Annotated in this window: 41 protein-coding genes (1 of these 41 cut by a window edge); 13 read left to right on the forward strand and 28 right to left on the reverse strand. The window is 31.7% G+C overall.

Annotated features, from left to right (window positions below):
• Together ACJDT4_RS20240 and ACJDT4_RS20245 are read left to right on the forward strand one after the other, a co-directional pair.
• A protein-coding gene (locus ACJDT4_RS20240; RefSeq protein ID WP_406789410.1) for a YhgE/Pip family protein crosses the window boundary here: on the forward strand, nucleotides 1-1,254 show its 3' portion. 990 nt of this gene lie to the left of the window's left edge; 1,254 of the gene's 2,244 nt are visible here — the last part of the coding sequence; its start codon lies beyond the left edge, outside the window; it ends in the stop codon at nucleotides 1,252-1,254.
• A 184-nt stretch (nucleotides 1,255-1,438) separates the two neighbouring features.
• Nucleotides 1,439-2,656, forward strand: coding sequence for a BaiN/RdsA family NAD(P)/FAD-dependent oxidoreductase (locus ACJDT4_RS20245; protein ID WP_406789411.1), 1,218 nt, complete (start codon nucleotides 1,439-1,441; stop codon nucleotides 2,654-2,656).
• A gap of 316 nt (nucleotides 2,657-2,972) precedes the next feature.
• On the opposite strand, the gene ACJDT4_RS20250 is transcribed toward ACJDT4_RS20245, so the two are convergent.
• From ACJDT4_RS20250 to ACJDT4_RS20275, 6 genes are all read right to left on the reverse strand, one after another.
• Nucleotides 2,973-3,761 carry a DUF4241 domain-containing protein gene (locus ACJDT4_RS20250; RefSeq protein ID WP_406789412.1) on the reverse strand — a complete coding sequence of 263 codons (789 nt, stop codon included), beginning with the start codon at nucleotides 3,759-3,761 and terminating at the stop codon, nucleotides 2,973-2,975.
• 151 nt (nucleotides 3,762-3,912) lie between these two features.
• Nucleotides 3,913-4,656 (reverse strand): acyl-[acyl-carrier-protein] thioesterase, encoded by a 744-nt coding sequence (locus tag ACJDT4_RS20255; RefSeq protein ID WP_406789413.1) that lies wholly within the window; start codon nucleotides 4,654-4,656, stop codon nucleotides 3,913-3,915.
• 161 nt (nucleotides 4,657-4,817) lie between these two features.
• Nucleotides 4,818-5,012 (reverse strand): DUF1858 domain-containing protein, encoded by a 195-nt coding sequence (locus ACJDT4_RS20260; protein ID WP_406789414.1) that lies wholly within the window; start codon nucleotides 5,010-5,012, stop codon nucleotides 4,818-4,820.
• Nucleotides 5,013-5,160: 148 nt separating this feature from the next.
• Nucleotides 5,161-6,447 carry an adenylosuccinate synthase gene (locus tag ACJDT4_RS20265; RefSeq protein ID WP_406789415.1) on the reverse strand — a complete coding sequence of 429 codons (1,287 nt, stop codon included), beginning with the start codon at nucleotides 6,445-6,447 and terminating at the stop codon, nucleotides 5,161-5,163.
• A 119-nt stretch (nucleotides 6,448-6,566) separates the two neighbouring features.
• Entirely contained in the window at nucleotides 6,567-7,763 is a 1,197-nt protein-coding gene (locus tag ACJDT4_RS20270) for a glycosyltransferase family 4 protein (protein WP_406789416.1), read from the reverse strand.
• Nucleotides 7,764-8,002: 239 nt separating this feature from the next.
• Nucleotides 8,003-9,376 (reverse strand): NAD(P)/FAD-dependent oxidoreductase, encoded by a 1,374-nt coding sequence (locus tag ACJDT4_RS20275; RefSeq protein ID WP_406789417.1) that lies wholly within the window; start codon nucleotides 9,374-9,376, stop codon nucleotides 8,003-8,005.
• Between the two features lie 416 nt (nucleotides 9,377-9,792).
• Between ACJDT4_RS20275 and ACJDT4_RS20280 the strand changes: the two genes are divergently transcribed.
• A complete protein-coding gene (locus ACJDT4_RS20280) occupies nucleotides 9,793-10,305 on the forward strand; it encodes a CDP-alcohol phosphatidyltransferase family protein (RefSeq protein WP_406789418.1) in 513 nt (170 codons plus the stop codon).
• A 346-nt stretch (nucleotides 10,306-10,651) separates the two neighbouring features.
• Here the strand turns inward: ACJDT4_RS20280 and ACJDT4_RS20285 are convergent, their stop codons facing one another.
• Nucleotides 10,652-12,604 carry an N-acetylmuramoyl-L-alanine amidase gene (locus ACJDT4_RS20285; RefSeq protein WP_406789419.1) on the reverse strand — a complete coding sequence of 651 codons (1,953 nt, stop codon included), beginning with the start codon at nucleotides 12,602-12,604 and terminating at the stop codon, nucleotides 10,652-10,654.
• A 263-nt stretch (nucleotides 12,605-12,867) separates the two neighbouring features.
• Nucleotides 12,868-13,419: a ferritin family protein gene (locus ACJDT4_RS20290; protein WP_406789420.1), complete on the reverse strand. Its 552-nt coding sequence runs from the start codon at nucleotides 13,417-13,419 to the stop codon at nucleotides 12,868-12,870.
• A gap of 346 nt (nucleotides 13,420-13,765) precedes the next feature.
• Between ACJDT4_RS20290 and ACJDT4_RS20295 the strand changes: the two genes are divergently transcribed.
• Nucleotides 13,766-14,011, forward strand: a complete 246-nt coding sequence (locus ACJDT4_RS20295; RefSeq protein WP_406789421.1) for an AbrB/MazE/SpoVT family DNA-binding domain-containing protein — start codon at nucleotides 13,766-13,768, stop codon at nucleotides 14,009-14,011.
• 52 nt (nucleotides 14,012-14,063) lie between these two features.
• Here the strand turns inward: ACJDT4_RS20295 and ACJDT4_RS20300 are convergent, their stop codons facing one another.
• Complete coding sequence (locus ACJDT4_RS20300; protein ID WP_406789422.1) at nucleotides 14,064-14,987, reverse strand: ribonuclease Z; 924 nt, start codon at nucleotides 14,985-14,987, stop codon at nucleotides 14,064-14,066.
• 67 nt (nucleotides 14,988-15,054) lie between these two features.
• On the reverse strand, nucleotides 15,055-16,005 hold the full coding sequence (locus ACJDT4_RS20305) for an MraY family glycosyltransferase (protein ID WP_406789423.1): 951 nt from the start codon (nucleotides 16,003-16,005) through the stop codon (nucleotides 15,055-15,057).
• A 597-nt stretch (nucleotides 16,006-16,602) separates the two neighbouring features.
• Between ACJDT4_RS20305 and queD the strand changes: the two genes are divergently transcribed.
• Genes queD through queC form a run of 4 tightly spaced genes read left to right on the forward strand, consistent with a single transcriptional unit; the run spans nucleotide 16,603 to nucleotide 18,997 of the window.
• Nucleotides 16,603-17,025, forward strand: coding sequence for a 6-carboxytetrahydropterin synthase QueD (gene queD / locus ACJDT4_RS20310; protein ID WP_406789424.1), 423 nt, complete (start codon nucleotides 16,603-16,605; stop codon nucleotides 17,023-17,025).
• Nucleotides 17,026-17,028: 3 nt separating this feature from the next.
• Complete coding sequence (queE, locus tag ACJDT4_RS20315) at nucleotides 17,029-17,694, forward strand: putative 7-carboxy-7-deazaguanine synthase QueE (protein WP_406789425.1); 666 nt, start codon at nucleotides 17,029-17,031, stop codon at nucleotides 17,692-17,694.
• A 3-nt stretch (nucleotides 17,695-17,697) separates the two neighbouring features.
• Nucleotides 17,698-18,285, forward strand: a complete 588-nt coding sequence (folE, locus tag ACJDT4_RS20320; protein ID WP_406789426.1) for a GTP cyclohydrolase I FolE — start codon at nucleotides 17,698-17,700, stop codon at nucleotides 18,283-18,285.
• A 22-nt stretch (nucleotides 18,286-18,307) separates the two neighbouring features.
• Nucleotides 18,308-18,997 carry a 7-cyano-7-deazaguanine synthase QueC gene (gene queC, locus ACJDT4_RS20325; RefSeq protein ID WP_406789427.1) on the forward strand — a complete coding sequence of 230 codons (690 nt, stop codon included), beginning with the start codon at nucleotides 18,308-18,310 and terminating at the stop codon, nucleotides 18,995-18,997.
• A 105-nt stretch (nucleotides 18,998-19,102) separates the two neighbouring features.
• Here the strand turns inward: queC and ACJDT4_RS20330 are convergent, their stop codons facing one another.
• The 6 genes from ACJDT4_RS20330 to ACJDT4_RS20355 all read right to left on the reverse strand — a co-directional run bounded on the left by ACJDT4_RS20330 (nucleotide 19,103) and on the right by ACJDT4_RS20355 (nucleotide 24,649).
• A complete protein-coding gene (locus ACJDT4_RS20330) occupies nucleotides 19,103-19,765 on the reverse strand; it encodes an RDD family protein (protein WP_406789428.1) in 663 nt (220 codons plus the stop codon).
• A gap of 92 nt (nucleotides 19,766-19,857) precedes the next feature.
• On the reverse strand, nucleotides 19,858-20,637 hold the full coding sequence (locus tag ACJDT4_RS20335; protein WP_406789429.1) for a carboxymuconolactone decarboxylase family protein: 780 nt from the start codon (nucleotides 20,635-20,637) through the stop codon (nucleotides 19,858-19,860).
• Nucleotides 20,621-21,001, reverse strand: a complete 381-nt coding sequence (locus ACJDT4_RS20340) for a MerR family transcriptional regulator (protein ID WP_406789430.1) — start codon at nucleotides 20,999-21,001, stop codon at nucleotides 20,621-20,623. The genes ACJDT4_RS20335 and ACJDT4_RS20340 overlap by 17 nt, the downstream gene beginning before the upstream one ends.
• Before the next feature lie 360 nt (nucleotides 21,002-21,361).
• The gene (locus ACJDT4_RS20345; protein WP_406789452.1) at nucleotides 21,362-22,252 is read right to left on the reverse strand and encodes an SPL family radical SAM protein; all 891 of its coding nucleotides are present in this window, start codon (nucleotides 22,250-22,252) and stop codon (nucleotides 21,362-21,364) included.
• Nucleotides 22,249-23,520, reverse strand: a complete 1,272-nt coding sequence (locus tag ACJDT4_RS20350; RefSeq protein WP_406789431.1) for a hypothetical protein — start codon at nucleotides 23,518-23,520, stop codon at nucleotides 22,249-22,251. Before ACJDT4_RS20350 ends, ACJDT4_RS20345 begins: the two co-directional genes overlap by 4 nt.
• A 103-nt stretch (nucleotides 23,521-23,623) precedes the next feature.
• Nucleotides 23,624-24,649 carry a LacI family DNA-binding transcriptional regulator gene (locus tag ACJDT4_RS20355; RefSeq protein ID WP_406789432.1) on the reverse strand — a complete coding sequence of 342 codons (1,026 nt, stop codon included), beginning with the start codon at nucleotides 24,647-24,649 and terminating at the stop codon, nucleotides 23,624-23,626.
• 311 nt (nucleotides 24,650-24,960) lie between these two features.
• On the opposite strand from ACJDT4_RS20355, the gene ACJDT4_RS20360 reads away from it, so the two are divergent.
• Nucleotides 24,961-27,348 (forward strand): glycoside hydrolase family 31 protein, encoded by a 2,388-nt coding sequence (locus tag ACJDT4_RS20360; protein WP_406789433.1) that lies wholly within the window; start codon nucleotides 24,961-24,963, stop codon nucleotides 27,346-27,348.
• An 81-nt stretch (nucleotides 27,349-27,429) separates the two neighbouring features.
• On the opposite strand, the gene ACJDT4_RS20365 is transcribed toward ACJDT4_RS20360, so the two are convergent.
• The 4 genes from ACJDT4_RS20365 to ACJDT4_RS20380 all read right to left on the reverse strand — a co-directional run bounded on the left by ACJDT4_RS20365 (nucleotide 27,430) and on the right by ACJDT4_RS20380 (nucleotide 33,512).
• A complete protein-coding gene (locus ACJDT4_RS20365) occupies nucleotides 27,430-29,142 on the reverse strand; it encodes a methyl-accepting chemotaxis protein (RefSeq protein ID WP_406789434.1) in 1,713 nt (570 codons plus the stop codon).
• Between the two features lie 186 nt (nucleotides 29,143-29,328).
• The gene (locus ACJDT4_RS20370; protein ID WP_406789435.1) at nucleotides 29,329-31,635 is read right to left on the reverse strand and encodes a glycoside hydrolase family 65 protein; all 2,307 of its coding nucleotides are present in this window, start codon (nucleotides 31,633-31,635) and stop codon (nucleotides 29,329-29,331) included.
• A gap of 57 nt (nucleotides 31,636-31,692) precedes the next feature.
• Nucleotides 31,693-32,343, reverse strand: coding sequence for a beta-phosphoglucomutase (gene pgmB / locus ACJDT4_RS20375; protein WP_406789436.1), 651 nt, complete (start codon nucleotides 32,341-32,343; stop codon nucleotides 31,693-31,695).
• A gap of 137 nt (nucleotides 32,344-32,480) precedes the next feature.
• Nucleotides 32,481-33,512 (reverse strand): LacI family DNA-binding transcriptional regulator, encoded by a 1,032-nt coding sequence (locus ACJDT4_RS20380; RefSeq protein WP_406789437.1) that lies wholly within the window; start codon nucleotides 33,510-33,512, stop codon nucleotides 32,481-32,483.
• A 262-nt stretch (nucleotides 33,513-33,774) separates the two neighbouring features.
• Here ACJDT4_RS20380 and ACJDT4_RS20385 point away from each other — a divergent pair, with 262 nt between their 5' ends.
• The 3 genes from ACJDT4_RS20385 (at nucleotide 33,775) to ACJDT4_RS20395 (ending at nucleotide 37,008) form a co-directional block, all read left to right on the forward strand.
• Nucleotides 33,775-35,085: an ABC transporter substrate-binding protein gene (locus ACJDT4_RS20385; protein ID WP_406789438.1), complete on the forward strand. Its 1,311-nt coding sequence runs from the start codon at nucleotides 33,775-33,777 to the stop codon at nucleotides 35,083-35,085.
• Between the two features lie 187 nt (nucleotides 35,086-35,272).
• A complete protein-coding gene (locus ACJDT4_RS20390; RefSeq protein WP_406789439.1) occupies nucleotides 35,273-36,139 on the forward strand; it encodes a carbohydrate ABC transporter permease in 867 nt (288 codons plus the stop codon).
• 98 nt (nucleotides 36,140-36,237) lie between these two features.
• Nucleotides 36,238-37,008, forward strand: coding sequence for a carbohydrate ABC transporter permease (locus ACJDT4_RS20395; RefSeq protein ID WP_406789453.1), 771 nt, complete (start codon nucleotides 36,238-36,240; stop codon nucleotides 37,006-37,008).
• Between the two features lie 589 nt (nucleotides 37,009-37,597).
• Here ACJDT4_RS20395 and kamE read toward each other — a convergent pair.
• The 8 genes from kamE to kal all read right to left on the reverse strand — a co-directional run bounded on the left by kamE (nucleotide 37,598) and on the right by kal (nucleotide 46,539).
• Nucleotides 37,598-38,389 carry a lysine 5,6-aminomutase subunit beta gene (gene kamE / locus ACJDT4_RS20400; protein WP_406789440.1) on the reverse strand — a complete coding sequence of 264 codons (792 nt, stop codon included), beginning with the start codon at nucleotides 38,387-38,389 and terminating at the stop codon, nucleotides 37,598-37,600.
• Between the two features lie 18 nt (nucleotides 38,390-38,407).
• Nucleotides 38,408-39,958 carry a lysine 5,6-aminomutase subunit alpha gene (gene kamD / locus ACJDT4_RS20405; RefSeq protein ID WP_406789441.1) on the reverse strand — a complete coding sequence of 517 codons (1,551 nt, stop codon included), beginning with the start codon at nucleotides 39,956-39,958 and terminating at the stop codon, nucleotides 38,408-38,410.
• 1 nt (nucleotide 39,959) lies between these two features.
• Nucleotides 39,960-41,393, reverse strand: coding sequence for a lysine 5,6-aminomutase reactivase ATPase KamC (gene kamC / locus ACJDT4_RS20410; protein WP_406789442.1), 1,434 nt, complete (start codon nucleotides 41,391-41,393; stop codon nucleotides 39,960-39,962).
• Complete coding sequence (gene kamB, locus ACJDT4_RS20415; RefSeq protein WP_406789443.1) at nucleotides 41,390-42,439, reverse strand: lysine 5,6-aminomutase reactivase subunit KamB; 1,050 nt, start codon at nucleotides 42,437-42,439, stop codon at nucleotides 41,390-41,392. Before kamB ends, kamC begins: the two co-directional genes overlap by 4 nt.
• Nucleotides 42,426-43,706 (reverse strand): lysine 2,3-aminomutase, encoded by a 1,281-nt coding sequence (gene kamA / locus ACJDT4_RS20420; RefSeq protein WP_406789444.1) that lies wholly within the window; start codon nucleotides 43,704-43,706, stop codon nucleotides 42,426-42,428. The genes kamB and kamA overlap by 14 nt, the downstream gene beginning before the upstream one ends.
• A gap of 243 nt (nucleotides 43,707-43,949) precedes the next feature.
• A complete protein-coding gene (kdd, locus tag ACJDT4_RS20425; protein ID WP_406789445.1) occupies nucleotides 43,950-44,984 on the reverse strand; it encodes an L-erythro-3,5-diaminohexanoate dehydrogenase in 1,035 nt (344 codons plus the stop codon).
• Between the two features lie 340 nt (nucleotides 44,985-45,324).
• Nucleotides 45,325-46,143, reverse strand: coding sequence for a 3-keto-5-aminohexanoate cleavage enzyme (gene kce / locus ACJDT4_RS20430; RefSeq protein ID WP_406789447.1), 819 nt, complete (start codon nucleotides 46,141-46,143; stop codon nucleotides 45,325-45,327).
• Nucleotides 46,144-46,155: 12 nt separating this feature from the next.
• Complete coding sequence (kal, locus tag ACJDT4_RS20435) at nucleotides 46,156-46,539, reverse strand: 3-aminobutyryl-CoA ammonia lyase (protein WP_406789448.1); 384 nt, start codon at nucleotides 46,537-46,539, stop codon at nucleotides 46,156-46,158.
• 254 nt (nucleotides 46,540-46,793) lie between these two features.
• Between kal and ACJDT4_RS20440 the strand changes: the two genes are divergently transcribed.
• Entirely contained in the window at nucleotides 46,794-47,993 is a 1,200-nt protein-coding gene (locus tag ACJDT4_RS20440) for a PucR family transcriptional regulator (protein WP_406789449.1), read from the forward strand.
• Nucleotides 47,994-48,117: the final 124 nt, after the last annotated feature.

Below are 48,117 nucleotides of genomic sequence, written 5' to 3' on the forward strand. Positions count from 1 at the left end.
GATACAGCTGAAAAACTTTTAGATAAAGCAACAGCTGAAATTTCAATAGATCCTGAACAAGCTAAAAAAGATATAGCAGCTGCAAAGCAAATTACAGATATAATTAAGCAAGGTAATACTAGTATATCCAGCAAATTGAAGGCTAGTAAAAATGTAGTTAGCGATAATCTTTCAAAACCAGTATCCACTTTAGGAGTTTATACATCACAAATAGCTGACGGTGTAAAACAAGCTAGATCATCAACTTCAGATACCATAGATAAATTATTAAATGGAACAAGAGCTCTTGAAGCTGGAAGTGGTCAAGTTAATGATGGATTAACCACAGTTGCTTCAAAAACAAATGATCTTACAAATGGTCTTGGGAAATTAAGTAATGGTTCAAGCACACTTATGACTGGTTTAAACACAGCAGCTTCAAGCACTGGAACTTTAGCAAGTGGTTTAGGACAATTAAGCGATGGAGCAAAAACTCTAAATAGCAATTTAGGAACTTTAAATGATGGAACTAAGAAATTAAAAGATGGCTTAAATGATGGATATGACAAAATAAATAATAACTTAAAGTTCACTTCTAATGCTATGTCAAAGTTTGTTTCTAACCCAGTTAACTTAAGTGATCAATCTATAAATGATGTAAAGAAATACGGCGAAGGGCTTGCACCATACTTCATTTCGCTTTCATTATGGCTTGGTGCTATGTTTATAAACCTTGTATTAACTTTGATAGATAAGCTTAAATTAGCTGACAATAAATTTTACAATAATTTCTTAGGTAAATATGCAGTTGGTGTTGTCTTAGTAACAATACAAGCTATAGTACTGGCAATATCGCTAAATGCTGGTTTAGGCTTAGATGCTATAAAAACACCTTATTTATACTTAAATAACATATTTACTTCGATAGTTTTCTTTAGTGTAATGTACGGTTTATCGGCAGCCTTTGGAATTATGTCAACACCAATATCCTTTGTACTGCTTATATTACAGTTATCTTCCTGTGCAGGTACATTCCCTATAGAAACATCTCCGGTGTTCTACAGAGTAGTTAATACCTTTATACCTATGACTTATACTGTTAATGTAGTGAGGATGATACTTAGTGGAATAAACCACTCTGGATTGATGCAAAACATCTCAATACTTTTAACATTTATGTTTACATTCCTCATAGGAGGTTTCTTAATAAAAACTCTTAGGGAGAAGATTTCTAAACAATTGATTTCTAAGCAGTCTGCAGAAACTGCAGCATAATTTACAAATCCCATACTGATAAATAAAAAAGCTTCTACGCAATTAGTTGTGTAGAAGCTTTTTATTATTGTTTCAATTTTATATATAGGCTAATTCATAAATAATATAGCTTTAATATAAATTTTGATGTAAAATATATTGAAGTTTTATTGTTTTTTAAATTTATCTTGAGGAGAGATTTTAAATGAAGGTAATTGTAATTGGCGGCGGTGCATCAGGAATAACTGCAGCAATTTCTGCTAAAGATTGCGGCTGCGACGTTTCAATAATAGAGAGAAATGATAGAATAGGCAAAAAAATATTAATTACAGGCAACGGAAGATGCAATATAACAAATGAAAATATAAACGAAACCAGATATCACAGTCAAAATAATGGTTTCTTCAAATACGCTTTAGATAAATTAGACAAACAAGCCACCATAGATTTTTTTAATATGCTTGGTCTTCCTCTTACAACCCTAGAAAGTGGCAAAATGTACCCAATGTCACTTCAAGCCTCATCTGTGCTTGACATATTAAGGCTTGCCCTTGAAGATAGAAATATACCAATATACACAAATTCAAAGATAGTTAAAATAGAAAAAATAAATAAAATCTTTAAGATATATAATTCAAATGATGAAATTTATGAGTGTGATAAAGTAATACTCGCATGTGGAGGTAAATCTGCGCCTAAAACCGGTTCTGACGGTCTTGGATTTAAATTAGGTACAAATATTGGTCACAGTATAATAAAGCCCCTTCCTGCTATAGTACAGCTAAAATTAGCACATAATAGCCTTAAAGCTCTATCAGGAATACGATTTGATGCTAATGCCAAAATTTTTATCAATAATAGTTTAGAAAGATCAGAGTTTGGTGAAATTCTGTTTACTGACTATGGAATATCTGGTCCAGCTATACTTCAACTTAGTAGAATAGCATCCATCGGGATTGAAGAAAATAAAAATGTGGCTTTGGAAATAGATATCTTACCCAACATAGAAGAAAATAAAATCCAAGAATTTTTTGAAAATCATTTTGGAATGTTTTACTACAGAAGTGTGCATGACTCTCTTATAGGAATTATACATAAGAAGCTTATACCCATAATACTTAAAGAAGCTAATGTATCAAATATCCATAAGCAATGCTGTGATTTAACCTGGGAGGAAAAATCAAATATATTAAGGCTTCTTAAAAAATGGGTTTTTGTTGTCAGTGGAACAAATTCATTTGAAAATTCTCAAGTAACTACAGGTGGAATAAACACAAAAGAAGTTGACCATAAAACACTTCAATCAAAAATTGTCCCAGGTTTATACTTCTGCGGCGAAATACTAGATGTTGATGGAGACTGCGGTGGTTTCAATCTTCAATGGGCATGGAGTTCTGGATTTTTAGCAGGACAAGTGAAGTAATAATACTTCGTCGCATTAAAAAAATCCTATAAATCTAAGGTAAAAAGATCATAAAATCCTAAGATATTTCAATAACTCGCGGGAAAAATGCTCAAACAGATTGAAATATCTAAGTATTTTATGATTTTTTTACCAAGATTTATTAGAATTTTTTTAAACTGTTTCTTCAGCATTATTACTTCACTCTCACGGTAGTGCAAGGAAAAAATCCCTCCGTACCTACGTGATTTTAGCTTTAAACTTGCACAGTCCATTATATATAAATTCTTATATCAAAATAATGTCATTTGTAAGTTTTAAATTTATGGATTATCTTTTATTGAAAAATATCAGGATTAACCATGGGAACAATCAGTTCGCAAACTTCTTCATTATTATCGTAGCCCCAATAGCATTGATAAAAACCATCTCCAAATCCAGATGCTATCATGACCATTCTATTATTGCTTTTAGGATTTTTCCATTCAATGAAGTCTCCGCCCTCGCGTTGATATGCAGGCAAAGATTTTTCACTTTCTGCAAAATAATAGGAAAAATAATCATCATAATGATTTTTTTCAGGATTATCTTTTTCCCAATCTTCTAAAAAACTACGATATTCATTTGCAACCTGTGCATCACAAAAAGACATCATCCCTGCCTCAACTGGAAATCCTGTTAAATACCCATCTGAACATTTTCCAGCTGCACTTTCTGCGGTTGATTCAGCGCACACATATGAAACCGCTTTTGTATCTTTGATTTTTAAGCGAGAAGTACACATACGAATGCCAACATATGGGCTTCTAAAAATAGATACTTCAACTGGATATACCCCTATAGGAACATGAATTACTAAATGTGGACACATTTGCCCAGCCGCAAGATAGCAAAGCGGATCAGAAACAACAATTTCCCCAGTTGGACAATCTATCTGCCCTATTGTTAAATAAAATCTTGTTTGATTCTTTACAAATTGCCGTTCAATATCCTTTATAGAAATTTTAGTTTGACTAATATATTTCAAATTTTTTGCAAATAATACTCGTATGTCTGGTTTCTTTTCAGTAACTTTCTTATTTTCCTTTATAAAATGTTTATTAAGTTTTTTACGAAATAATCCCATTATACCCCACCTAATATATATTAATAATTATCCATACCATTACCTCTTTCTAATACAAAATTCTCATATTAGACAAAGAATCCCATTATTCAATATTTCGAATAATGAGATTTTTACTTTTTCATACAGCTTCGCTAAATATAATTTTTTCTTATCCCTTTAAGAATTCAGTTTTTATTAGCGTAAGTTTTTCTCCTTCGCTATTTTTAATAACATGATCAAAGATATATTTATCCTCTGTTTCCTGCATTTGTGTTTGCACAGTTATAGTTTCTCCATATGAAGTTTCTTTTTCATAAATAACTTTTATATCGGAAACAGAACAAGTTTTCATAATGTCACTAGGTATATTTTCAAGAGCCCAAGATATGTATTTAACATTATTAACATGTCTATTTGTATCTATGTCGCTATATCTTACATCAAACCTTTTTTCACTGTTTATTTCAGAAGGCAATAAAAGCTTTTCAAACTCAAGCTGCTTATCGTCATCCTTTGTAAGTCCATAGGCGTTGTAAAGATCTTCTGGTACTCTGCAAGGTCTCCTCTTTTCAGTATTGATTAAAAACCACAGTGAGTTCGCCTCTCCTATTTTTTCTCCTTTATTAAAAATTTCAAACTTTCTGTATGCATAAAATTTTCTTATAGAATAAGGATTTGTTGATATAGTAACAGTATCATCATATTCAGGATATTTGTCCATATGTACATCCCATTTATATACAACCCAAGCTATCTTGTTGCTCATCAAATATTCTATACCTACACCAAGTTTTTCACTTTGATACGTAGCTAAGTCTCCCATATAGTTCATTATAGACACAATGTTTGCTTTGTTATTGTAATTAACCTCATACAGATGAACATTGTAGTCCTTCTTCATAATTTTACTCATATAATCAACTCCAATATAAAAAATAAGCATTACCAATGCCTTGTAGATAAATTACTTCAACTAACAAAGTTTATTTGCACAAAAAGATAGCCTTTTAGTACAAATAAACTTTAAGTTTCATATAGTTTATCTTTAATTATAGCATTGATAATGCTTATTTACTATACAGTTTCTTTATTTAATTCTTGCATTATTTCATTTACGTCTAATCCATGAACCATAGCAGCTTCCTCTATAGTTTCTCCTTGAGCTGATGGACAAGCTATACAACCCATTCCAAAACTCATGAGTATACGAGCTGCATCTGGATATATTCTTAAAGCTTCGCCAATTGTCATATCCTTTGTTATCTTCATGACACATCTACCTCTTTTCTTTTATTGATGATTATATTATACCCAAGTTTTCCGAGTTGTCAAAATTTATTTTATGGCTTTACTTTAAATAAGTGTTAATTTTTACACTTATTTAAAATAAAGCTTCTTTTAATCATTCTAGCTATTTTTATATATCACTTACTTTTATTGTTTGATCTCTTTTTGCTCCAACAGAAACAATTGATATTTTAGTTTCAGTAAGTTCTTCTATTCTCTTTAAGTATTTCTTTGCATTTTCAGGAAGCTTATCGTAGCTTCTAGCATCAGCTACTTCCTCGCCCCATCCATCAAATTCTTCGTATACAGGTTTGCAAAGTGCTAAATCTTCTAAGCTTGCTGGTATATAATCTATAGTCTCTCCATTAAATTCATATCCGACACACATCTTTACTTTATCTATTCCAGCTAAAGTATCTATTTTAGTTATAGCAAAGCTTGTTAATCCTGAAACTCTTGCAGCCTGCTTTAGAATAACAACATCAAGCCAACCGCATCTTCTTGCTCTTCCTGTTACAACCCCGTATTCATGTCCTGCTTCTCTTATATGTTCTCCCATTTCATCAAATAATTCAGTAGGGAATGGTCCTTTTCCAACTCTAGTTGTATATGCCTTTGCAATACCAACAGCACTATCTATCATAGTTGGCCCTATTCCAGTTCCAGGACATACGCCGCCACCTATGGTATTTGATGATGTAACATAAGGATAAGTTCCGTAATCTATATCCAAAAGGTTTCCCTGAGCTCCTTCAAAAAGTACGCTCTTTCCCTTTTTAATTTCATCATAAACAATAACAGAAGTATCTTTAACATATGCTTTCATTCTTTCTCCATATTCAAGATACTCTTCACATATCTCTTTATAATCAAAGCCTTCAATACCATACACTTTTGTTAATATAGCATTTTTTATCTCTAAGTTTGCTTTTAATTTTTCCTTGAATATCTCAGGATGCATTAAATCACAAACTCTTAAACCAGATCTTTCTGCCTTATCTGTATAGCAAGGGCCAATTCCTTTTCCTGTAGTTCCAATGTCATTTTTACCTCTTAACTTTTCACTAGCACCATCCAATGCTCTATGATAAGGCATTATAAGATGTGCTCTATCACTTATAACTAATTTTTCAGGAGTAACTTCAACACCCATATTATTTAAATATTCAATTTCCTCAAATAAAGATTTTGGATCTAAAACAACTCCATTACCTATAATATTTAATTTATCACTATATAATATTCCAGATGGTATTAAATGTAATTTATACTGTTTATCTCCTACTTCCACAGTATGCCCTGCATTATTTCCACCTTGAGATCTAGCAACAACGTCAGCTCCTTCTGCAAGATAATCTGTCATCTTACCTTTTCCTTCATCTCCCCATTGGGCACCTAAAACAATAAATGCTGACATAACAATTCCTCACTTTCATAACAAAAGATTATTTTATTCAAAATGTACCAAAAATAAATATACCATAAAAAAATTATTTTGTCTTTACTTTTAAACAAAAAATCGAATATTTAGTACACCTATCCTAATATTGTTCGTAACAAGCTGGAATTGTGGTTGTTATCCTTTTTTTCTTCAATGATCTCACTATATATTTCAAAAACCTTTCTTCCAAAGTTCTCTGTAGAATAAAGTTGAGCCATTCTTTTTGCTTCTATACTCATATAATTTCTAAGTTCCTTATTAGATATAATAGCTTCTATATAATTAACGAACTCATCCTTACTTGTATATGTGTACCCAGTTTCCCCGTTTACTATGAGATTTTTTATACATAAATCCCACTTGCATACAACAGGGCATCCACTTGCAATTGCCTCTAAATAAGTAAGTCCTTGCGATTCACTTTTAGAAGCTGTAACAAAAGCTAATCCAAGTCTATAATACTTTTGCACCTCATCAACATCTATCATACCAGTAAATTTAACGTTCTCTTCCATTTTAAGTTCTGTTGCCAAATCTTGAAGTTTTGCAAGATATGGTCCACCACCCACTATAAGAAGTTTTATATCTGGCATATCTTTTAATACACGGTTAAATAGCCTAATTATCTCCTCTATGTTCTTCTCTTCTGCAACTCTTCCAACATAAACTAATATGTCATCAGAACTTTTCAGTCCATATTGATTAAGAAGCTTACTTTTTTCTTCCTCTGATATGTCCTTACTAAATTTCCGTATATCTATTCCTGTTGGAATTATTGCTATATCAGTTGATACACCATAGTCTAACAGTGCTTCTTTAACCTTTTCTGTAGGTGCTATTATTTCGTCAAAAGTATTGCATAATAATCTTATTATCCTTGCCATCGTACCCTTGCCTATTACTTTTCCTTTTAAAAAATACTGCAAATAGTCCTCATACATAGTATGATATGTATGAATTTGGGGTATATTTAATTTTCGTTTTATATATTTTGCTACTATCATAGTGGAAAATTCCGTTTGAGAGTGTATTATATCAGGAGACCATTCGATTATATCTCTTATAATTTTATTTCCAAAAGGCCTTATAATCTTTGCTTGAGGATATACTCTTACAAATCTAGAATTTAAGTAGTATACATCTCCCTCTACATGCTGCTTACCATCATAAGATAAAGTAAGTATCTTAACATCATTTCCCAATCTTTTAAGCTGCTTATATAAATTATTAACAGAAATCACAACTCCATTTATCATTGGATAATATGTGTCCGTTGTTATTAGAATTTTCATTTTACCCTCCATATTCTTATTTTATAAATATGGAAACTCTATTAGATAGCTGCTTAACTTTCCATATATAGGTAAATTACTTAAGTCAAACAAAATTTATCTGTGCAATACTACATAGTTTTACACAAATAAATTTTGAAATTTTAGGCAATTTATCTTTAACAAAACAATTTTACAAAAATAGTATATACCATAATTCTTATATTCACTTAATATATATCTTAAAAATTTCTTAAATATTAGTTATTCTCTTCCGCAAGTAATCTCGCAACATAAACTCCACTTGCAGATGCTTGAGATAATGAATGTGTAACACCAGAACCATCTCCAAGTATATATAATCCTTTAATTTTAGTTTCAAGATTATTATCAACCTCAACTTTAGAATTATAAAACTTAACCTCGACGCCATAAAGTAAAGTATCTTCATTAGCAGTTCCAGGTGCTATATTATTTAATGCATAAATCATTTCTATTATATCATCAAGCTGCCTTTTAGGTATTACAAGGCTTAAATCCCCAGGTGTTGCCTTTAAAGTCGGTATAGTGAAACTTTTTTCCATTCGTCTCTCGTTGGTTCTTCTTCCATTAACTAAATCACCAAATCTCTGAACGATAACTCCTCCTCCAAGCATGTTGCTAAGCCTAGCTATGGATTCTCCGTACTCATTACTATTCTTAAAAGGCTCAGTAAAGTGATTTGACACAAGAAGTGCAAAATTGGTATTTCCAGTATGAAGTTCTGGATTGGAATAACTATGACCATTTACAGTTATTATACCATTTGTATTTTCATTTACAACTTCCCCATGCGGATTCATGCAAAAAGTTCTAACCATATCTCCATATTTTTTTGTTTTATATACTATCTTGCTTTCATAAACTTTATCAGTTATATGCTCAAAAACCTCTGCTGGAAGTTCTACACGTACTCCAATATCTACTCTATTACTCTCAGTCTTTATTCCTAACTCAGAACATATTTCTGAAATCCACTTTGATCCAGAACGTCCTGTTGCCAATATAAGCTTTTTAGATTTAAATGAATTTTTATTTGTTATTACTTCAAACTCACCATCTTTGCTAATTACATCTTTTACTTCAGTATTAAAAAGTATTTCAACTCTTTCCTTTAGGTAATTGAAGATATTTCCCATTATTATTACATTTCTATCTGTTCCTAAGTGCCTTACTTTTGCATCAAGCAAATGCAAGTCATGCTGCAGAGCCTTACTCTTAAGATCAGAATTATTTGTTGAATAAAGTTTAGCTTCTTCTCCACCCATGCTGCACAAAACTTCATCAACGTAATTCATTAATTCTAATGCTTCACTGTATCCTAAATACTTATATAATTCTCCCCCAAAATTATTTGTTATATTATATTTCCCATCAGATAAGCTTCCTGCTCCACCGTATCCATTCATTATATTACAAACAGGGCACTGAATACACGTCTTCACTTTTTTTCCATCTATAGGACATTTTCTTTTATCTAAGCTATGTCCTTTTTCTATCATTAATACTTTCAAATTAGGATCAATCTTTGCAAGCTCATATGCTGCAAAAATACCGCTTGCTCCTGCACCAACAATAATAACATCATAATTCATAAAAAGCCCTCCTAAAATATATAGACATACTAGTTAAAATATCTAGCCCAGGATAAACCACTTCAACCATAAAAATTCACATGTACCAAACACTTAGGAAACGGCGTCTTCGTGCACATAATCTTCAAGCTTCAGGGTGCTTTATCTTTAAGACCAACCTTAACTGTACCTTGTTAATCAAAGTCTGTCAACTGATATAATTTCCATTATAGCCATGTAGCTATAAAATAAATTTTAGCCTTTAAATAATGTATATATACTAATTTACCTTTAACAATATTATCAAAGCTGAATAATTGAGTCAACATTATTTACCAATTGTTAATTAACCTTACCTTTAATATTTTATCAAAAATATGTAAATAATATATTTATGCAACTGATAATGCCATGCAAAACAGCAAGGGGTGAAAATGATGAATGTAGCCAATATTATTACTATTTTTAGATTTATTTTAATTCCATACTTTGTATTTGTATTCTTCTCCAGCTCTCAAAATAGCATATATCTTTCTGTAGTCGTCTTTTTTTCTGCGGGCTTTACAGACATACTTGATGGGTACATTGCAAGAAATTTTAATATGATAACCAAGCTAGGAACTGTGCTTGATCCCCTAGCAGATAAACTTATGTTAATCACTGTATTATCTTGCTTTACTCTAAAAGGTTACATACCAATTTTTATAATAATAGTGCTAGCAATAAAAGAACTATCTATGATATTTACAGGAATAATACTGTACCAGCGCAACGTAGTTATACCTGCTAATATATTTGGCAAAGCATCCACATTTTTATTTTATATATCCATACTCTTTGTTGTTTTTAACAAACTACTAGGAGTAATTCTACTATATTTCGCTCTCTTAAGCACTCTAGCAGCCTACGTAAACTACTTTTTTATATTCATGAAAAAAAAAGAGCTCTAAACCTATTGGAATTTGGATGGCAGCCCACGTGATTTATGAATATTATGCTTATAGGCACAAAGAGTATTTTCTTATCTAATGCTGCAAGAATCTTAAACTTAATGCTTACATAATCACATTAAGCTTAGCACAGCTACAATATATAAATTCCAGGACTTACCTGAGTAAAACAAGAGGTAAATCTACTGTCCTCTGCCAATTGTATGTTGTCAACTGATATAGCAGCTTCAAATAGCATCAGCAGAAAATCTAAAAGCTTTTAAGTTTTCTATAAAAAAACAATCCATTTAAGTGACTTAAATAGATTGTTTTTACTAAATCAATTTATTCTTATTAAACAAGACATCTATTCCATTCCTAAATATTTTAAAATTCCATCAGCTATAGCTTGTGCGGCTTTATTTCGGAATGAAGAATCATTTAACTCCTTTTCTTCTTTACTATTGCTTATAAATGCAATTTCAGTAATTACGGCAGGTGCCTGTGTGTCTTTAAGAACATAATAATTTCCCGTCTTTACACCCCTATTATATGTACCTAAATCATTAACCAATTGAGTTTGAATAAAATTAGCTAAAGCTTGTCCTTTTAAACTTGTTGGATAATAATATGTTTCTGTTCCGTATGCATTGTTACTATCAAAACTATTTATATGTATTGATACAAAAGCATTTGAATTAGCATTATTTGATATGTCACACCTTGCTTGGAGATCTTCCCCCTCACTAGACGGCCATGAAACTTGATCCGAAGTTCTTGTATAAACTACATTTATATTATGCTGCTTCAGTATTTCTCCAGCTTTTAATCCTATATCTAAAGTTATATTTTTTTCAAGTGTACCGTTTTGTCCAACTGAACCAGAATCATAACCTCCATGTCCTGGATCAATTGTTATTGTATATGAAGCTTTAGATGGATCAGGTTGAGGATTTGGGTTAGACAAAGTTTTTATTGTGAAATTCATAATAGTTACAGCAGATAATGCTTTACCATCTACATTTTTAACTCCATTAGTTATCTTTATAGTATAGTTTTTTCCGCTTTCATAGCCTGAGCTTGGCGGACTAATTACAACTTCATTAGAATCAATTTTATATGTTATACCAACATTAACTGCATTACCCTCACTATCATAAACTTGTATAGTTTTTGAATTTACTGTTTTTTCATCAAGCTTCGAATTAAACTTTATTGTCCAAATTTTGTTTGTATCTACATTACTTTTAGGATCTATAGTTTTAATCGGAACATTAGGATCAGTATTTTCATCTACATTGATATTTACTTCCTTAGAAACTTCATTGCCCTTATTATCCACGTAACTTACCCTTATCTTGTGATGTCCATTACTTAAAGATAACTTGTACTCATACCCGCTATCTGCTGAATTAGGATACTGAGGATATTTGCCTGCCAAATCCGGTGTTGGTAAATTGCAATTAACAGTGGTTTTATACCCTCCATCAACAAATAATTTTACTGAAGCTGCACCTGAAGAATTAAGTGTCCAACCTTTAACATCTATATTTCCACTGTAATATGTTTGTCCATCATTTATTTCCAAATCAATTTTTGATTCAAGCTTTCCATCATCATTGCCTGGTTGATGCTTAAATATTGTATCAAATGCTGGTCCAGTTATATCGAGGTCAACTGCTCCATCTACACCATCTACTTGTCCATTTTCTGAATACTGCCATATAGCATATGTACCCCATTTAGGTGTACTTGGTGTTGATACTCCATAATTAGCTATCCATAAAGGATACTTTGTTATATTGGAGTTTAAATGTTCATTTATGTGACTTGGATTGCAATAAATGACGGCAGGAGCTATGGTAGATACACTATCTAAAAACGCCAAACAAGCATCAGTCATATCACCATCACACTGCTGCTCAAAATCCAATACCACAAAATCAACATTTGATGGGCAATTCTGTTTAAAGAAATTTGCCTCCTCAATTGCCTCTTCTTTATTTTGAAACCTAGCAAAATGATATGCTCCAGCAATAAGCCCATTTTCTTTAGTATTATCTATGTCTTGTTTTCCATACTTATCTATATATGTACTTCCTTCCGTAATCTTAGAAATTACAAAACTATACCCAGCATTTTTTATTTTACTAACATCTATACTTCCCTGCCAGTTACTCACATCAATCCCCTTATATTGATTTTCACTTGCTGCCTTTATAAAATTTGTTGGAATTATCATAAAACTTATAAGAACTAATACAAATAAAAACGGTATTGATATTTTGCATACCAACATATTCACTTTTTTTATTAACACCTTATCATCTCCAGTAATTTAAAACTATGTATTAACGCACGTAAAATTTTATTTAATCTTCTAGGCATTGTATATATAATTTAACCCTTAGTTTAAATTGTAAGTTTCATCATTTTACATATCAAGTTAAAACTATACATTTTACATTATCATTAATTTTGTTACAAAAATATTACACTGTAATTACTGGATTTTTTTATTATAAAAAACGACCGTATCAAAATAATTTGATACGGTCGTTTTTAGTAGATTATTGGTAAGGCTTATTTTTCACCAAAGTATCTGTTTAATAATCCCCTAAACATTGCTCCATGTCTAGCTTCATCTTTGCACATTTCATGTACTGTATCATGAATTGCATCATAGTTAAGTTTCTTTGCTAAAGTTGCTAATTCTTTCTTTCCTTCGCAAGCTCCCTTTTCTGCCTCTACTCTTGCAGCAAGATTTTTCTTTGTATCTGCTTCAAGTACTTCACCAAGTAATTCTGCAAATTTTGATGCATGCTCAGCTTCTTCAAAAGCTGCTCTCTTATATGCTTCTGAAACTTCTGGATATCCTTCTCTATCTGCCTGTCTTGCCATAGCTAAGTACATACCAACTTCAGTACATTCTCCAGTAAAGTTAGCTCTTAATCCTTCTACTACTTTTTCATCAACGCCTTTTGCTACTCCAATTTTATGTTCATCAGCCCAGCCTTCAGCTTCTTCCTTAACTTCTACAAATTTATCTTTTCCTGCACCACATACAGGGCACTTTTCTGGTGCTGCATCTCCTGTATAGATATAACCACAAACTGTACATTTAAATTTTTTCATTTTAAAATCCTCCCTTTATTTTCAATCAAATTTATTTTTATTTTTTTATTTTTATTCATTTCCTCTTAACAATTGTTATTATACAATAATAATTATCACTTTGCAATAGGTATTTTAAAAAAAATTTATTTTTTTCCATATTAAATCTTATAAATACTATATTAGGATATTTTTATTAATATTCATTTAAATTCCTTAAATGAATATTAACTTATATTAGCTGTACTTTTTTCAAATATTATAATTTTATTTAATTTTTATCACAAATTGAGTTGACTTAATAATATTAGAATTGTTATAATTTAAATACAGAAGTCGAATTTTGTTTATTTATAGGAGGTAGTATATGAAATCAACAGGCGTAGTTAGAAGAGTAGATGAACTTGGAAGGATAGTAATTCCCATGGAGCTTAGAAGAACTCTAGAAATAGCTGAAAAGGATTCCTTAGAAATATACGTAGATGGTGAAAAGATTATATTAAAAAAATATCAACCAGCTTGTATTTTCTGTAGTGATGCTAGAGATGTTATCAATTACAAAGGAAAAAACATTTGCAAAAACTGTATGGCAGAATTAAAGGCAGGAAAATAAAAAAGTGAAGAGAGGGACAACCTCTCTTCATTATAATATGCAAAATGTACTTCTATTCAAAATTTATAGTTTTAACTTTTCTATCGGTACCTAAATAAGTATTTTCATAGATATTAATTGCATTATCTAAGTACTCCTCAGGATTAAGAAGAGCAGGACTAAAATGTGTAAGCCACAGCTCCTTAACATCCGCACTCCTTGCCATAGTTGCTGCTTCAGAAAAAATCATATGCTTATTTAAAATAGCTTTATCAACTTTCTCCTCTTCACCATACATACCTTCGCAAATAAAAAGATCTGCCTCCGATACAAAGTTCACAATTCTTTCAAGCGGCCTTGTATCTGTGCAATATGCAATCTTAATTCCTTTTCTTTTTTCTCCAAGAACCATTTCAGGCCTATATATAATACCTTCTTCTTCAATAATACTTCCCTTTTGAAGAACCTTCCACAATCTCATTGGTACATTATTTTCTTTTGCCTTTTCTACATTAAATTTTCTTTTTCTATTTACGCATATGACATATGAAATACATTCAACACTATGATCAACTGGAATTGCTTTTATTGTCATATCATCAATTCGAAAAATTTTATCTTCAAAATTATCATCATACTTGCAATCTAATTCTATTAAGTCTACATCAAAGGGTAGTACAGGTGCTACTACCGTAAGCCCTCTAAAAACTTTTTCAAGCCCATTAGGTCCTATTATAGTAATTGGGCGTCTTCTACCAGAATTTGCTATAGTAAGTAAAAGTCCTGTAAATCCCATAACATGATCAGCATGATAGTGAGTAAAACATATAACATCTATATCTTTAAATCCCCATCCCAGCATCTTCATGGATACTTGTGTTCCTTCTCCACAATCTATTAAAATCTTTCTTCCGTTATACGAAACCAAAAGAGAAGTCAAACTTCTATAAGGCGTAGGCAGACTTCCACCGCACCCTAAAAGACATACGTCAATCAATGGAACAACTTCCTTTCCAATTATTCTATGTAATTATATAGATATTCTCCAACTTCATATAATATCTCTATAATTTAAGCAGCAGTAGTATTATAGAAAGTAAGCATAAGCACATGCTTATGAGACATATAAAACTCACAACCTGTATTTCATTCATACCTTTTGATGCAAGTCTATAATGTATTTGACTCCTATCTGCCTTATAAATAGGTTTACCATTCAAAAACCTTTTTATTATAACAAATATATTGTCAAATATAGGAACCCCAAGTGCTAAAATTGGAATTAAAATAGATATAATTGTGGTTTGCTTAAAAGCACCATCTAAAGCTATTATTCCAAGCATAAAGCCAAGAAAATTTGCACCAGAATCACCCATAAAAATTTGAGCTGGAGGCTTATTATATCGTAAAAAACCTATGGTAACGCCAACCAGAAGTATTGACATTTCAGCTGAAGCTGGCTGACCCTTTACTAATGCCACAATAAACAAGGTAGTTGCAGAAATAGCTGATAAGCTTCCAGCGAGCCCATCCATACCATCACACCAATTTATAACTGTTGTAACTCCAACAATCCATATTATGCTTAATGAAAACTGTAAAAATTCAGGAAGTACTATGTAACTATGGGTAAATGGATTGTTATATCCCTGAAAAACAACGCCAGCTTTGTATACTATAGTTGCAGCAATTATTTGGACTGCAAGTCTTGGTAAAATTCCAAACTCTTTTCCTTTAGTTTTATACCAGTCATCAACTAAACCTATTAAAAGTACAAGCATGGCTGATACCAGTATAGAAAAAAACTTTTTATCAAATGGTCTTATAAATATAAAACATCCTAATAAAAATCCAATAAATATCCCAACTCCACCCAAGAGTGGCATTGGTCTCTCATGTTTTTTTCTCTTTGTTGGTAGGTCAACAAAATTTATTTTAAAAGCTATCTTTTCCATGTAAGGTGTAACAACAAATACAATAAGAAAACCTACTAAAAGTATAAACAAATATCTCATGTCTACCTCTCCTTACGAAAAAACCTATTTAACTACTAATTTATTGGTCTTGAAAAATTTAAAATTATTCGCGCCTTTTACAACTCACAAATTAATCCTTAAATTGTTTTTCCTTTATATGTTTACCGATTAAATTTTTAATTTATACATTGCCTCCAGTTTCTTTAACATAAAATTTTCAAATGCATACAAGCTAGGCTCTAGCGAAACAATCATTTAGCTAAGCTTTAAATACATTATATCAGTATTTTTTCAATTTTCATAAAAATTTTTTCTTAAATTAAAATATATATCCATATTTATACATCTATACCTTTCATATACTCTGATTTTGTTCATCTTCAGCCCTTGACTGATCCTATAATTAAGCTTACAATACAACTTGAAATATAAATTATATAAGACAGTTCGCAATCCATCCTGTCTATAAAAAAAACCAGGGCTTATTTAACTACCTTGCAAGGTGGTTTTTTGTTTACAGAGCCGTATGGGCTCTTTTTTATTATGCAGCCTATGAAGTCTTTAACTAAGTTTAATAAAATATCTGCAAATAGCTTATGAATATTAAATAAAGAGTAGAGTAAAGGTGGTTTATTTATGTATACACTAAAAATAGAACACAGCTTTGATAGCGCACATTTTCTTAAAGATTACAATGGCAAATGCAGTAATATTCATGGTCATAGGTGGAAGGTAGAAGTAGAAATTCAATCCCCCACATTAGTAAGTATGGGACAACTTGATGGTATGGTTGATGATTTTGGCACACTCAAGGAAAATTTAAGAAAAATGTTAGATACTTATGATCATGCCCTTATAATAGAGAAGCATAGTTTAAGAGAATTAACTTTTAAATGTCTAACTGAAGATGGTTTTAAAATTATATCTGTAAATTTTAGACCCACAGCTGAAAACTTTGCAAGATTTTTCTTTAGTAAGATAAAGGAATTTGGATATAAAGTAAAAAAGGTAACGGTTTATGAAACTCCTAACAACAGCGCTGCCTATACGGAGGATTAATATATGAACTTTAAAGTAGTTGAAAAATTTATAAGTGTAAATGGTGAAGGATCACGATCAGGTCAATTGTCTGTATTTATAAGATTTGCTGGTTGCAATCTAAGCTGCAATTACTGTGATACAAAATGGGCAAATGAACGCAACGTAAAGTATGACATAATGACAGAAAATGAAATATACAATTATATAAAGGCTACTGGAATAACTAATGTAACCTTAACAGGTGGTGAGCCCCTTATTCAAAACGACATACTTAGCTTGTTAAAACTCTTATCTAGCGACAACAACCTATTAGTAGAAATAGAGACAAACGGAAGTGTAAACATAAAAGACTTTTTACTAGATAAAAACCCACCATGCTTTACAATGGATTACAAGTTACCAGACAGTGGCATGGAGGACTACATGTGTATCTCTAATTTTAATTACCTTACTAAAAAGGATACAGTTAAATTTGTGGTTAGTTCAGTAAATGATCTAAAAAAAGCAAAGGAAATAATAGATAAATATGAACTTATCAAAAAAACTAATATATATTTAAGCCCTGTTTTAGGGAGAATTTATCCCAAAGCAATTGTTGATTTTATGAAAGAAAACAAATTGAACAAAGTAAATCTACAACTTCAAATTCACAAAATTATATGGTCTCCAAACAAAAGAGGTGTTTAAATTATGGCAATTGATAAAAAAGCAATTCAAAAACATATAAGAGGAATCTTAGAAGCACTTGGTGATAATCCTGACCGCGAAGGTCTTAAGGATACGCCAGAGCGTGTAGCAAAAATGTATGAAGAAGTATTTAAAGGAATGGAATATTCAAATGATGATATTGCTGAAATGTTTGATAAAACCTTTGACGAAGATCTCGATGTTTCAAAGACTTCGAAGGATCTAGTATTTGTTAAGGACATAGAAATTTTTAGCCACTGCGAACATCATCTTACTTTAATGTATAACATGAAGGTTGCAGTAGCCTATATTCCAAATGGTAAGCTTATCGGCCTTAGCAAAATTGCAAGAATTGCTGACATGGTTTCTAGAAGACTCCAGCTTCAAGAGAGAATAGGAAAAGACATTGCAGAAGTAATGGAAAAGGTAACTTCTTCAAAGGATATAGCCGTTATAATAGAAGGAGAACATGGATGTATGACCTCAAGAGGCATAAGAAAACCCGGGACAAAAACAATTACAACAACCTTTAAAGGTAAATTTGAAACAGATGACTCTTTAGCAAACAGATTATTGACACTATACAAATAAAAGTATGAAAGGAAATGTAATGATGGAATTAACAATTAATAAGGATAAAGCAGTAGTTGTTCTTAGTGGAGGACAAGACAGTACTACTTGCCTGTTTTGGGCAAAAAAAAGATACAATGAAGTAATTGCTGTATCCTTTAACTACAATCAAAAACACAAGCTTGAACTTGAATGTGCAAAGGATATTTGTTCAAAATATGGAGTTGAGCATCATATTTTAGACCTAAACCTTTTAAATCAATTAGCTCCAAATTCACTTACACGTACAGATATAAAGGTAGATGAAAATGCCCCAAAGGAAGGAACTCCAAATTCCTTTGTTGATGGCAGAAATCTATTATTCTTAACCTTCGCTGCAATTTTTGCAAAGCAAAGAGACATAAACACTATAATCACTGGAGTTTCTCAAAGCGATTTTAGCGGCTACCCAGATTGCAGAGATGTATTTATAAAATCTTTAAACGTAACCTTAAATTTAGCCATGAACTATCAATTTGTGCTAGTAACTCCACTTATGTGGATTGATAAAGCTGAAACATGGAAAATGGCAGATGATTTAGATGTACTTGATATAGTAAAAAATGAAACCTTAACCTGCTATAACGGTATAAAAGGAAATGGCTGTGGAAACTGTCCTGCTTGCAAATTAAGAAAACATGGATATTTAGAATTCAAAAAGAAATATCTAAAAAACCCTAATAAATCTTGTTAAAAAAAATCGCAAAATACTTAGATATTTTAATCTGTTTGAGCAACGCAAGTTATTGAAATATCTTAGGATTTTGCGATTTTTCTACCTTAGATTTATAGAATTTTTTTAATGCGACAAAGCATTATTACTTCGCAGTTCTTTACTATATATTATTTCGTGTATGTTTCTATTTACAACATAGCTCTTAACCAGTCTATCATGTAATCCTTGTCCCTCTTTTGAATAGAGCATTGATAAAGCTATGGCAATACTATATATGGCCCCTATAAATCCCAAAATTTGTGGTAAAGTTAAAAAAGCCTTCATAACCTGATTTACATTATTAAAATCTACTGCTGGAGGTGTTCCCTGCTGCACTTTAGCTATAGTTTGTGCTATGAAGAAAAATCTCAAGCCTATATATCTAATTCCTGATTTCCAAATAGGCAATCTATTTCCACTTTTATCTGTAACCTTTATTTTTACTATAAGTTTTCCAAAAGAACCTTGAAGCCTCGAACCTTCCATAACTGAAAAATATATTAAAGATATTACAAGTATGCATATACTATACGTTGAACCTCTGCCTACATTTAGAGAAACTATATAAAAGGCTATTCCTAAAATCATCAAGTCAATTATATAAGCAATCGCTCTACTAAAAATGCCTGAATATTCTATTTTATTTGACTGATTTTTATGGTCATTTGCTTGGTTTAAACTGGCCCCACATTTTTGGCAAACCTTAGCTTCATCTAGATTTTCCATTCCGCAAGTTTTACAATACATTTTAATTCCCCCTAATAATGCTCTTATATCCCAATAACTTTATGGATATAAATTCAATATACAACAAATTTTATGCAAAGTAAAACAAATCTTCAAACTTCCTTTAAAATATTCATAGCATTTATAGCTGATGGAAATCCAGAGTAAATTGTCATTAAAAGGATTATCTCCTTAATTTCTTCAACTGCTACTCCTACATTTAGTGCTGCATTCATATGGAACTTTAATTGAGGCTCCGCTGTTCCAATTGCTGTTAATGCTGCTACAGTAGCCATTTCTCTATATTTTACTCCAAAGTTATCTCTTGCATAAAAATCTGCCTGTCCATTTACTATGAATTTAATAAGGTCTGGTGCAAAATCATTATAGGCCTTTTCTAAGTTTTTTAGCTGATTACTATCAAACATAGCTAGCTGCTCTGCCCCTACTTCGTATCTTTCATTAGGCAAAACCTCTCTTACTGGCTCACTTCCTTCTGGATCTTTTATGCCCCTTTCCTTACGTTCACCTAATACTTCCAGCAGCGCATTCATGGCATTTATTGATGCCGGGAATCCTGAATAAGCAGACATCTGCATTATTATTTCTTTAATATCACTAATTGTACAGCCTACATTTAAAGCTCCATTTATATGAACTTTAAGTTGAGGCCTAGCATTTCCCATCGCAGTTAAAGCTGCAACAACGCAAATTTCCTTTGCTTTTAATTCCAGTGCTTCTCTTGAGTATATATCACCAAAACTATATGCAATCATATATTTGACAAGCTCCGGTGATATATCATTTAAACCATTTTCTACTTTTTTTCCTGCCTCTCCATCGATTTCAATCATCTTTCTATATCCTCTTTCAAGTCTACTTTCCATTTCCATAAAGTTTATCCTCCATCTCACTATAAATTTCAACTTTTCTAGACACATAATCTCTAGCAGCTGAAAGCCTTTTAATTTCCTTTTCTATCACTTCTAGATGTTCCTGCATAATCTTTTTTCTTTGAGAAACCGTGGAATCACCCATATGCCTTAATCTTGCATATTCCTGCATTTTACTTATATTCATTCCTGTAGTTCTAAGTCTATTTATAACCTCAAGCCATTTTAAATCATTCTCAGTGTAAATTCTTTTTCCAGAAGAATTTCTTTTTATATCTTTAATTAGCCCAATGCTTTCATAATATCTAAGAGTATGTGGTTTTAGTTTAGTTACCTTTGAAACTTCACTTATATCAAGCTCCATTATAATCCCCCTCCCTGCTTAAAAATAGAATATCACTTAAAGTGCACTTTAAGTCAAGTAAAAAAAATGCGAAGTAACAATGCTTTGTGGCGTTAAAAAAATCCTATAAATCTAAGTCAAAGAAATCATAAAATCCTAAGACTTATTAGAAATTTTTTAAACTGTTCCTTCAGCATTGTTACTTCGCTCCCACGGTAGTACAAAAAAATTCCTCTGTAACTACGGAATTTTAGGTGGGATTTTTGTAATTAATTAAATTTTCACACCATATATTGTACTTAATTTCTATTGATTAACCATTTTTACGGAGAAAAATCATTGTCCTTTGCACTCTGCTTTTCAAATTTTAATTTACTATTTTTAAGTTCTAGGTTGTCCGTCAAACAGACTAAGCTGAGTAGATGTAATTTTTTCTTCATAGGTTGGCATCTTTAATGAAATATTGTGTTTATCACATGCCTCACTTAAAATGCTCCAAAGTTTTTTCGAGTTACTTGCTGAGCATCTATACATGTTTTTAAATCTTTTCTCATACTTTTGTTTAATCCCAGGAAATAGTTCATCTAATTTGCTGTAATAATATGCTCTTTGTCTATCTCTAAGTGACATACCAAGCCATGGAACTATATGCTTAACACCGTAAAAACTCGCCTTATTTACTATATCATTTATATTTTCTTCGTTATCCTCAATGAAAGGAAGTATTGGCATCATAGTTATACTTGTACAAATTCCAATTTCTGAAAGTACACCAAGTGCCTTCAGCCTATCCATTGGAAAAGGTGCATAAGGTTCAACCTTCCTAGCAAGTTCCTCATTTGTGGTAGTAATTGTCATAGAAACTGAGGTATATATTTTATTTATCTCTTCAAGTATGTCTATATCCCTTAAAATAAGATTGCTTTTAGTTGTAACATGTACTGGATAGTTAAAATCTGCAATTAATTCAAGCGCCTTTCTTGTAAGACCAAATTTCTTTTCAGATATTGTATAAGGATCTCCCATAGACCCCGTTCCAAGCATACCCTTCTTTCTCTTTGAAGCTAATGCCTTACTTAAAAGTTCTATAGAATTAGTCTTTACAACAAGATCATTAAAACTTTCAATTCCATAGCATTCACTTCTCGAATCACAATATATACATTGGTGCTCGCAGCCTCTGTAGATGTTAAAAATGTATTTAACTCCAAACCAATCAGATGGTCTTTTTAAGGTTCCTAAAATCGATTTTGCACATAATTCCTTTATTATTTTAAGTCACTACCCTTCACTCTAATATCAACAAAAGGCTGCTTAAATACTACAATATATCCCTTACTCGTTCTGATAACTTTTCCTTTTAGCTCGCCAATATCTTCAATGTATATTCCACCTTCAGTTATAAGTGGTTCGTCTTTAATAAAAAACTCAACACTTGATGCACTAAGTACATTATTATTTTCATAAGTAGTTAAAGTTTTCTCCTTTATAATATACTTATTGTTTAATTTAATGGAACTTTTATGAAGAAGTTTACCATCTAAGCTAACAGTATTTATAGGATCAAACTCCGTTATAGAGAATTTACCTTGTAAAATTATGTTATAACCATCATTTATATAAAAACTAATCAGCTCTTTCTTGCATGAATCTTCATAATTTCTGAGAATGTAGCTTGTATATGCATTAATTTGTGGAACAATCTCCTTTGGTGTCCATTCTATTTGCTCTTTTAAATAATTATATAAATATACTTCAGAATTACTATATTCTTCTTGCCAACATTCACTAAGTGAATCCATTATTAATGCTATAAACATACCAGAAAAATAACATGAAAATCTGAAATCTTTTAATTCATTACTTTGTATAAGTTTTTCACCATACTTGGCTATTATATACTTTTTAGGAAGGCTTGTTTCTTTTTGAAGTGCTTTATATTCAACATAGGTTGCTGTTCCTTCTATCGATTCTATGCTGTATTCATAATTTATACCTGCTCCCACAAGTTTACACCTGTATTCCCTTGTGTTAATGAAATCACTTATTAGCTCTTTTCTTATATTTTCATCTTCTTCAAATACAGCTTTAAGTAAGTATTCTCTTTCTTTTATTCTTAATGCTAAAAATTCTCCTGTAAACTTATAGGTAAAATATAATTCCTCATTAGGAAAGCGTTTATCACCATTTTCAAGTTGATAACCATGGAACATCTCATGAACCATCTTAGAATACAGCTTATCCAAATCTATTATTTCATCCAAGCTATCAATATTGCATATGACAATACACTGACCGCCTAGATTAATAATAGTATTTCCAGCAAATTTTTCAGTGCATTTTCCAATAGCAACTTTACCATCAACATAGTATCCCTCTGGTAGTTCCTTATAATTAACTAAATACACCTCATCAAAATTATATAGTGCCATAGGAAAGCTTTTAAATCCATACCAATAGTGAGGGAATTTACTCTCACTAAGTTTATCATTAAGTTTTAATATGATTTCTTTTCTATCGTTTTTCTCAACTATATTCATATTATCATACTTCCTTAACATGGTATTTGTTTATTGAACATATTATACCATATTATTTACAGTATTCTTACTAATGTACTACATTTAAGGTAAGATTTAAAACTCATTTAAGCTGGGTATAGTTTTTTCCAAAATTAGTTGTCTCTCTTTCTACTAAATTAGTTTCTACTATATAATGATTTTCCTTCACATTATTCTTTAACCTATCTACCAATAATTTAGACGCGTAATATCCAACCTTTTTTACATTGATATCCACAGAAGTGAGAGAAGGCCTATAGTATTCTGCTTGCGGAGTATTATTAAAGCCTACTACTGATGTATTTTCCATTTTATTTTCATGAAGATATCTTATAGCACCAAATGCCAAAAGATCATCAGCGGCAACCACTGCTTCTGGAATCTCACTTTTAATTATTTCTTTCATGGATTCATAGCCATATTCCTCTTTAAACGCAGGTACTTCCTTGATAAAATTCTTATTTATCTCCACTCCGTTTATTTTATGAGCTTGAATATATCCACTTAATCTGTCCTTTGCAACACTCATTTCAATTTTAGGTCCAATAAAAGCTACATTCTTATATCCTCTAAGTAAAAATTTACTTACCACATTATACATCGCTTTAAAGTTGTCGTTATCTACCCATAGAATATTATTTGTGTTTTCTGGTCTTCCAATAACAACAAAAGGAAATTGTATGTCTTTTAAATATTGTATACACTTATCATTATCCACTACAGCACTAAGTATTATGCCATCTACTAAGTTACCGTTTACGTAATTTTTCGCACATTTTAACTCTTCCTCATAAGTAGTACAAAAAGTGTACATTATATAGTATCCTTTTTCTTTTGCATAAGTACTTATTCCAGTCATAACTTGAATAAAGAATGGATTTTTAGTCAAGTCATCTATTTCACTGGTTAAAATAATTCCTATTACATTAGTCGTATTATTCGCCAAACTCCTTGCTATAACATTTGGATGATAATTCAACTTTTTTATTATGCGATTTACCTTTTCTTTTGTTTCATCGCTTATTCTAGGGCTATTACTTATAACTCTAGATACTGTTGATGGAGAAACATTTGCCTCTCTAGCAACATCTTTTATAGTAACACTCATAGCTTTTCACACCTTGCTTATTAATTTAAAAATATGTTTGATACAACCGATTTCATATATAAGTATCTTATATAATAATATTATCACTTTTAATATAGTTAAAATCAACTATTATTTTATGTAAAGAAGTTTTTTATGCACTTAGCATAGTTTTTATACAAAATTTACTATAATCAATTTGACATAAAATAATAATTCTAATATAATTAATTTGTATGCAAACGTTTGTCTTGTATTGGTATTCTTTTGTAAAGGATTACTAATAAGTTATACATAACTACTATTAATAAACCTAAGAAGGAGGGTTCAATATGTTTGGTAAAATTCAAAATTATAATTTAAAAGAAAATAAATTAGAAATAACATTTGAACATAACACGGCGTTTATAGAAATTATATCAGCTTCAATTATTAATTTTTTTGCTCCACTTAAACAAGCCAATCACTCTTCTACGGCTATAGAGGATATAAAATTACAAGAAACAAAATTTGAAGTAAAAAAGGATGATTTTAAGCTTACTATTTGTACTGAAAAATTAAAGTTAAATGTATTTGATAATTTTAAAGTAGATATTTATGATATTGACGGAAATATTCTTTGTGAAGACTATAGAGGTGAAAGGGCTCCTTTTGTAAAAAGAGGTGTAACTCCAAAATCACTTGAATTAGCACTTAAAGAGGGTCATAAATTTAACTCGGAGCTTGGAGAATATAAATTTAATGTATTAAAAAAATTAGATGACAATACTTTCTTTTATGGTTTTGGTGAAAAAACAGGCCACTTAAACAAAAAAGGCTATCACTATAAAATGTGGAATACAGATAGCGCCGCTCCTCATGTTGAAAGCTTCGAAATGCTTTACAAGTCAATTCCATTTTTTATAACTTTAAAAGATAGCAAAGCCTTTGGAGTATTCCTAGATAATACCTTTGAATCACACTTTGATATGGGAAAAGAAAACAGTAACTACTATTCTTTTGGAGCTGTAGATGGTAATTTAGACTACTATTTTATTTATGGACCTTCAGTAAAAGAAGTAATTAAGAATTATACATATTTAACTGGTAGAACTCCACTTCCTCAGCTTTGGACACTTGGATATCAGCAGTGCAGATGGTCATATACACCTGAAGAAAGGCTTATGGAGGTGGCAAAAAACTTTAGGGAAAGGGATATACCTTGTGATACTTTATACTTAGATATTGATTATATGGATGGCTATAGAGTTTTTACTTGGGATAGGGATAAATTTAATAATCCTAAAAACACTTTAGCTCAATTAAAAGAAAATGGCTTTAAAGTTGTTACTATCATTGATCCCGGTGTAAAAAAGGACAAGGGCTATAAAATATATGATGAAGGTATAGAAAATAATTATTTTGCCACAGATAAAGATGGTGTACCTTATATAAATGAAGTATGGCCTGGAGCATCACTTTATCCTGATTTTACGAATAGCAAAGTTAGAAGCTGGTGGGGAGATAATCAAAAAATAATCGCAGACTACGGAGTATCTGGTATATGGAATGATATGAATGAACCTGCAAGCTTTAAGGGCCCTCTTCCAGATGATGTTATGTTTGATAATGACGGAAACAAGATTTCTCATAAAGAAGCTCATAATGTTTATGGACATTATATGTCAAAAGCAACCTATGAAGGTCTTAAAAAGCATACAAATAAAAGACCATTTGTAGTAACAAGAGCTTGCTATGCTGGTACACAAAAATATTCTACCGTATGGACTGGCGATAACCAAAGCTTATGGGAACATCTTCGCATGTCTTTACCAATGCTTATGAATTTAGGATTAAGCGGCTTTGCTTTTTGTGGAACAGACGTTGGAGGTTTTGGCTTTGACTGTACCCCTGAACTTTTATCAAGATGGATACAGGTTGGTACTTTTACCCCTTTATTTAGAAATCACTCTTCAATATTTACAAGAGACCAAGAACCGTGGGCCTTTGATAAAAAAACAGAGGATATTTGCAGAAAGTATATTAAACTTAGATATAAATTAATTCCTTATTTCTATGATCTTTTCTGGAAGGAACAAAGTGACGGTCTTCCAATAATAAGACCTTTATTAGTCCATTATGAAAAAGATTTAAATACTTATGAAGTAAATGATGAGTTTTTATGTGGTGACAGCATACTGGTCGCTCCAATTGTTGAGCAGGGTAAAACAAGTAGAATGGTTTACTTGCCTGAAGGAAATGACTGGATTGATTACTGGACAAAAGAGTATTTTTCAGGCGGTCAATTTATAATTAAAAAGGCGCCACTAGATTTGTGTCCTGTATATATAAAAGCTGGAAGTATGCTTCCTAACTACCCTGTACAAAATTATATAGGTGAAAAAATTATTGATGAACTCACCCTTAATATTTATCTTTCTAAAAATGATAAAAGTATAAACTATGTCCATTACCAAGATGATGGAGAAAGCTTTGATTATAAAAATGGTGCTTATAATTTATACAACATTGAAGTTTCCAAAGCGGCAGACTCTATTAAACTTAAGATTGATCAAACAAAAAATGACTATAAAAATCATTACAAAGGCTTTGATTTCAATCTTTTTACCGACTTAAAACCATCAAGTATTTTAGCAAATAGCAAACCAATTAAGTTTACTCTTTCGGACGACACCATAAGCTTTAATGTTAAAAATGTGTCTGAAGTTATAATAAAGTAAACCTCAACCCCTTATTAAATAAATACTATAGATAAAGCCACACTAATTTCTAGTGTGGCTTTATTATCGATAATAAAGATATTATAATTTAAATTTTCCTACCATCTGACTTAACTTTTCAGCTAACTCAGTTTGATTTACTGCTGTTTGGGACACTTTATGTATTGCTTCACTTGTCTCATCTATAGATTCCTTTATTGTTTCTGTGTTTTCGAAAGAATCTCTCGCAAGGCTTGCCATAGTTTGGGCAGCCTCGTTTACCTGTCCAACTGCTGCTGCAATTTTTTCAGACATAGCAGCCATTTCTTCTGTAATTTTGTTCATGAAATCCGCATCCTTATAATACTCGTCTCCCATATCTCCAAAGTTTTTAAATTGTGAAGAAACATTTTCACTTAAAAACTTTAATACATCTTTATTAGTATCAATTCCTTCCTTAAAGGCGTCCTGCACTCTTAAAATCATATTTTGAATGTTTGTTGCCTGCTCAGCCGATTGCTCCGAAAGCATTCTTACTTCGTCAGCAACTACAGCAAATCCCTTACCATGTTCACCTGCCCTAGCAGCTTCAATAGAAGCATTTAGTGCTAAAAGATTGGTTTGCTTTGCAATGGTAGCAATAGTATCTGCCACATTTTTTATATCATATGCAGCTTTGCTTAGTTCAATTACTTTTAAAATTCTGTTTTGCTTTTCTTCATATATACTTTGAGAATTTTTAATAACTTCCTTACCATTTTTTTGAACTCTTGATGCTCTCTCTTTAGATTCTATGGATTTACTGCTTCCATTTACAGCTTTACTTGACATTTCATTTATACTTGAGTTTACTCCTACAATAGATGTTGCTATTTCCTCGGAAGACATTCTTGTCTCCTCTAACCCGGAGGATATTTGCTTTACAGCCTCGTTTATACTCTCAGCCTTTGCAGACATCTCTTCTACTGTAGCTCCAAGTTCCTCGCTGGATTCACTTATACTCTTTGAATGTTCCATTATCATAATTAGAAGTTGTTTTACATTATACTGTGCCTTTATTATAGCTTCAGTTGCTGTTCCAAATTCATTTTTCTTCTCTACTAAATATTCCTTTGAGAAATCTAAGTTGCCCATATCTTCTGCCATTTCTACCATTTTAGCCAGTGGCACATTAATATCCTTAGATAAGGCAAACCATAATCCTATTGCGCTAGCTATTCCAATTACAAGTAATGCCATCATAGCAATATTAGTATAACTATATACTTTATTGTTTTCATAATTACTTTGCTTTGCATTATCTAAACTTAAACTTATTATCTTATCAAAGTTTCCAAACATTATATCCATTAGTGGTGCTACTTTTTGCGAGAATTCAATATCAGCATCAAAATAATTACTCTTATCTACAAGACTTACTACATCATTTTGAGCTTCTTTAAATTGATTCATCTGTATTTTTAATATATTCCATATTCTTAATTTTTCAGGTGAATCTATTAATCTTGCATAACCGCTTATAAGCTTACTGTTTCGTTCCTCATTATCTGATATATCATTCATCATATCTGACTTTTTAACATCTTTATCATAAACAATATTTGAAACGTCTGCTTTAATTGCAGTAAGATTTTTTTCTACAGCACTCAATATATACACATTTTGCAAATTATTATCATACATCTTTCGTGAGTTTCCTGCCACAATTCTTAATGCTCCTATGCCTACGATACCAACTATCGCTATAAGCAAAACGATTACGACAAATGACATAAATAATTTTGTTTTAACTTTTATATTTTTAATACATAACACATTAATATCCCCCTATCCGCACACTAAATATATGGATAAATTTAAAGTCCAAATTACAGTTTTGGACTATATTACAAATTAATTGTTATATACACTTTTTGTAATTATATGGATACATAATATGTGCAATTATAGGTGCTGTGAATTCATTTAGTCATTCTGCAGCACCTACCTGTTATAGATAAATTACTCTGTATATATAATAATACTTTTTAATGCATTAATAACGTATGGAGTATTTCTAACTAATACCTTTATATCTTTTTCACTTTCATTATTTATTTTTATAGTATCTTTACTTACACTTACTTTTATTAATGTATCTCTAAACATTACTTTAAAGGAGAAAGAATCCCATTTGCCTGGTATAAAAGGTTCCAAAGTAAGCATGTCATTCTTAACCTTTAATCCACCAAAACCTTCAACTACAGACATCCAGGTTCCTGCCATACTTGTAATATGACAGCCATCTTCCGTATCGTTATTGTAATTATCTAAGTCTAATCTAGCTGTTCTTAAATAAAGTTCATATGCCTTATCTTCTTTATTAAGCTTTGCTGCTAAAATTGAGTGTATGCATGGAGATAAAGAAGACTCATGAACAGTTCTTGGCTCGTAAAACTCAAAGTTCCTTCTTATAGTATCCTTGTCATATAAATGTTGAAGGAAATACAAACCTTGAAGTACATCTGCTTGTTTAATAAAGCAAGATCTCAAAATTCTATCCCAAGACCAATGCTGGTTAATTGGCAATTCCTTTGGATCTAAGTCTTTTACTAAAATTTGTTCTTTATCCATATATCCATCCTGCTGCAAGAATATTTTAAGCTCCTCATTTACAGGATAATACATGTTTTCTATGATATCCTTCCATTTAACCATTTCTGTTTCTTCTAAATTTAGCTTTTTAATTATTTCATCATATCTAGAAGCCTCATTATCTTTAACATATCCTAAAGCTTCAATTGTATACTCTAAAGTCCAAGCTGCAATTCTATTTGTATACCAATTGTTGCTGACGTTATTTTCATATTCGTTTGGTCCTGTTACTCCTAAGATCACATACTTGTGCTTTTGTTCTGAATAATTAACTCTTTCAGCCCAAAATCTTGATATTTCAACCAAAACATCTAGTCCATATTCACCCAAATATGCTTTATCACCAGTATAATTTACATAGTTATATATAGCATACGCTATTGCTCCATTTCTGTGGATTTCCTCGAAGGTAATTTCCCATTCATTATGGCACTCTTCACCATTCATAGTTACCATAGGGTAAAGAGCTCCTTTTTTAAAGCCCAGCTTTCTAGCATTTTCTTTTGCCTTCTCAAGCTGCTTATATCTATAAATCAATAAATTTCTTGCTATCTTTTTATCAGCAGTAGCTAAATAGAATGGCACGCAATAAGCCTCTGTATCCCAGTAAGTACTTCCACCGTACTTTTCACCTGTAAAGCCTTTTGGTCCAATATTTAATCTGTCATCTTCTCCTGTATAAGTTTGATTTAGTTGAAAAATATTAAACCTTATTGCCTGCTGAGCAGATACATCACCTTCAATTATTATGTCGCTTTCCTTCCATTTTTCTTCCCATGCTTTAGCCTGCTCACTTAGGAGTTCATCATACCCCTTAGCATAAGCCTTTTGTAAAATTTTTTCTCCGGCTTCAGCTAATTCTTCTGGCTTAAAATCTCTTGATGTAACATTCGAAACATATTTTATAATAGCTACTTCTTCATTTTCTCCTGCGCTTACTTGTGCAATATTTCCTACAAATTTTTCTCTTTCAAGTGTTTTAGCCTTATATTCATATTCTTTACCTTGCTTTAAAATATCATATTTCATTAAAGAGCAAAGATAAAAATCTAGTTTTTTAGTTTTAACTGTAAGCATTGCTCGTCCATTTTCAGCTTTCTTTGAAACTTCACTCCAAAACTTCTCATCATAATTTGAATCTGTATTTTTAATATCGCCATCCAAGAATGGTGAGAACTCTATTGTTCCGCTGAAATTAAGTGGAGTTACAGAATACTTTACTGCTCCAATTTCTTTATTTACTATACTTACAAATCTCTTTGCCTCAACTTTTACTTTTTTACCACTCTCAATATCTGCAGTAAAGGTTCTGTAAAGGTATCCATGTTTCATATTAAGAACCCTTTTAAAGTCTTTAACCTTACATTTTGCAATATCAAGTGCTTCTCCATCAATCTTTACTCCTATGCCAATCCAATTTGTAGAATTTAGCACCTTAGCAAAATATTCAGGGTATCCGTTCTTCCACCAACCAACTCTAGTCTTATCAGGGTAATATATTCCTGCCATATAGCTTCCTTGAAGAGTTTCTCCACTATAATCTTCTTCAAAGTTTGCCCTCTGCCCCATATATCCATTTCCAATACTAAATATACTTTCGGCAATTCTATTATCCTCAGAATCTAATTTATCTTGTATAATATTCCATGGATCTAATTCAAAATACTTTTTCAACTAAATTCCCTCGCTCTCCATAAAACTTTATTTTTTCCCAACTATGTAATTATTATTTTAAAGCAGTTCCAACATTTCTATTTTCATGTCTGCTAGTGAATCGATAACAATATTAGCTTTATTTAATACCTTCTTGCTTCCAATACCTATAGAATACATACCTGCATTAATAGCTGCTTCAATTCCAGACACAGCGTCTTCAAAAACAACACAACTTTGCTCAGGAACTCCAATTTCTCTAGCTCCTAGTACAAAAACCTCTGGATTAGGTTTAGCATGTGTAACTTTATTGCCATCAATTATAGCATCAAAATACTTTGCTAAATCAAGATTATTAAGTATTGTCATTGAGTTTTTGCTTACAGAGCCAAGTGATGTTTTTATTCCATTATTTCTAACAATTTGTAAGAATTCCTTTGCTCCGGGAAGAATCTCATTGCTATTCATATTAGATATATATTCAATATACCAATTATTCTTTTTCTCAGCTAGCTGAAGCTTCTCTTCGTCACTAAAATTAAGCTTACCAATTTCCAAAAGTATATCGAGAGATTTCATTCTACTTACACCTTTTAATCTTTCGTTTTGCTCTTCGGTAAACTCAAATCCCAGCTCATTTGCTAGCCTTTTCCAAGCTAAATAGTGATATTTTGCAGTATCCACAATAACTCCATCTAAATCAAATATACATCCTTTAATTTTGCTCATTTATTACCCCCCAATATCTATGTAATTTCGTTCTATGCAATCGATTGCACACTTGCACTCATTATAGAACATTTTTTCCCTTTAGTCAATACATATTAAGACTATTTATTTTTTAGAACATAAAGGTACTTTGAAATTTATAGAGATATTGAAATAGGATTAATTTTATTAAACTTAGCTGTTTCTCTTTCTGCTACCCTTGTTTGTATTATATAATGATTTTCTCTTATATTATTTCTTAACATATCTACAAGAAGCTTAGAAGCATAATAACCAAGCTCTCTCACGTTTATATCTACAGAAGTAAGCGATGGCTTATAATATTCCGCTTGAGGAGTATTATTAAATCCAACTACAGCAGCATTTCTAACATCACTTTCTCTTAAAGCTCTAATAGCCCCAAAAGCTAAAAGGTCATCTGCTGCAACTACTGCTGATGGAATGCTTTTTTTTATTATTTCTTTCATGGACTTATAACCACATTCCTCTTTAAAGGCACCTACCTCCTTTATTAAGTCCCTGTCAACATCTACTCCATTTATATTATGTGCCTGAATATACCCACTGAGTCTATCCTTTGAAACATTCATTTCAACTTTAGGAGCAATAAAAGCTATCTTTTTATATCCGCTAAGCAGTAACTTACTAACAACATTGTACATTGCATTAAAATTATCATTATCAACCCATAAGGTTTCTTTAGTATTTTCTGGTCTCCCAATAATAACAAATGGAAAATCTATTTGTTTTAAATATCTTATACATTTGTCATTAGTCCTAACAGAACCAAGTATTATGCCATCCACTAACTTACCATTTACATAATCTTTTGCACACCTTAACTCTTCTTCATACGTTGCGCAAAACGTATACATTATGTAATATCCATGCTGCTTTGCATAGCTGCTTATGCCTGTCATTAGTTGGATAAAAAACGAATTCTTAGTCAATCCTTCAATTTCATTAGTCAATATTATTCCAATCACATTAGTCGCTTTGTTCGCAAGACTTCTTGCTATAGCATTAGGATGATAATTTAACTTTTTTATAACATTTTCTATCTTCTTTTTAGTTTTTTTACTTATTCGAGGGCTATTGCTTATAGCCCTCGACACAGTTGATGGAGAAACATTAGCTTCTTTTGCGACATCCTTTATAGTAACACTCATATTTTTCACACCTTGTTCATATAATTTAATACAACCGGTTCCACAATATATTTTTTATATATTTATTATTAGTAGTAATATTTCAAAATGTCAATTGTAACTTTATATAAAATATCACATCTGCAATAGCTATTTTGCATAAACATCTTATAATTGACTATATTTACTATCAAAACAAATTTGACACATTGATATAAATTCAATATAATAAACTTAAATGCAAGCGATTGCATCATTTATTAAACTTGTTGGAGGGATATGTATGAAAAAAATCAAAAGTCTAACAGCACTTGCCTGTGCATTAACTTTAACTACGGGGATATTTACTGGCTGCGGAAGCAGTAGTGGAGGAAGTGATTCTTCAAAAAATGTTACCGTGAATATATTTCAGTTCAAGGTTGAAGCTAAAACTGCTCTTGATAAAGCTGTAAAGGATTACGAATCAAGCCACAAAAATGTTACAATAAATGTACAAACTGTTGGAGGTGGTCAAGACTACGGAGCTGCACTAAAAACAAAATTTGCCTCCGGAGATGAACCAACAATATATAATATAGGTGGTCCACAAGATGTACAAGATTGGAAAGCAAAACTTGAAGATTTATCAGATCAACCATGGGTTTCAAAAGCATATGATGGAACTTTAGATGCTGTTAAATCGGATGGAAAAATATATGGATTACCATTCGATATGGAAGGTTACGGATTTATATATAATAAATCTATATTTAAAAAAGCAGGAATTGATCCAAGTACTATAAAATCATATGCTGATCTTGAAAAAGCAGTTACAACTTTAGATTCTAAGAAGAAAGATCTTGGAATTGACGCTGTATTTGGAACAGCTGGAAAGGAAACTTGGATTGATGGATTACATGATTCAAACGTTCCATTTGCATTAGAATTAAAAGATGGTGTATCTGCTTTCAAAGCAAAAACTATCAACTTTACTTATGCTGATGGATTTAAAAAGTTAGTAGATATACAAAACAAATATGCATACAAGCCTGATGGAACAAATAAATCTATAAACAGTGTTGATTACTCAACTCAGGTTGAAAAATTATTCTCTTTAGGTAAAGTTGCAATCATTGAGCAAGGAAACTGGATTTACTCTACAGTTTCAGGAATCAACAAAGATGTAGCTGATAGTATGGGATTACTTCCAATGCCTATAGATGGTGTTAAAGAAGGCTGCGTACCTGTTGGTGTTCCTATGTACTGGTCTATAAACTCTAAGAAAGACGCTGCAACTAAGAAAGCTGCAAAAGACTTCTTAAATTGGCTTTACACATCTGACAAAGGTAAAAATGCTATAATTAACGACTTCAAATTCATACCAGCATTAAAAGGATATGATGCTTCAAACTTACAGCCTGTAGATCCTATATCAAAAGAATTAACTAAATATTCTAAAGCAGGTAACACAATACCTTGGGTATTCATGGGTTATCCTACTGGTTGGGGACAAAATAAACTTGGTACTGATCTTCAAAAATACACTTCAGGTGATATGACTTGGGACAAATTAGTTCAAGATGCTAAAGATCAGTGGGCTGCTGCAAGAAAATAATAATTACTTAAAAAAAGTTTATATTTCTAATAAATACCTTAACTTTTGCACGTATAAAATTGATTACACATAAGAAATAATGCTGCTTAGGCAATTTGCAATACCTTGTAAGTTGGCTTAAGCTGCATTATTCTTCAATTATAAGTACTAAGTACATAACTAAAAAACCTTATAGGAGGGAAATTCAATGAAAAAGAAGAATTTATCTTTTTGGCTGTTCCTAGCTCCAGCTCTTATCGCCTTTATATTAGTCCAGCTTATACCACTTCTTTCTGGAATATATTATTCCTTTACAAACTGGAATGGAATTGACTCAGTAACCGTGAAGTGGACTGGTTTACAAAATTACGTTGCAGCCTTTAAAGATGCAACATTTACCCACTCATTTTTATTTACCTTAAAATTCACAATCTTATCTCTTATTGTATTAAACGTCATAAGTTTTGGTTTAGCACTTTTAGTTACAAGAAAATCAAAACTAAATAATCTTCTAAGAACAGTGTTTTTTATGCCAAACTTAATAGGCGGTCTTATATTAGGATTTATATGGCAATTTATATTTATACAAGTATTTGATGCATTAGGTAGAGCCATCCATGTAAAATGGCTTTTAGGTTGGCTTTCAACTGGTAATACTGGACTTGCTGGTTTGATTATAATCATGGCATGGCAGATGTCTGGATACTTAATGGTAATTTATATATCCTCTTTGGAAAACATTCCTGCTGAAACTCTAGAAGCTGCTGAAATTGATGGTGCAAACGCATGGCAAAAAATTAAAAACATAACAATACCATTAATAAGACCAGCATTTACTGTAAGTATTTTCTTAACACTTTCTAATTCATTTAAATTATATGATCAGAACTTATCTTTAACAGCCGGAGGTCCTGCAAAAGCAACTGAAATGCTAGCTATGAACATATATAATACTGCTTTTCAGTTTAATTTAATGGGAGTTGCTCAAGCAAAGGCAGTTATCTTCTTCTTAGTTGTAGCAGCTATATCCTTAACACAAGTATACATTTCAAAGAAAGGTGAGGTGGAAGTATAATGACTACTAACATTGCTAAAAATACTAAAACAAATAAAATTACTAACAAAAGTAAATTCACACTTTCTCATTGTATTGTTTCTATAATAGGCATTGTAATGGCCTTAATATTTTTATCACCTTTCTATATAATTATTGTGAATTCGTTTAAAACAAAAGCTCAATTATTTACAAGTACTCTTGCATTTCCGAAATCTTTAATTGTTGATAATTTTAAAGATGCTTATGCAGAATTAGATTTTTTTAATTCTTTATTTCATTCTTTAATTATTACAATTATCAGTGTTGTTGTAATTATAATTTTTTCATCTATGGCAGCCTGGGTTTTAGAAAGAACCAGAAGCAAAATAAGCAACATTATCTTAATGATATTCGTAGCAGCAATGATTATCCCTTTCCAGGCAGTAATGCTTCCACTTATAAGATTAATGGGAAAACTACATTTTTTAAATGTACCAGGATTAATTTTTATGTACCTTGGATTTGGAGTTTCTCAAGCAATCTTTTTGTATCATGGATTCCTTAAAAGTATTCCAGTAGAACTTGACGAAGCTGCTATGTTAGATGGTTGTAGTAAACTTCAGGCATTTTGGTATATAATATTCCCCCTTTTAAAGCCTATGTCTGTAACAGTTTCAGTTCTAGATGTAGTGTGGATCTGGAACGATTACCTACTTCCTTCGCTAGTAATTAATAAGCCTAACACCATGACAATTCCATTAAAAACCTTCTTCTTCTTTGGAGAATATACAAAACAATGGAACTTAGCTTTAGCCGGATTAATATTAGATATAATACCTGTTGTAATCTTCTACTTCTTCGCACAAAAGCATATTATAAAATCGGTTACTGCTGGAAGTATAAAATAAAGGCGCTATACAACAATATTTTGAAACATTAAATAAAATTAATAAATCTAAGAGCCTAAATCCTAAAATTCTAAGAACTTTCAATAACTCGCTACTCTCAAACAGATTGAAAGTTCTAAGACTTCTACGATTTAGGCTCTAATATTTATAAAATTTTATTTAAACAGTTTCTTCAATGTTGTTGCTTCGCTTACGGTAAAATCAAGGAAAATTTTTCTCCGTTTCTCTACGAAAAATTTGCTGTAAATATAATTAATCAATAGAAATTAAAAACAATATATTATGTAAAAATTTAATTAATTACAAAGATTCACCCCTAACATTCCGTAGGTACGGAGGAATTTTTTCCTTGCACCACCGTGGGAGCGAAGTAACAATGCTGACGGAACAGTTTAAAAAAATTCTAATAAATCTTGATAAAAAAATCCTAAAATTCTTAGATGTTTCAATCTGTCTGAGCGTTTTCTCAGCGAGTATAAACATACACGAGGTTTGGGCTTTGCCCATTATCCTTCTTGAACCCAAAGCAAGCACTATTTTAAAATAGCCACCAAGATTTATAGAATTCTTTTAATGTGACTAATCATTGTTACTTCGCATTCTTTCTCTTTACTATTTCCGTTACAGCAAAGGTTGCTACATCTTCAGCAAACTTTCCAGGACCAAAACCTGCATCATAACCAAGCTCTTTTGCAAGTTCATGAGTTATTCTAGCACCACCGCAGGCTAGAATAACCTTATCCCTAATCCCTTCTGCTTCAAGTATTTCAACTAAGTTTACAAGGTTCTTTATATGAACATTTTTTTGAGTTACAGTTTGAGAAACTAAAAGTACATCTGCCTTAAGTTCTATTGCCTTCTTTACAAAGTCCTCATTTTCAACCTGACTTCCAAGGTTATAGGCTTCTATCATGTCATACCTTTCAAGACCATAATGTCCTGCATAACCTTTCATGTTCATTATTGCGTCAATACCTACAGTATGTGCATCTGTACCCGTACTTGCCCCAACCACTACAATCTTTCTCTTTATATTTTCCTTTATATATTTATCAACTTCACCCATGGACATTGTGTCTACGTCCACAGTTTGGACTACTATACCTGTGTAATCAACAGTGTGTTTTACCGAACCATATAAAACATAAAAGGTAAAGTTTTCATCAAGTTTTTTATGACAAACAACATCAATATCGTCAAGTCCCATTTTCTTAGCTAAGATTCTTGCTGCCTCGGCTCCCTTTTCAGAATCACCAAGAGGAAGTGTAAAGCTAACTTGAACCTTGCCATCATTCATGGTATCTCCATATGGTCTTACCTTTGTTAAATCTAATGTTTTATCAAACTCTTTTTTTTCAAGAGAATATAAACCTCCACTCAAAGCGCATTACTCCTTTCATTATTTCTCAAGCATCAAGTCCAAAAATGGATTAAAGTATTCTTCAGATTTTTCAAAAACACCATCAAGGCCTTTGCCCATGTCTCTCCCTCTTTTTATTCCAGCAAAAGCTCCTTTTTCAAGGGTATTGAAAATTCCATCCCTTTCTATTTCCTTTAAAAGTTCATAAGATTTTTTAAGTACAAAATCTGCTCTCTTTTGAATAATTCCGCCCTCTTTAAATTCTATTTCATCACCAAGTGACTTCATTGCCCTTGAGACATAAGAAGCATTTTCAATAGAAAGAGCTCTGTCGGACATAAAAGGAGTGTGAATTGCTTCTGTTAACATTCCAAGAAGGTGAATTCTCTGGTTTGTTAAAACAGTGACCATGTTAAATAAAGTATCCTGAACGTGACCCCTAAATATGTTTCCCGTCATATATTTTGTTGGAGGCATATACTTAAGTGGAGCTTTAGAAAATATCTCTCTTGACATTTGCGCTTGAGCAAGTTCATACACAAAGGAATCTTCAAGCTCTGGATCCATTTCAAAGGCATGACCAAGTCCCATTTGTTCTTCTTTAAGTCCTGCCATAAGTGCAAATTGCTCATTTATAAACTGCGAGGATAAAACTGTGTGAGCCTCTTCATAGGCATCCGCTGTAGTTAGATAATTATCCTCACCAGTATTTATAACTACTCCTGCATAGCCATTTATTACCCTTGAGAAATACTGATCTACAAAGGTTCTCTGCATGTTTATATCTCTAAAAAGTATTCCATACAAAGCATCATTAAGCATTACATCAAGCCTTTCAAGTGCACCCATAGCAGCAATTTCTGGCATGCAAAGTCCAGAGCAATAGTTGCAGAGTCTTATATACCTTTTGAGTTCAGCTCCAACTTCATCCAGTGCTTTTCTCATAAGCCTAAAGTTTTCTTCCGTCGCATAAGTTCCTCCAAATCCTTCTGTGGTGGCACCATACGGGACATAATCAAGGAGACTTTGAGCTGTAGTTCTTATAACTGCAATTATATCTGCACCCTGTTTAGCAGCCGCAACTGCTTGTGTTATATCCTCATATATATTTCCTGTTGCCACTATTACATATAAAAGAGGGCCTTTTTTATCGCCATAAGAATTTAAAAATTCACTTCTCTTTTCTCTATTTGCTTTTATTCTTTCAACACTCTTCTTTGCAATAGTTAATGCATTATCCATAGTTAAAAATGTATCCTTTGAATTAAAATCTGTTAAATTCAAAGTTCCTTTAGAAACTTCCTCTGCTATTTCCTGCATTGAGAGCCCTGTACTAAGCTTGGCATTGCTTAAATAATAAGCTGCACCTTTAGAAAGTCCTTTACCTTTTTTTATATTTTCAACCACCACATTTGGCAGTGGTACATTTTCGTCATTAACACCATCTATTCCAAAGAGTCTGCATATAGTTCTTTCAACGGAAACCGTGGTATTTTTATCTATAAAATTTTGAACCTCCACAGCTATATTGTGAGCACAATTTCTAGCCTTACGAACAGTTTCAAAATCAAGATTAAGTTTGCTTTTCATTTTATCCCTCCTTGTAAAATTTCCTTGCCGTATTTATTATTTCGCTGTCTAAGCCCATAAGAGTACATATGTTGAGCGCATCTTTTGGAATAGCTGCACCCTTCTCAGCCTTCTCAAGAGAATAATCCATATACCTATTTATAAGCATAATGAATTCCTCTTCCCCCTCAATATTATTTATTAAACTGAGATCTACATTTTTAAGGCCCTTTACCTGATAATGAACATCCGCAAAGCTGCATACTCCATCATAATGAGTGGAAATTGCAGTTATAGAATCAAATTTGCCTAGGTACTTAACAAGAGCCTTGGTTATGTTACTTCCTTCCTCTGGGTTTGTTCCCCTCGCAAATTCATCAAAAATTATAAATCCTCTTTTTCCATTAAGCTCAGCTAATATTCTCTTAAGCTTAATAACCTCGCCGCCAAAGGTACTTAATCCATTTTGAAGTGATTCTGCATCTTCACTTAAAAAGCACATAAAATCAAGTGGTACAAATTCAAAGCTGTCTGCAAAAACATAAAACCCCAGATATGCAAGAAGATAATTAAGTGCAACTATGCTTAAAGCTACAGTTTTTCCTCCCATATTTGCTCCTGTAATAACTGTAGTTCCCTTGGAAAATTGAACGGTAATAGGTTTAAAGCTGCCACCTTTTTTCTCAACTTTATCCTTTACCATGGGATTTACACCATTAACTATTTTAATTTTATCTGAAAGCACTGGACTTGAAAGTCCATAATCCAGCGCGCATTTAGCCTTAGCTAAAATCATATCTAACTTTCCAAGCACATAAGTACTATCAATCAACTCATCGGCATATTTTGATATCTCATTTGTAAGCCTTTTTCTTACTTGCAACTCTTCAGCTTTCTCCTCATTTACTATTTTTGCTCTATCACTTAAAAGTTGCAGCCTTCTGCTATCCTTCTCCCTGTAAATGAGCTTTTCTATATTTCTCTTTGAAGCTCTTATTTGAGACAATCTTTGAGAATATTCATCGTATATTAAAAAGCTTGAACTTTTATTTTCCATTGGATTCAAGAGTTTATATATTTTATTAAAATCGCGCAAAGTAATTCCCTTTAAGTTAAGTTCACATGTTTTATACAAAGCACTTATTTTTGATATCAGAATCACGAAGTTTTTAACTTCAAATAACTCAACTTCATCAAGCACATTTCCAGCTTTACTTCTTTTAAAAGTATTCTTTATATCTCTAAAGTTCATGAAAATATTTTTAAAATCATTAAAATACTCTTTTTTGCTTAAACACAACTCAATATTTTCGTACTCAGCTAGAAGTTCCTTTTTTAAGATAATTGGCTTTAAAGCTGAAAAAGCTTCCTGTCCAAACACACTTGAAACCTTAACTTTATCCATCACATAATAAAATCCTATTTTTTCCTTAGCTTCATCCTCTAAAAACGTCATTCTATCACATCCATATCAAATTGCTTTACATTAAAAATAGGTATTTGAATTTTACTTTTCAATTCACTATATAGCTCTTCATAGTCAAGTACAATTCCTTCTGGTGACCAAGGATTTACACTTATACCTGCCAGTTTTATACTATCCACTACTTTTATTGTTCCACCCTTTAGTACAAATCTGTCATAGGTATCCTTTTTAATAAAAATTTTTGTTCCATCCTCTACAATAAAAGCAGCCTTTTTAACCTTGAAATTAGAGTCAAGTATTTTCCTCATAAACTTATCTGTCACTATCCCTTTTATAAATACATATTTTAAATCATCCCTGTAGCTTGAAATAATTTCTTTATATGAGTCTATTGAAGTACTAGCCTCACTTTTTTCAACATGATCCTCATATACAAAAGCAACTCTCGCTTCCTTCATCAACTTTTCATAAAGCCGCACAATCTTAAAATCTGCCTTACCAACAGAAAACAAGGAAGCTAAATTTTCTGTTTCATATGCAATTTTAAAAATGCTATGTGAAAAAGCTGCACCAACACAAAGAACTACCGCTTCTGCGACTGCTGGTGCTGCAAGGCTTTTCCTTGAAAGTGCTCCATCTACAATAGTAAACTCCGCTCCATGCTTATTTAACTTATTTATTACACCTTTTATCTGCTCTTTAATAGATGGACCTGCTACCTCAACAAATCCAGAAGTAGCGCTTTCTGCAATAACTATATTTCCAAGAGGTGTTCCTATATCCATGATTTCAAGTATCTTAAAGGTAACATCACTTCTTAAAATCATACTTTTAGCAGTAGCAACAAGTGTACCAACCTTAACATATATTCTTGGCTTATGAGTAAAGGTTACTACATCCTCTTCTTCTCCATCCCTTCCTATAGAGGTTATGGCAAGCTTTTTGTTTTTTATAGCTTTCATAATATAGTTAAGAGTTGTAGTTTTACCTGTGTTTTTTTCAAGCCCTATAATGGATAGCGTTTTATAATTAGAAATTTCTTCAATGAAGTTTTCAAATTCCTTATACTTCTGCACTTTTGTCTCTCTCTTTGTATTTTTCTATTCTCATTTCTCTTTCCAAAGCTTCTGGTTCTATTGACATTTTTTCTCCGCTTAAAAGGGCCGAAATTCCTATCTCATGAATCTTTTTCTTACCTTCACAAACCTCGCAGTGACAGTCTGGAGAATAATTTTTAGGTTCTTTATAAGTTGTTATAACGCCTTCAAAATTTCTTAATATAACCTTGTCATTACTTTGACTTATAACATAGTTAGGCATTACAGGTATTTTCCCTCCGCCTCCTGGAGCATCTACTACAAAGGTTGGAACACAATAACCTGATGTATGTCCTCTAAGTCCTTCTATTATCTCAATTCCCTTTGACACAGAGGTTCTGAAATGTCCAAGTCCCATTGATAAATCACATTGATAAATATAATATGGTCTTACTCTTATTTTTACCAGTTCATTTACAAGCTTTTTCATTACATGAACACAATCATTTACTCCCTTCAAAAGCACGGACTGATTTCCAAGGGGTATTCCCGCATTTGCAATCATCTCGCAGGCTTTCTTAGATTCTTCTGTTATTTCATTTGGATGATTAAAATGAGTGTTTATCCATATAGGGTGATATTTCTTAAGCATATCTAAAAGCTTATCAGTTATCCTTTGCGGCATAACCACTGGTACTCTTGAACCTATCCTAATTATTTCAACATGTTTTATAGCTCTTAATTTCTTTATTATATATTCGAGGAAATCATCATCAACTAAAAGGGCATCTCCTCCAGATAAAAGTACATCTCTTACTTCTGGTGTTGCTGCTATATAATCAATGCATTTATCTATTTGTTCTGTAGCAAGGCAGCTATCAGTATGTCCTGCAAACCTTCTTCTTGTGCAGTGTCTGCAGTACATGGAGCACTGATTTGTTATAAGCAGTAAAACTCTATCTGGATATCTATGAGTTAAACCAGGTACTGGGGAGTCTCCATCTTCATGAAGAGGATCAACTAAATCCCCTGGTGAAACAGTAAGCTCATCTACTGTCGGTATTGCCTGCTTTCTTATTGGGTCAAATTTGTCATTAGGATCTATTAAAGAAAGATAATATGGAGTTATAGCCATTCTAAATTTTTGAAGACACTTTTTAGCTCCTTCCTCTTCTTCCTCTGTAAGCTTTATATACTTTTTAAGTGTAGCTACATCTTCTATTCTATTTTTAACTTGCCACTTCCAATCATTCCAATCGCTATCTGGCACATCTTTAAAAAGTTCAAACCTTCTACTCTTGTTCACCTTAAACCACCCCTTGTTTTTGTATCCATGAAATTTTTAGATTCTAAATATTTCAGCATTGCAAGTAATCTTGAAAATATAAGAGTACAGAGTAGAGTGAAGGTAGATTTATACTCCTCTCGTCGTATAAATCTTAGAACTTAAAGATGTTCAGCTTCGCTGAACGAAATAATTATTCTTAAATTAAGATTTTCCGCAGCAAAGCGAAGGAAAATCATCCATCACTCTACTCTCTACTCTGCCTCAAGCGTATCTTTCTTCAAATATTTTTCTAAGTACACTTGATTCTCTAAGTTCATTTATTGCTATTTCTGCATGTCCTTTTGTATAGCCATTCCCTATATAAAGCGATACATCCTTACCAACTCCCTCAGCCCCTAAAGCTGCTTTTGTAAAACTCGTTGCCATTGAAAAAAAGTATGCTATTCCTTCATCTTTTACTGGAAGTATTGTGGACATTTCTGTGTTTGGGACATTTACGCAATTAATTGATATGTCATATTCCTTTCCATCATTCGCTTCAAGTGCCTTTTCTAAAACTTCTGTTGGATTAACTGCATTTGCCATAATAACCTCATTGCAAAAGCCTGCCTTTATGAGCTCATCTCTATCCTTCTCAAAAGCTACAAGCCCAACTACTTTTCCTGTAGGTCCAACTCTCTTTTTCGCTTCATAAGAACAAAGTGTTCCCGATTTTCCAAAAGCTCCTAATACAAGCACGCTGTCTCCTGGCTTTACCATTTTTGAAGTTTGTGCTGGCGCCCCTGCAACATCTAAAACTGCAAGTGCCAAGTTTTCACTTAAATCCTCTGGAAGCTTAACATATATGCCACTTTCAAATAAGATTGCCTTACCCTCAATTTCAACTCTGTCAATTTCTTTTTTTATGCTTTTTATTTTCTCAATCTTAAGTGGAGTTAAGGACAGGGAAACAAGAGTTGCTATTTTATCTCCAACCTTGATATCTACCTTTGAAGCTAAATTCTTGCCTACCTTTTCCACAGTTCCTATTAACATTCCGCCTGAACCTGTCACAGGGTTCTGCATTTTTCCACGTTCATCTACTATTTCAAGTATTCTCTTTTTTATCTTTTCTACATCTCCGCCCTGTTCATTTTCTATTTGAGTAAAACTTGCGGAATCTATATTAAGTGCCTGAACATCTATTAGTATTTCATTATCCATTATGTCCATATTATTTGAAATTTTCTTAGCCGCTTGAGGAAGTACTCCCTTTGGCTCTATTACTCTATATGTTCCATATTTTGATGACTGCATATCATTTCCCCCTTTAATCTTGTATGTTTAAATTACATGTAAGTTTTAAACTCACTCAACTAGAATTCTTGAAGTAATTCATAAAATTCAGAGCAAAGAGTAGGGAGTAGAGAGTAGAGTGAAGGTGGATTTATCCTCCTTACGTCGTATAAATCTTAAATTATATAAAAACAAATGATGTTCAGTACGCTGAACGAAAGCTTTATTTTTTCTTAATACTAAGTTGTAAGATTTTCTGTAGTGAAGCGGAAGAAAATCATCCATCACTCTACTCTTTACTCTTCCAAAAATAATTGTTGTAAAAAAATTTTATTTATTCTAAAAGTTTAATGTTCTTTCTTTATATTAGATGCAAAATTTCTCTTGCTTCTTTTGGAGTTGCTATTTCTCTTCCTATTTCTCTTGAAATTCTAACTGCTTTTTCAACCATTTCACCATTTGACTTAGCTAAAACTCCTTTTCTTATGTATATGTTATCTTCAAAGCCTACTCTTACATGACCACCTGCGACTATTGCCATGGCTGCCATTGTAAATTGTGCTTTTCCTATACCTGTTACAGTAAATGCTGAATCCTCCGGAATACTTGCTTTCATAAATGCTAAATCCATTAAGCTTGCACCTATGCCTCCTCTTACTCCCATAACAAAATTAAACTGAAGAGGTGCTTTCAAAAGCTTTTCCTTATGAAGTCTTAATGCCGTATCTATCATTCCCTTATCGAAAACCTCTATTTCTGGCTTGACTCCAAATTCATTCATTTTTTTAACAAAATATCTTATAGTATCTTCTGTATTTACAAAAATATCATCCTTGCCAAAATTACAAGTACCACAATCTAGACTTGCTATTTCTGGTTTCAAAAACACAGGGCTTAATCTTTCATCATTATTCATACCAACAGCTCCACCTGTAGAAGGTTCTATTATTACATCTGGACATTCTTTTCTTATTCCATCTATACACACTTTAAATCTTTCAAAGCTTTGAGTTGGTATGCCGCTATCATCTCTTACATGGAGATGAATTATACTTGCTCCAGCATCATAAGCAAATTTAGCCTCTTTTACGATTTCTTCAACTGTATATGGAACATTTGAATTATCCTTTTTGGTAACCTCAGCACCACATATTGCAGCTGTAATTATTAACTTTTCCATAACTTAGCCACCTTATTTCCTTTGTTTATCTTTAGGAACGACGCATACTCCAATCGCTTTGCAAACAACTATGGGATCGCGAAGAAAATCGGCAGCAGAATCATTTATATCAGTTCTCTGCGAAACAACCTTCCTAGCTTCAAACTCCATCTTTCTTGAAGTATTTCCCACTTTAACAATTCTCCCTACAGCCTCTATATAATCCCCTGCATAAACTGGAGATAAAAAATCAACGCTTTCATATGCCCTAAACAACCCCTCATCACCATCATGTCTTATTAATAATTCTGTTGCCACATCTCCAAACAAAGAAAGCATTTTGGCACCATCAACAAGATTGCCACCATAATGTGCATCTGTGCTTCCCATTCTAAGTCTTATAACTACTTCTTCCATAAAAAACACTACCTCCCAAAATCACATATCTAATATTTTCAAAGTCGTTAACAAATCCTATATAAAATATTTGTATTTATTGATATAATATTATTTAGCAAGATATATGTTGATAATTTTTATGTTGTTAGCTTTAAATATTATTAATTTATCAATTTACATTATTATAATTTATTTCTATTTAGTTAACAATAAACGGCATGTACCTATTTATTAATGAATATTGGACACTATGTACAAAGGAGCTGATTCTTTTGCCATTGCTTATTAAAAATTTGTTTCAACTAGATTCACTTACTGGAATTAAATTAATGACAGACCAAAATGGAATAAATAATGAAATAGCCTGGGTAAATATAATGGAAATACTAGATGAAATTAGTTATCTCCAAAGGGATGAGCTTTTATTAACTACAGGATATAAACTAGATAATGAAAACTTAAATAAAGATTTGATATTCAGACTTCACTCCAAAGGTCTCGCTGGAATGGGAATTCAAACAGGATATTATTTAAACAAAATACCTAAATATATAATAGATGATGGAAACAAATACAATTTTCCTATATTTGAAATTCCAAAGGATTTAAGCTTTTCAATAATAACTCAAGTTGTGCTTAAAAACGCATATGCAATAAATATTAAACTTAATAATAAAATTCATAGTGATAATTGCAAGCATATTTTTGAAAGCTTAAAAATAGATAAGAAAATTAACTTTGATGATGCTTGTCATCTAAAAAAAAGCTTGCAGTTAAATAAGGCTTCAAGCTTATGTCTATTTATCTTATCGGTTATAAACACCTATGATACTCTTATATCAGAAAACACATTACTTAATATTATTAATAATCTTAGAAATTATTTTCACGGTCATGACATGCTTACTATTATTGAAATTTTAGATAACAAAGTAATGTTTTTAATATCTTCACCTAAAAAACTTTCAGCTCACACTTTAAGCATAGAACTAATGCATGTTTTAAAAGCAACTTCTAAAAATGAATCAAACCTCATGCTTTTAATTGGTGGAAGTAATATATTTAATTCAATAGAAAACCTAAGAACTGCATATAAAGAATCCTGTTCAAGCCTATTAGCATTAGAGAAAATAAAAGTTAAAACAGGCATTTGCTTTTATAAATACCTATCTCTTTTTAAAACTTTGGGGCTTATTAATTCTGACAGCTATATTGCAAAATCTCTACAAGAAAAAATATACACATTAATAGAATATGATAGGCTACACAACACAAATTATTTTTACACCCTAAAATCCTTTATAGATAATGAATTTAATATAAATTTAGCTTCAGAAAAAATATACATTCATAGACATACTTTAAAAAATAGATTGGAAAAAATGAAACAAATATGCGATATTGATTTTGATGATTGCTACTCAAAACTGAGCTTAACCTTAGCAATTTACCTTTATGAACTGTTTTCGTAAATACTTAATTAGTTCACAGTGCACAGTTCACAATTCACAGTGGAAGGTGATGCTAGTATAATATTGTAGACACGAAAGACCGAACACATTAAAATATAGATAAGATAAGGATGTGTTTATATGT

Origin of the sequence: Clostridium neuense (genome assembly GCF_045310695.1) — a bacterium.
Taxonomy (GTDB): Bacteria; Bacillota; Clostridia; order Clostridiales; family Clostridiaceae; genus Clostridium_S; species Clostridium_S neuense.

What these genes read in the sequence shown, in the direction of transcription:
- ACJDT4_RS20245 (WP_406789411.1), top strand. Translation starts at nt 1,439, where the DNA reads ATGAAGGTAATTGTAATTGGCGGCGGTGCATCAGGAATAACTGCAGCA.
- ACJDT4_RS20250 (WP_406789412.1), bottom strand. Translation starts at nt 3,761, where the DNA reads ATGGGATTATTTCGTAAAAAACTTAATAAACATTTTATAAAGGAAAAT.
- ACJDT4_RS20255 (WP_406789413.1), bottom strand. Translation starts at nt 4,656, where the DNA reads ATGAGTAAAATTATGAAGAAGGACTACAATGTTCATCTGTATGAGGTT.
- ACJDT4_RS20260 (WP_406789414.1), bottom strand. Translation starts at nt 5,012, where the DNA reads ATGAAGATAACAAAGGATATGACAATTGGCGAAGCTTTAAGAATATAT.
- ACJDT4_RS20265 (WP_406789415.1), bottom strand. Translation starts at nt 6,447, where the DNA reads ATGTCAGCATTTATTGTTTTAGGTGCCCAATGGGGAGATGAAGGAAAA.
- ACJDT4_RS20270 (WP_406789416.1), bottom strand. Translation starts at nt 7,763, where the DNA reads ATGAAAATTCTAATAACAACGGACACATATTATCCAATGATAAATGGA.
- ACJDT4_RS20275 (WP_406789417.1), bottom strand. Translation starts at nt 9,376, where the DNA reads ATGAATTATGATGTTATTATTGTTGGTGCAGGAGCAAGCGGTATTTTT.
- ACJDT4_RS20280 (WP_406789418.1), top strand. Translation starts at nt 9,793, where the DNA reads ATGAATGTAGCCAATATTATTACTATTTTTAGATTTATTTTAATTCCA.
- ACJDT4_RS20290 (WP_406789420.1), bottom strand. Translation starts at nt 13,419, where the DNA reads ATGAAAAAATTTAAATGTACAGTTTGTGGTTATATCTATACAGGAGAT.
- ACJDT4_RS20295 (WP_406789421.1), top strand. Translation starts at nt 13,766, where the DNA reads ATGAAATCAACAGGCGTAGTTAGAAGAGTAGATGAACTTGGAAGGATA.
- ACJDT4_RS20305 (WP_406789423.1), bottom strand. Translation starts at nt 16,005, where the DNA reads ATGAGATATTTGTTTATACTTTTAGTAGGTTTTCTTATTGTATTTGTT.
- queD (WP_406789424.1), top strand. Translation starts at nt 16,603, where the DNA reads ATGTATACACTAAAAATAGAACACAGCTTTGATAGCGCACATTTTCTT.
- queE (WP_406789425.1), top strand. Translation starts at nt 17,029, where the DNA reads ATGAACTTTAAAGTAGTTGAAAAATTTATAAGTGTAAATGGTGAAGGA.
- folE (WP_406789426.1), top strand. Translation starts at nt 17,698, where the DNA reads ATGGCAATTGATAAAAAAGCAATTCAAAAACATATAAGAGGAATCTTA.
- queC (WP_406789427.1), top strand. Translation starts at nt 18,308, where the DNA reads ATGGAATTAACAATTAATAAGGATAAAGCAGTAGTTGTTCTTAGTGGA.
- ACJDT4_RS20330 (WP_406789428.1), bottom strand. Translation starts at nt 19,765, where the DNA reads ATGTATTGTAAAACTTGCGGAATGGAAAATCTAGATGAAGCTAAGGTT.
- ACJDT4_RS20335 (WP_406789429.1), bottom strand. Translation starts at nt 20,637, where the DNA reads ATGGAAATGGAAAGTAGACTTGAAAGAGGATATAGAAAGATGATTGAA.
- ACJDT4_RS20340 (WP_406789430.1), bottom strand. Translation starts at nt 21,001, where the DNA reads ATGGAGCTTGATATAAGTGAAGTTTCAAAGGTAACTAAACTAAAACCA.
- ACJDT4_RS20350 (WP_406789431.1), bottom strand. Translation starts at nt 23,520, where the DNA reads ATGAATATAGTTGAGAAAAACGATAGAAAAGAAATCATATTAAAACTT.
- ACJDT4_RS20355 (WP_406789432.1), bottom strand. Translation starts at nt 24,649, where the DNA reads ATGAGTGTTACTATAAAAGATGTTGCTAGAGAGGCAAATGTTTCTCCA.
- ACJDT4_RS20360 (WP_406789433.1), top strand. Translation starts at nt 24,961, where the DNA reads ATGTTTGGTAAAATTCAAAATTATAATTTAAAAGAAAATAAATTAGAA.
- pgmB (WP_406789436.1), bottom strand. Translation starts at nt 32,343, where the DNA reads ATGAGCAAAATTAAAGGATGTATATTTGATTTAGATGGAGTTATTGTG.
- ACJDT4_RS20380 (WP_406789437.1), bottom strand. Translation starts at nt 33,512, where the DNA reads ATGAGTGTTACTATAAAGGATGTCGCAAAAGAAGCTAATGTTTCTCCA.
- ACJDT4_RS20385 (WP_406789438.1), top strand. Translation starts at nt 33,775, where the DNA reads ATGAAAAAAATCAAAAGTCTAACAGCACTTGCCTGTGCATTAACTTTA.
- ACJDT4_RS20390 (WP_406789439.1), top strand. Translation starts at nt 35,273, where the DNA reads ATGAAAAAGAAGAATTTATCTTTTTGGCTGTTCCTAGCTCCAGCTCTT.
- ACJDT4_RS20395 (WP_406789453.1), top strand. Translation starts at nt 36,238, where the DNA reads ATGGCCTTAATATTTTTATCACCTTTCTATATAATTATTGTGAATTCG.
- kamD (WP_406789441.1), bottom strand. Translation starts at nt 39,958, where the DNA reads ATGAAAAGCAAACTTAATCTTGATTTTGAAACTGTTCGTAAGGCTAGA.
- kamC (WP_406789442.1), bottom strand. Translation starts at nt 41,393, where the DNA reads ATGACGTTTTTAGAGGATGAAGCTAAGGAAAAAATAGGATTTTATTAT.
- kdd (WP_406789445.1), bottom strand. Translation starts at nt 44,984, where the DNA reads ATGCAGTCATCAAAATATGGAACATATAGAGTAATAGAGCCAAAGGGA.
- kce (WP_406789447.1), bottom strand. Translation starts at nt 46,143, where the DNA reads ATGGAAAAGTTAATAATTACAGCTGCAATATGTGGTGCTGAGGTTACC.
- kal (WP_406789448.1), bottom strand. Translation starts at nt 46,539, where the DNA reads ATGGAAGAAGTAGTTATAAGACTTAGAATGGGAAGCACAGATGCACAT.